Here is a 56,670-nt window from a genome sequence, read left to right as displayed (position 1 = left end):
GAGAATCTGGATCTGGCCGTGGCGAACTCGATCTACGCGGTGCGCGCGGGCGCCAAGCAGATCGACGGCAGCGCGCGGCGGTTCGGTGCGGGCGCGGGGAACACCCCGGTCGAGGCGTTCATCGGGGTGGCCGACAAGATCGGCATCAAGACCGGGATCGATTTCTTCGCGATCGCCGATGCCGCCGAGGACGTGGTGCGTCCGGCCATGCCGCAGGAATGCCTGCTCGATCGCCAGGCCCTGATGATGGGCTACGCGGGTGTGTACTCGAGCTTCCTCAAGCACGCCGAGCGGCAGGCCGAACGGTACGGGGTCTCCGCGGCGGAGATGCTGGTGCGGGCGGGTAAGCGCAAGCTGGTCGGCGGGCAGGAGGACCAGCTGATCGATATCGCGCTGGAATTGCAGCGCGAGCAGCAGGCCGTCACCGCCTGACCAACCGGCGCTCGAGGGGCCGCGGACGGATTGCCGTCCGCGGCCCCTCGTCGTTGTGCTGTAACAAGTTTCAGTTTTTTGTTGTAACGAGTGCCGGCCCGCGGGCGATGAGTAGTTGTGGCCGTCCTCGGATGTTCCGGGAATGGCGGGCGGTCCGCCGTGTGCTCAGTGAGATGAATCCAATTAACTCTAGAAAAATCCGATAAAACGGTTATGATTGCCAGGGCCGCTCGGAATGCTCCGAGTTGGCTAACGGTTGGTCACCGGCTCGATGCGGTAGGTCATCGGTATTGCCGGTTATACAGCCAACTTTCGGCTAATGCGATGTTGGTCGAAGGTGAAAACGAAGGGCCCGATCCATGACGAGGGGATCGGGCCCTTCTGTATTGTCTGGCGCAATGTCACAGGAGACTAATGCGGGACGTATGTACGCCGGGCAGCCCGTAGAAGACCGGCAGCGACAACGACGTGCGCGTTTTCTGGAGTCCGGATTGACGGTGTTCGCCAGAGACGGGTACGGAAATAGTTCGGTCGGCGCGATCTGCAAAGACGCCGGTCTCTCCTCGCGACAGTTCTACGAGGAGTTCACCGGCCGCGAATCGCTGCTACTCGAGCTCTATGAACAGATCGATCGGCAATCGCGGGACGCGGTCGCCGCCGCATTGGCCGACCATGCCGAACAACCCGCGGTCGAGGTCATCGACGCCTGTGTGCGCGCCTATATCGAGGCCGTCGGCCGCGATCCGCGCAAGGCTCGCGTGGCATTGGTCGAAGTGGTCGGCGCGGGACCGAAGGTGGAGAAGTTCCGCCTGGAATTGCGTCGCGCCTGGGGTGCGTTGCTGGCCGGCGCCGCGGAAGACGCTGCGCTGCACGGAGAAATCCCCACCGGCGATTACGAGATGCGCGTCCTGGCGATCATCGGCGCGGTCAACTACGTCGTCGACGCTTGGAGCGGCACCGACCCCCGCCCCAGCCTGGACGACATCATCCGCGTGCTGCGCAGAATCATCATCGGCGCAGTAGGAGCCTGAAGGGGCCGAGCGAGCTAGCATCGGGATGTGAGTCCGGGGCAGGAGCGTGCGGTGGGGCCGGGTTTCGTTGTCTGCGGGGATAATCCGCTGGTTTATCAGTTGGCGTTGCGGCTGGTGACGCGGTTCGCGCGGGCTACGGTGACGGTGGTGGTGCCGAACCTGGAGGGGAGTTATATTCCGCAGCTCGAGCGGTTGGAGCGGGTTCGGATCCAGTGTGCGTCGCGGATCGACGAGAAGACGTTGCGGGCCGCCGGGGTGGCCGAGGCGCGGGCGTTGGCGCTGGTGGATTCGGCCGATGTGGAGAACTTCCACGCGGCGCTGCGGGCGAACGAGCTGAATCCGGGGATCCGGTTGGTGATCCGAATGTTCAATACCGGCTTGGGATTTCGCATTCGGACCCTGTTCGCCGACTGCGTGGTGCTGTCCATGTCGGAGATGGCCGCGCCCTCGTTCATCGCGGCGGCGGTCAGCGAGAATGCCTTCGACTATCTGCGGCTGGCCGATCGCACGCTCTACGTGGGGAATTCGGCCGAGACTCCCGCGGACCGGGTGGTGTGCGGGCTCGTGGAGGGGGCCGGTTCGGATATCGCGCTGACGCCCGTCGCTCCCGCGAGTGGCCGCGTGCTCGCGCTGTCGGGGCAGGTGCCGTACTCGCCCGGCGCGCCGCGTGTCTGGCTGAGCATCATCCGATACCTGGTGCGGCACGACCTGATTCGGCTGCTGATCGGAATCATCGCCCTGATCGTGCTCGGTTGCTGCCTGCTGGTTCTGGTGGGAAGTGGTTGGGGCGCAGCGGTTTACGAGACGATGCTGGACGCGGCGGGGTCGGCGGCGCCCGAGCCGGAGAAGACCGCGACATTCAAGGCGGTGCAACTGGGCATCACCTTCCTGGGGCTGGCGATGACGCCGGTGGTGACCGCGCTGGTGGTGGGCGGGGTGCTGCGGGCGCAATTGTCCGATGTCACCGTGCCCGATCCCGCCCGTTTCGACGATCACGTCATCGTGGCCGGGCTCGGCAATGTCGGCAGACGCGTCCTGGAACAGCTCCACGACCTCGGCGTTCGCGTGGTCGGGCTAGATCACGACGAGAACGCGCGCGGTGTCGCGCAGGCCCGCGCGCTCGGGGTGCCGGTCGTCATCGGACAGGCCACCTGGGACGATGCCCTGCGGGCCGCGGGTGTCTCGCGTGCGCAGGCACTCGTGCTGGCCACCAGCAGCGATGCGGTGAATCTCGAGGCCGCCATGCTCGGCCAGTCCTATCGCGACGATCTGCGCGTGGTACTGCGCCTGTCCGACGACGATCTGGCCGACCGGGTGCAGCGCAGTCTGCAGAAAGCCGTGGTGCGCAGCGTCTTTCAGCTCGCCGCCGACGGTTTCGCGGCGGCCATGAGTGAACGCCGGGTGATCGCGACCCTCTCGGTCGGCGCGGCCACGCTGATGGTCGCCGAGGTTCCGGTGCAATCGGGTTCCGACCTGGTCGGCAAGCCGCTGGACACCGCGGACCTGCCCGAACACACCCGCGTCCTCGCCATGCAGCGCAGCGGGGGCGCGCGACTCGAGTGGCAGCCCGCCCCGGATACCGAACTCGCCGAGGGCAATCAGATCGTCGTGGTCACCACCCGCACCGGACTGGGCGAACTGCTGGAGCGCAGCGAAGGAGGAACAGCCGAGCCCGACACGGTCAGTGCGTGAGCCGTGCATCGGGTGGGCGGTTCGGCTGCTGGCCGCACAGGATCGGCCGCCGTGATTCAGTCCGATCCGTGGGGCGCGATGGAGCGGGTGTCGCCGTCCGCGCGGTGAGTCTCAGGGGGCGGCCGGTCCGCAGGAACATGCGGCAGCGCTCGATTCCGTGGCGCGGGTGACTGCCGACGTGTGCGGTTGGTGATGTGTACGTATGGTCGGATTGCGGGATCGCGCGAGCGGTGTGTGCGTGCCGGAGCTGCGACGATCGATCACGCGCGCGGTAGCGTGCCTGCATGGAGACTGTTCCGATTCAGGTGCCCGATGGCAGTACCGTGCCGGTTCGGTTGATCCCGGCGTGGGGGCAGCATCGGCATCCGATCACGCCGGATGCGCCCCGGGCGGTGGTGGTGATCATTCCCGGGCTGGGTGTGCCGGGGATCTTCTACAGCGATTTCGCCCGGGAGCTGGCCGGGCGCGGTGTCGACGTGGCGATCGGGGAGTTGCGCGGCAACGGCGACAGCGAACCCAAACCGGATGCGGACAGCACCTACGGCTACCACGAACTCGTCTCGGTGGACTTCCCGGCGATCTTCGAGGTCGTGCGCGAACGTTTTCCGGACAGCACGCCGATCCTGTTGGGGCACAGCATGGGTGGGCAACTCGGCGTGATGTACGCCGCGCGGATCCGCGGACGCCTCGGCGGGCTGATCCTGATCGCCTCCGGCACACCGTATTTCCGCGGTTACAGCGGCATCTTCCGGTCCGGAATGCTGCTGGGCCCGGCCGCGGTCTCACTCGCGGCCAACCTCGCGGGCTTCTGGCCCGGCGACCGCATCACCGCCGGTGGGTTCGGCCGCCAGTCCAAGGTGCTCATCTCCGATTGGGCGCGTCTGGCCCGCACCGGCCGATTCGTTCCCGTGGGCGCGGATATCGACTACGAGGAACGCATCTCGCGCCTGAAACTGCCGGTGCTGTCGATCACCGTCGCGGGCGACGATCTCACCCCGCGCGGTTCGGCCGGGCACCTGCTGGAGAAGCTGCCCAACGCCGCGGTGACCACCTGGCACGAGCCGAAACCGTTGGGGCACAACGGCTGGATCACCGATCCGCGCAGCACGGTCGATCGCATCGAAACCTGGCTGCGGGAACGGTGACGCACGCACGCTCGTGGATCAGTGCCCGTCCGGCGCAGCGCCGTCTGCTTGTTCGTCCATGAGCAGCTGGGTGAAGAACTCGTAGATCAGTGCCCGTCCGGTGCAGCGCCGTCTGCTTGTTCGTCCATGAGCAGTTGGGTGAAGAACTCGTAGATCAGTGCCGCTTGGAACGCCATCTGCTTGTTGTCGGCCGCGCCGCCGTGGCCGCCCTCGATGTTCTCGTGGTACCAGACGGTGTGGCCCTGTTCCTCGAGCAGTGCGGCCATCTTGCGGGCGTGGCCCGGATGGACGCGGTCGTCGCGGGTGGAGGTGGTCAGAAGGATCGGGGGATAGGGCTTTTCGGCGCGAGCGTTCTGGTAGGGGGAGTACTTGCTGATGTACTCCCATTCCTCGGGCTTGTCCGGATCGCCGTATTCGGCCACCCAGGACGCCCCGGCCAGCAGATGGTGATAGCGCCGCATGTCCAGCAGCGGCACCTGGCACACGATCGCGCCGAACAGTTCCGGATACCGGGTCAGCATGACGCCCATCAGCAGGCCGCCATTGCTGCCGCCCACCGCGCCCAGCTGCGGTGCGGTCGTGATACCGCGTGCCACAAGGTCTTTGGCGATCGAGGAGAAGTCCTCGTAGACCCGATGCCGATCGGCCTTGAGTGCCTGGGTGTGCCACTGCGGTCCGTATTCGCCGCCGCCGCGGATGTTCGTCATCACCCAGGTGCCGCCGCGCTCCAGCCAGCCCATTCCGGACGCGCCGTTGTAGCCCGGGGTTCGGGAGATCTCGAATCCGCCGTAGCCGGACATCACCGTCGGGCCCGCCTGTCCACGCCGATCGCGATGCCGAATCACGAAGTAGGGCACCATCGTTCCGTCATCGGACCGGGCGAAGAACTGTTCGGTCTCGATGCCCTCGGCGTCGAAGAATCCGGGTTCCTGTTTGAGCAGTGTGGTCGGCCCGCCCACCGAACCGGACAGCAGGGTCGCGGGGGTGGTGAAACCGCTCGAGGTGAGCATGAATTCGTCGCCGCCCTCGAGCGGATCGAGATTCATGACATTGGTGGTGGCCATCGGCGGGACGTCGGTGAGGGTTTCGCGCGTCCAGCCGCCCTCGGTCGAGGTGAGTACGTAGAGCCTGGTCTGCACGTCCTCGAGGGTGATCAACAGCAGATGGTGTTCGGTCCAGCCGTAGCCGTGCAGTGCGGTGTGCTCGTCGGGGGTGAAGATCGTCTCGAAATTCCTTGCGCCGTCCAGAAATTCGTTCAACCCGATGATGATCAGCGCGCCCGCGGGATAGCTCGCGCCGCCCACCTCCCACGGCGTCTTGAGGCGCAGCAGCAACCAGTCCCGGTACCAGGACACCGAGGCGTCGGTGGGCGTGTCCAGGCGGCGCAGGGTGCCGTCGTCCTCGATCAGATAGGCGATCTCGTTGTAGAAATCGGTTGCGCGCGAGACGAAATGGCGTTCGTAGCCCGGGGTCCGGTCGTATCCCGCGGAGACCGCGACATCGCTCGCCTCGCCCTCCAGGATCGTGCGCGCGTCCTCGAGCGGAGTGCCGCGCTGCCAGCGCTTGGCGATCCGCGGATAGCCGGAGTCGGTGAGCGAATCGGGGCCGAAATCCGTTCCGACATAGACCGAATCGGCGTCGATCCAGCTCAGCTGCGATTTCGCCTCGGGGAGGTGGAAGCCGCCGTCCTCGGGCGCGCGGAACTGCTTGGTGCGCATGTCGAATTCCCGCACCACCTTGGCGTCCGCGCCGCCGCGGGACAGGCTGATCAGTGCCAGCGACTGCGCGGGACGCAGCACCGCGGCCCCGGCCCAGACCCAGTTCTCCTCCTCGGCCGCGGCCAGGGCGTCCAGATCGATCAGCACCTCCCACTCGGGGCTGTCGGTCGCGTACTCGGCGAAGGTGGTGCGCCGCCACAGGCCCTTGGGATGTTCGGCATCGCGCCAGAAGTTGTAGAGCCACTGCGCGCGGCGGGTCGGATACGGGATGCGGGTGTCGGTGTCGAGCATGTCCAGGATGCGATGCTCGAGATCGTTGAACCGGTCGGAGGTCGCGAACCGCTCGACGACCACGTCGTTGTGCGCGCGGGCGAAATCCAGGGCCCGATCGCCCGTCACCTCCTCGAGCCAGAGGTAGGGGTCGGTCTGCTGCTCGTGCGCGCCACTCATAACTGACATTCTTACCGAGGACATCGCGGTCCTCACCGCGAACTGCTGTGCGCACTTCTCGCGGGCCACCACCCACGGCTGCGAGATCGCACGCCGTGACTAGACTCGTCGCCGTGACTTCCCACTACGATGTCGTCGTTCTCGGCGCCGGACCCGGCGGTTACGTCGCCGCGATCCGCGCTGCTCAGCTCGGATTGCGAACAGCGATCGTCGAGCAGAAATACTGGGGTGGGGTGTGCCTGAACGTCGGGTGCATTCCCTCCAAGGCCCTGCTGCGCAATGCGGAGCTCGCGCATATCTTCACCAAGGAAGCCAGGACGTTCGGTATTTCGGGCGAGGCCAGCTTCGACTTCGGCGCGGCCTTCGATCGGAGCCGCAAGGTCGCCGACGGCCGCGTCAAGGGCGTGCACTTCCTGATGAAGAAGAACAAGATCGATGAGTACGACGGGGCCGGTACGTTCACCGACGCCCACACGCTCTCGGTCGCGCTGAGCAAGGGCGGCAGCGAGACGATCACGTTCGACAACGCGATCATCGCCACCGGTACCGAAACCAAGCTGCTGCCGGGGACGTCGCTGTCGCAGAACGTCGTCACGTACGAGGAGCAGATTCTCACCCGTGATCTGCCGGGGTCGATCCTGATCGTCGGCGCGGGCGCCATCGGTATGGAGTTCGCGTACGTCCTGAAGAACTACGGCGTCGACGTGCGGATCGTGGAGTTCCTGGACCGCGCGCTGCCGAACGAGGACGCGGACGTCTCCAAGGAGATCACCAAGGCGTACAAGAAGCTGGGTGTCACCATCACCACCGGCGCGTCGGTGCAGTCCATCGAGGACAACGGCTCGAAGGTGTCGGTGTCGATCAAGGACAACAAGTCCGGTTCGATCGAGACCGTTACGGTCGACAAGGTGCTGCAGGCCGTCGGTTTCGCACCCCGGGTGCAGGGCTACGGCCTGGAGAGCACGGGCGTGCAGCTCACCGATCGCGGCGCGATCGCGATCGACGACTACATGCGCACCAGCGTCCCGCACATCTACGCGATCGGTGACGTCACCGCGAAGCTGCAGCTCGCGCACGTCGCGGAGGCGCAGGGCGTGGTCGCGGCCGAGACCATCGCCGGCGCCGAGACCCAGACGCTGGGTGACTACCGGATGATGCCGCGCGCCACCTTCTGCCAGCCGCAGGTCGCCAGCTTCGGCCTCACCGAGGAGCAGGCCCGCGCCGAGGGCTACGATGTGAAGGTCGCCACCTTCCCGTTCACCGCGAACGGCAAGGCGCACGGCCTCGGCGACCCGACCGGTTTCGTGAAGCTCATCGCCGACACGAAGTACGGCGAACTCCTCGGCGGCCACCTCATCGGCCCCGACGTCTCCGAGCTCCTGCCCGAGCTGACCCTCGCCCAGAAGTGGGACCTGACGGTCAACGAGCTGGCCCGCAACGTCCACACCCACCCCACGCTGAGTGAGGCGCTGCAGGAAGCCATCCACGGCCTCGCCGGTCACATGATCAACTTCTGAGCTGTATTACCAAGGTGCCCTTCGGTTTTCGAACCGGAGGGCACTTTTGTTCTGCCAGTGGCGGCTTGTGTGTTCCGTTGTGGAGCGGTTGTTCGGCGTGTGGTCGGTGTGTCGCTGTGTACGGGGTGCGGGAACCCTTCTGAGCTGGTGTTTCGAGGGATCTCGGGCTTACGATGGCCGTGCTCGAACGAGGGAGGGATACACATCATGAGCGTCATGGCCGTTGTCCATCGTCATAGCGAGTTGCCCGGCGAGCCCTATGACCTGTGGATGCGTGATGAACTGACGGACATTCTCGACCTGCCGCACGATGGCACGCGGGCCGAGATCATCGGGGGGGAGATCGTTGTGGCACCGGGACCGAAGCTTGCGCACAGTCTGATCGTCAGCGATATTCACGAGGCGATTGCAGTGGCCAAGGCTGCCGATTCGGAGTTCCGATGGTTGTGTGTGCAGACTCAGGATCTGAATCTCAGCGATATTCATGACGGGTACATCCCCGATCTGTGCGTTTTGGACAGGGATATCGCCCGCCAAGCACGTCGCGACGACGTACACAAGCTCCTGCCACATCAATTGGCGCTCGCCGTCGAGGTCACTTCACCGTCCACTGCCGCCGAAGACCGTCAACCAGGCGCCCGCCGGGTCCGCCCCAGTAAGTGGAACGGCTACGCCCGGGTCGGAATCGAGTATTACCTGATCGCGGATCGTGATCCGAAAGTGGCTGCCGCGACACTGTTCACCGTCCCGGACCGTGAATCCGGTACCTATCGCGAGTCGGTGACTTGGAAGTTCGGTGAGACGATCGATCTGCCGGACCCGTTCGGCGTCTCGATCCGCACCGACGAGTGGACTCCCTGGGAGTAGTTCCACTCATACGGTGGGTTGTCGTTCCAGAACTGCGGCACAATCACGATGGTGACCCGTCAATTCGATGAGGCGGAAGCCGACTGGTCTGTAAATGATGTTGTGCCGCTGGAGAATTCACTGCCGATAGGCGGCTCGGTGATGCAGGGCCCAAGTGCGCTGTCCGAATCGGTGGTTTTGACCTGGCCGAACTGACCGGTCGACCCGCCGATGTTTTCCGCAGCGCCCTTGCGGGGTAATGCGTTGTAGAGGCAACCTGGCGTCGTTGTGATCCGAAACGAGCGTTGTCGGTCCGGTTGCGATATCGATCACGTTAGGCTGCTAGTAACGAGGAGTCTGTATAGCCATGGCTACCAACGCAATCGGGGGCGACGACTCCATCACGTCCCAATCAGCTTCTTCCGTTGGCGATCCGGTCGAAATGAAAAAGGCGCACAGCGCTCGAATGTACGACTACTACTTGGGAGGCAAGGACAACTTCCAGTGTGACCGCACCGCGGCGGAGCAGGTCGAGCGGGCGTTTCCGACGATCAAGCTGTGCGCGAGGGTGAATCGGGCGTTCATGCACCGAGCAACTCGCTACCTCGCTGCCGAACATGGGATACGCCAGTTTCTGGATATCGGGACGGGCATACCGACGCAGCCCAATCTGCACCAGGTCGCACAGGCGGTGGCACCGGAGGCTCGCGTCGTATACGCGGATTTCGACCCGTTGGTACTCACGCACGCCCGAGCGCTGATGGCCGGCACGCCCGAGGGTGAAACCGCGTATATCCAGGCCGATGTCACCGACCCGAACAGCATCCTGACCGCACCCGAGTTGGCGAGCACCCTGGACCTGACCAAGCCGGTGGCGCTGAGCCTGATCGCCCTGCTGCATTTCGTCCAGGACGATGAGCACGACGCCTACGGCATCGTCTCGACCCTGCTGGACGCGCTGGCCCCCGGGTCGTTTCTGGTGATGACACACCTGAGCCCGGACTTCAATCCTGTTCAGGTCGCCGGGATCGTCGACGCATACCGAGGCAACGGCCTGAGCCTGCAAGCGCGCACCAATGCCGAATTCGCCCGCTTCTTCAACGGACTCGATGTGATCGAGCCGGGAATCACAGGCTCACACCGGTGGCGTCCCGACCCGGAGCCGCCCGTCGCCGTCGGCGCCGAAACCCCGGAGGACATGGATGCGAAGGTGTCGTTCTGGGCCGCTGTCGGGCGTAAGTAGCACCGTGTGCCGGACAAGGTGACTGTTCACTGATTCGCGTCTCTGGTGACGTGGTCGCGTTCTGCCCACTCGTCCAGCCCGGTTGCTACGCGAATGAGCAGCGCCGCCGAGGGAAGCGTGGTCGGGTAGCGGGGGATGTGGTGTGTGCCGGGTGTGCGGCGAGGAAGTTCGTCGCTCATTGCCGCGGCTCGTGAAGCTCGATCACCGTCGGTTGGAGTGCTCGCGTCCGATATTTCTGGGCGCAGGCGAGGCCGCAGAACACGCGGCCGTCGTACCGGTGGACCTCGAGGTTGCGGTGACCGCACCAGTCGCACCACAGATCGTCTGGGGGATTCGTCACGGCAATACCCCGTCCGTGGGGTGAGGTTCCGGTCGCACCGCGTGCGCTGGGTGGCCGCTCATTCCTGGACCCGATATGTGTCGGGGTGGATGCGTCCGGCTGCGACCAGCACCTTCCAGGCTGTGCGCTTGCGGGCGCAGTCGGTGATGCTGCAGTCGCGATGCCGTTGCATGGCGAAGTGGGCCGCCTCGAGGCTCATCGCCTCGTCCGGTGCGTCGTGTGGAAAGCGGGGCATCCAGACGGTGGTGTCCATGGGGGTGCTCGTCCTGAGCATCGGTGAAATCATCGAACCGCTCCGTTTCGATTGATTGTTCCTGGTTCCCTTGTGCTGCAACACTTTCCAGTGGAATACGGGAAGGCGCGTTCCGTTTCGGCTGTCCGGTATTGGAGGCTGTATCCACGGTGCTCCTAGAAGCGGCCCGATGGGATGCGCTGCCGTTGCGGCTGCGTTGATCTTCCGTTGCGTTCAGCTGGCGCAAGGGGTGGTCGAGCGGTGAGGCCGCGTCGGCTGACCCGACCGCCCGGTATGACGGCGGCGGTGGCGGTCGCGACGAGGTAGCCGGTTCTGCCCGACTATCCCGCTGTTATTCGCGGTGGTAGGCGGCCTGGGCGGCGCGGACGGTGTCCATGTTGCCCTCGAGGATGACGATGAGGTCGTGGATTTTCTCGGCTACCTGGGTGCCGAGGTCCGTCAGGGTGTACTCGACGTGCGGGGGGATGGTGTGGTAGGCCTCGCGGTGGACCAGGCCGTCGCGTTCGAGGGTTTGCAGGGTCTGGGAGAGCATGCGTTCGCTGACGCCGTCCACTCGGCGGCGGAGGGCGTTGAAGCGGTAGGGGCCCTCGCGGAGTGCGGCCAGGGCCAGGATGCCCCAGCGGCTCGCGACGTTCTGCAGGACCGGGCGTGAGGTGCAGTCCCGGGCGAAGACATCGGGTTCCAGCGAATCCAGCGCGGCGTCGGCGCGCTCGGTGTCCCGCATGGTCATGACGCCAATACTACCGATTCGCACTATAGTGACATCGCGCACAGTAATTGCGGAATACATAGTACTTACTATTAGTTAGTGCATGGTGATTCGAAACCTATGCAGGAGGTAGCTATGACCGTCGCCGTGACCGGGGCCAGCGGACAGCTCGGGCGTCTCGTGGTCGAAGCGTTGTTGCGCAGGAATGCCGGGCCGGTCGTCGCGATCGTCCGCGATCCGTCGAAGGTGGCCGACCTGGCGGAGCGTGGTGTGCAGGTCCGGCAGGCGTCCTATGACGACGCCGAGGCTCTGGATCGCGCATTGGCCGGGGTGGATCGGCTGCTGTTGATATCCGGCACCGAGATGGGCGCCCGGATTGCCCAGCACACCACCGTGATTCGGGCCGCTGAGCGCGCCGGGGTGCAACTGCTCGCGTACACCAGCATTCCGCGGGCCGACGAGAACCCGATGGCCCTGGCTCGGGAACATCGTGGAACCGAGGCCGTACTGGCCGAATCGACTGTGCCGCATGTCTTTCTGCGCAACGGTTGGTACTGGGAGAACTACGCCGACCGCGTCGCCGCGGCAGCGGAACACGGTGTGCTCCAGGGCGCCGCGGGCGAGGGCCGCGTCTCCGCCGCCGCCCGTGCGGACTACGCCGAAGCCGCCGCGGCCGTACTCACCACCGACGGCCACGCCGGGCGCAGCTATGAACTCGGCGGCGAAAGCCTCACGTATCCCGCTCTGGCGCAAGTAGTTTCGGAGGTCTTCGGCAAACCGGTCGACTACGCGGACGTATCGGAAGCCGAATACGCCGCAGCCCTCGAGCAGAACGGCCTCCCCGCGCCCTTCGCCCAAGCCCTCGCCAACGCCGACACCGGCATCCGCAACGGCTGGCTCGACGTCACCACCGGCGACCTGACCAAGCTCATCGGCCGCCCGGCAACATCGCCCGCCGAGGTCTTCCGCGCAGTCCTCGCACAGTAATTCGCCGATGGGCGGCTGATCGGGCAGGCCGCGAAGCCGTCTGTGCGTTCGGCGGCACATGAGGTTGAGGGGATGAGCCCCGGCATCGAGGATGGCGAGATGTCGGGAGTGAGGTTCGTGCGCCGGGTGGACGGGTTGACCTATGAGTTCGTCCGCGAGGGCAGCGCTCATGGGTTCCCGTCGTACCGACGTGTCGACCTGGATACCTGGTGCCGCCGACTTCCGGGATTCGGATGGGTGCTGTGCACGGAGTCCGGCGAGGTGTCCAGTCGACCGTTCGACGACGCGGGGCGGGGCAGCGGCGCGTGGGTGAGCCGCAAGGGTGACCGGTCGTATGTGTACGACCTGGTTCTCGTCGGTCAGTGATCGGTTTGGATGCGGAGGGTGGTTATGGTGCTGGCCAGGCTCTCGTATTGGTTTGTGAGCAGGACGATTTCGATGAGGCGTTGTTCGTCGTAGTGGGTGGACAGGGTGGTCCAGGCGGGGTCGTCGATGTCTCGGGTGCGTACGAGTTGGTCGACGGCGGTGAGGAGGGCGCGTTCCTTGTCGGACCAGCCGGGGGCCTCGGGGCCCTCGCGGAGGCGGTCGAGGATTTCGCGGGTGACACCGGCGCGTTTGCCGAGGCGGATGTGGTGGTCGGTCTCGTACTCGCAGTCGCGCAGGTGGGCTACGCGCAGGATGACCAGTTCGGTCTCGTAGCGGCGGAGTTTGCCGCCGGGCATGAGGCGGCCGGAGAAGTGCAGCCAGCCGCGGAACAGGCCGCCGGTGCGGCCCAGGGTGCTGAACAGATGGGCGTCCGGAGTGCCCGCCGCACGCGAAAGTACTTGCCAGGCAACCCAGTTCACCGGTCCGAGTTCACGCAGGCGGCCCGGTTCGATACGCGGCTTCGTCGTCACCATGCCTCACGCTAACAGGTGCCGGTTATCGCTGGCCACAGGTGGTGTACAGCGGCGTTCGCAGATCTGCCGAGCGGTCGGCGTTGCTTATCGGCCGCTCGCTCTGCCCTGACATCGCCGCGCCGCCGCGCTCATCCGGCGCTACGTCGTCATTGTTCCGGCCACGGTCGTGGCATCGGCGGTCGGGGCCGATCAGATGTCGTTGTCGGAAAAGTCCGTGCGGGCCATTGTGGTTGCGACATCCGGGCTGCGCGGTCGGCGATCGGGAAACGCGTCTACCGCAGGACGTATGGCGAGATCGAGCTGCGGTGTTCGCTGATGTCGAGGGTTTTGCCCAGGGGCGGGAAGGCGCGTTGGGGGCAGTTGGCGCGGGCGCAGACTCGGCAGCCCGCGCCGATGGGGGTTACCTGGGGGTCGTTGAGGTCCAGGCCGTCGGCGTAGACGACGCGTCCGGCGTGGCGCAGCTCGCAGCCCAGGCCGATGGCGAACGTTTTGCTTGGTTCGCCGTAGCGGGTGGCGCGGCGTTCGACGGTGCGGGCGATCCACAGGTAGCGGCGGCCGTCGGGCATCTGCGCGATCTGGGTCATGATGCGGCCGGGATAGGCGAAGGTCTCGTAGACGTTCCACAGCGGGCAGGTGCCGCCCGAGGAGGAGAAGTGAAATCCGGTGGCGGACTGCCGTTTCGACATATTTCCCGCGCGGTCCACGCGCACGAACGAGAACGGCACGCCACGCAGTTTCGGCCGCTGCAGGGTCGAGAGGCGATGGCAGATGGTCTCGTAGCTCTGCGTGAAATGCGCTGAGAGACGCTCGATGTCGTAGCGGAAGTCCTCGGCGATCTCGTGGAAATGCGAATACGGCAGCACGGTGGCGGCGGCGAAATAGTTGGCCAGACCCAGTTTCGCCAGGATCCGGGTGTCCTCGGAGGCGAAATTGCCGTCCTCGACGAGTTTGTCGATCAGCTCACCGCATTCCAGATACGCCAGTTCGGCGGCGAGTTTGAACACCCGCTGCCCGCCCGAGAGGTGCGGGGCGATCTCCAGCCGCCCGGTCTCGCCGTCGAAACGGTGTAATACGCCCTCGCCCAGATCGATTCGCTCGATGATCTGCACGCCGTGCACGGTGCTCAGGCGATCGGCGATCTCGCGCTTGAGATCACCGCCGTGGAAGCGCATGCGATTGGTGAGTTCCTCTGCGGCGGTGTCCAATTCGTGAATGTAGTTCTGCCGCTGATAGAAGAAGTCGCGGACCTCCTCGTGCGGGCGGGAGATCGCGCCCGAACCGCTGCCGTCGGAGAAGCGGTCCTCGGTGGCCGCGGCGAGCTGGGCGGTGGTGTTGCGGTAGCGGCGGTGCATGTTGACCATCGCGCGCGCCAGGCTCGGATGCGCGGAGACCATATCGGCGATCTCCTGTGCGTCTGCCTCGATCGCGAGCTCCTGGTCCATCACCACTTCCTGCAGCTCGGCGATCAGGCGGGTATCGTCCTGGGAGGAGAAGAAGCTGGTGTCGACGCCGAAGACCTCGCTGATGCGCAGCAGCACCGGCACCGTCAGCGGTCGCACGTCGTGTTCGATCTGGTTGAGGTAGCTCGCCGAGATCTCCAGCTTCTTGGCGAGGGAAACCTGGCTCATACCTCGCTCGGCCCGCAGCTGACGAAGCCGCGACCCGACATAAGTCTTGGCCATATGCCCAGTTTATGAAGCCTTCGCAGCGTTGCCAATAGTTGATTAGCAAAACAACTGAGCAATATGTCACAGCCTCGGGTTACGGTCGGACTCGTGTTGCTCTCGGACGTCGTGGAAGCCTCGCGGACCGTGCGGGCGACTTCCTCGCGCAAACTCAAGATCGCCACCCTCGCCGAATTGCTCGTCCGGGCGGGCGGTGATGAGCTCGCCCCGGTCGTCGCGTGGGTGTCGGGTGAGCCGACGCAGGGGCGGATCGGCGCGGGCTGGCGCACGCTGTCCACGGTCGAGGCCCCGCCGGCCGCGGAACCGGCGCTGACGGTCGTCGAGGTGGAACATGTCCTGGACGAATTGGCGGGCGCCGCGGGCAAGGGATCCTCGGCCCGCCGCCAGAAGTTGCTGACCGCGTTGTTGAGCGCTGCCACCGAGCCCGAACGGGAGTTTCTGGTGCGGCTGCTGACCGGTGAGCTGCGTCAGGGCGCGCTGGCCGCACTCGTTGCCGAGGCGGTCGCGCGGGCGGCTCAGGTGCCCGTGGATCAGGTCCGGCGGGCCTACATGCTGTCGGGGCGGCTGCCGGTGACCGCGGCGGCGGCCATGACCGGTGGCGTGGCGGCCCTGGCGGAGTTCGGTCTCGAGGTCGGGCGGCCGATCCGGCCCATGCTCGCCTCGCCCGGGGCGACGTTGGACGGGGCGCTGGGCGAGTTCGATGGCGAGGTGAGTGTGGAGTACAAGCTCGACGGCGCGCGAATTCAGGTGCATCGCAACGGATCTCGGGTTTGGGTATTCACCAGGACATTGCGCGACATCACCGCGGGGGTGCCCGAGCTGGTGCGGCTGGTCATCGAGTTGCCTTGTGACAGTGTGGTTCTCGACGGTGAGACGCTGGCGCTGGACGATTCGGGCCGGCCGCGGCCGTTCCAGCAGACGATGAGCCGATTCGCGACTTCGGATGCCGCACCGACGATCTCGGGCCGGCCGATAACCTCGACGCGCGATCTGCTGTTGCATCCCTATTTCTTCGACTGCCTGCACCTGGACGGTGTGGACCTGCTCGACGCTCCGTTGTCCGAACGTCGGGAAGCGCTGGCGAAAGTCGCTGCTGCGCACAGCATTCCGGCGCTCATTCGACCGAATGCCGAGGCCGCCGCCGACTATTTCGACACCGCTCTGGCCGCGGGACACGAAGGCATCGTGATCAAATCGCTCACCGCCCCCTATGCCGCCGGACGTCGCGGCCGGGCCTGGCAGAAGATCAAACCGACGCACACGCTGGATCTGATCGTGCTCGGCGCGGAATGGGGATACGGCCGCCGCACCGGGTATCTGTCCAATCTGCATCTGGGCGCGCGCGATCCGGACGGCGGGGAGCCGATCATGGTCGGCAAGACCTTCAAGGGCCTCACCGACGCACTGCTGCGCTGGCAGACCGAGGAGTTTCCCCGGCACGAGCGCACGCGCGACGAACATACCGTCCACCTGCGGCCCGAGTTGGTCGTGGAGATCGCCCTGGATGGCGTGCAGGTCAGCTCGCGGTATCCCGGTGGTGCGGCATTGCGGTTCGCCCGGGTGGTGCGTTACCGGCCCGACAAGGAGGCCGCCGACGCCGACACCATAGATGCCGTGCGGGCCCTGCTGTAGCTTCTGCCTCCGCTCCGCTGCGGCGGGTGCTGTGTCTTTGGCCTCCGCTCCGCTCCGCGTGTTCGCGGCCCCGGAGAGTCTCACCGCTCGGCCCCGTGTCGGGCACTCGTTCCTCGCACCCGCCACGCGTCCGAGCGGCGAGACGGGCCGCGAACGGGTGCTGGCGTTATTCGGAGTTGGCGGAACGAGGTGTGAGTGTTGTTTCGGCCCTGGGGGCCAGGTGGATGATGCGCCCGCAGGAGGCGATTGACCTGGGGATATTCATTACCAGTGTGTTCACAGTTTCCTCGCGGTGCTTCTCGAGGTAGCGGGCGCAGGATCTGTAGTTGTCGGGTTCGACCGGCGCGGATCAACTGCCCTGATCCGTCATCCCGCCATCGGCGGCGCTGCACACCCTCGCCAGCGCCGCCGTTCGGCGTTCAGCCAACTGCTGGCAACTTATCAGTGTCTTCTCAGGTGAAATCCCTGGTCGTCGCGGTTTTTCACAGGCACAATCACTGGTGGGGGACAGACATGACAGACCATTTTCCCGCTGCCGGCGTCGTTGAACCTTGGGCGCGGCGCCGGCAGCAACTTTTGGTGTCGAATGGCGGGCGCTTTCGCGCCCCCTCCGGTACGTGCCTAGGGCTCGTATTCGTGATGGTCGCTGAGATCCGGTAGCCTGCAGCGTCCCGCGACGACCTCGGCTGCCAGATCGTCATACGCGACGGCCAGTTGACTCAGGCGTCGCCAGGCATCGCTGATCACCCATTCGGGCGCGGTGGTCAGGGTCAGGTAGGCCAGCGCCGAGAACTGCGCCAGTCGATCGACCACGGTGCCCACCGTCTCGGTGTGCAACCGAACACCGCGATGGGCGTGGGGTAGCTCCCGCGCGACCCAGCGATCTATCTCGTGCACCAGGTGCGCTCTGCGCCGATCGATATCGGCGGCGACCCCGGGACTCGCATCGAGTCGCTGTTCGTGCAGCTCGGCCAGCCGACACGCGGACCGCAGCACGAGGTTTTCCCCGTGCGGCAGACCCCGGCAGGCGTCCAGCAGCAGGTTCTTCGGTGGGAGTGGTTCCACGCCGGTCATATTGCCCGCCAAATATTTCCGAATAGCAACGGAAGATGGGACGGGGTCAAACGAGGTCTACGCGGACCCCCGCTTCGCGGATGGCGTCGACGGCTTCGGGGTCGGCCGCGGTATCGATGACCAGGATGTCGATGTCTTCGATGGGGCAGATGCGGGCCAGGGCGGTGGTCTCGAGTTTCTCGGCGGTGGCCACCACGATGACGCGGTCGGCGCGCCGGACCATTTCGGCGTTGATGCCGGACTCGTCCAGGTGGCGGCCCTGCGCTCCGCGTGTGGCGGTGATCGCGTTGACGCCGAGAATCAAGGTGTCCAAATGCAATTGGGCCATCGCGCGCTCGGCGAGCGGGCCGTGCAGTTCGTAGGATTCGCGGCGGGCCTGGCCGCCGATGCAGATGGTGCGCAGGTGCGGGCGCAGGACCAGTTCGCCCGCGATGTTGAGCGCGTTGGTGACGATGGTCATCGGATTGTCCGCCGAGGTAGGCAGATCCGGGCGGCCGGCCAGGGCGCGGGCCACGGCCGTGGTGGTGGTGCCGCCGTTGAGGCCCACTACCTCGCTCGGATTCACCAGTGCCGCAGCGTATTCCGCGACGCGCTGTTTGGGCTCGTCGCCGTTGCCGCGATAGCGAGCGGGCAGATCGTAGGCGACCGAGGTCGCCACGATACCGCCGTGTGTGCGGGTGGCCAGTTGCTGATCGGCCAGCGAGGTGAAGTCGCGGCGGATGGTGGCGGGGGAGACCGCGAGGATCGCCGCTGCCTCCTCCACCGTCAGCCGTCCGGACTCGGCGAGCAACTCCAGTAGTCGATTCCAGCGTTGGGAACGGTCTGTCGCGGCGGTCATTTCACGCTTCCGGCGGTCAGGCCCGCGACCAAGCGCTTCTCGATGAACGCGAACAGGATGACAACGGGCACCACGCCGACAGTAGAGACGGCGAACACGTACTGCCAAGCCGTGTCGTACTGCCCGATGAACTTGGTCAGTGCCACCGACAGCGGCTGATTCTCCGGCGTGGTGAGAATGACCAGGCTGGCCGCGAATTCGTTCCAGCAGGAGACGAAGGCGAAGATCGTCGCGGTCACGATGCCCGGCCACACCAGCGGCAGGCTCACCCGGGTCAGGGTCTGCATCCGGTTGAGCCCGTCCAGTTGTGCGGCCTCCTCGATCTCCACCGGCACCGAGGCGAAGAAACTGTGCAGGATCCACACCGCGAAGGACAGATTGAACGCGGCGTTGACCAGGATCATCGCCAGCCAGGTGTCATTGATGCCGAGTGCGAAGAATTCGCGGATCAGGCCCGTCACCAGCACCACGGGTTGCAGCATCTGGGTGACCAGGACCAGGCCGAGGAAGGCGAGTTTGCCCGGAAAGCGCCGTCGCGCAGTGTAATAGCCCGCGGGAATCGCCACCAGCAGCACGATCACCGTGGCGCACACCGAGATCACTATGGTGCTGACCATGTTGAACGGCAGCGGGGTCTCGGGCGTGTGCCACATGCTGCCGTAGTTGCCCGGACTCCACTGGTGCGGAAGGTAACTCGGCGGGATGTGCAGGATCTCCGAACGGGGCTTGAGCGAGCCCAACACCATCACGATGTAGGGGATCAGGAAGATCACCGCGATCACGATGCCGACGACGGTGAGATCCCAACGCCGCCTGGGACGTTTGGCCTTCGCGGTCGAAAAAGTCTTTGCGGCAGAGGTTTCAGCGGATGCCGTGGCCGCGCTCGATGATTGCGAGGTCATCGCGCTTCCTCTCCGGCCGGACGGATCAATTTCATATAGATCACGATGATCACCGCGATCAGCACGAAATTCAGCACGCTCAGCGCGGCCGCGGTATCGAGCTGTTGGTTCTGCTGAATCAGCTTGTAGGTCAGCGTCGTCGTGGTGTCCGCGCCGAATCCGGCGATGCTGCCGGTCAGCACCTGCAGAATGGGCAGCGAGTTGAACACGTTGATGATGTTGATGATCGCCGCGACCGCGATCGCCGGACGCAACTGCGGCAGCGTCAGATACCGGTACCGCTGCCAGGCGCCCGCACCGTCCACCCGGCCCGCCTCGCCCACCTCGGCCGGGATCGATTGCAGCCCAGCGAGAATCGTGTAGGTGGTGAACGGGATGGATACGAACACCGCGACCCCGATCGCGACCAGGAATGCCGGACCCGCCTGCTTGGTGAACCCGAAACCCCGGTGCAGCACGCCGATGTCGACCAGGAAGCGGTTGGCGATCCCGACGTCCGGATCGAGCATGTACGCGAAGATCGTCGTGGTCATCACCACCGAGGCCGCCCACGGCACCAGCACCGCCAGCCGGACCGCGATGCGGCCCGGGAAATCCTTGTTCAGGAACTGTGCCAGCGCCGCGGAAAGCACCAGCGTGATCAGCACGACCGCGACCACCCACAGGACCGTGTGCGCGAGCACGTCGGCCAGCTCGTTGCGCCCGAACAGCCTGCGGTAGTTGGCCATTCCCGCCGGGCCCAGATCCTGCCCGTACGAGGTGAGCTTGCGGGTGGAGGTCCAGATCATGTAGGCGGCGGGGAACGCCACGATCGCGGCGATCAGCACCAGCGCCGGGCCGATCCACGGCAGCGCGCGCAGCGTTGCCATGGATCGGCGCGGAGTCGATGCCGCCGGGGCGCTGGTCAACTCGCCGCCTGCTGGATGGTCTTCAGCACCGTCGCCGGATCGGAGCCCTGGGTGACGGTGCCGAGCTGCTGCTTCATCGCGCCCTCCACCGCGGCCCACTTCGGGTTGTTGCTCGGATAGAACTTGGCAACGGGAAGCGTTGCGCCGAAAGCCTTCACGACCGGATCATCGGCCATGGCCTGCGCGCCGCTGGTGGTCACGGGGATGAAATGCTCGGCCTTGACGAAGGTGGCGTAGGTCTTCGACTGGTAGAAGAAGTCCAGGAACTTCTTGATCGCCGGACGCTTGTCGACCTTCTTCTTGAACGCCATCAGATGATCCGCGACGCCGAGGGTCACCGGCGAACCATCCTTGGTCGGCGTCGGCGCGGTGGCGTACTTCAGGCCGGGATTCTTCTGCTGGATCATGTTGATCACCGGCGGCAGGCCCTCGATCATGCCGATCTTGCCCTGGATGAAGACGTTGATCAGCGGGGTGCGATCGGTAGCGCCCGGATTCGGTTGCGTCGCACCGGCATCGGCGATCGCCTTGATCGCCTGCACGCCCTCGAGGTTCTGCGGCGTGTCGATGGTGAGGTTGTTGCCGTCGGACCATTTGCCGCCCGCGCCGAACGTCCACAGCGACGTCTCGGCCTGGGTCTCCTCCTGGCCCAGCGGCAGGCCGTAGCCGGAGATGCCGCCGCCGAGGGCCTGGATCTTCTTCGCGTCGTCGGTCAGTTCGGCCCAGGTCTTGGGGGCCGCGGCGATACCGGCCTTGGCGAACAGGTCGGTGTTGTAGAACAGCGTGCGCGTGGAGGCGAACAGCGGCAGGGCCCACTGGGTTCCGTTCATCGAGGCGTTCTCGACGAAGCTGTGCTGCAGATCGCTCAGCACCGACGGGTCGGCGATATCGTTTGCGGGATACAGCTTTCCGTCCGAGGCGTAGGTGGAGTACGCGTCGATGTTGAGCAGGTCGGGCGTGCTGGACTCGGATTGCAGGTCGGTGCGCACGACGTCGGGGATCTGCTTCCACGACTCCATCTGCAGATCGACCTTGATGCCCGGGTTCTGCTTCTCGAAATCGGCGATGATCGAATCCCATTCGGCCTTCGTACCGTCGCTGTAGATCGGGGCCAGGAAGGTGATCGTATTGGGGTCGTCGGCGTTGGACTTGCCGCCGCTGAACCCGCAGGACGAGATGGTCAGCGCCAGGCCGGTGGCCAGCGCGAGCGCGGATATCGCGCCGCGGAGTGGACGTTTCACGAGAGAACCTTTCAATGCTGCACACCCGGCGAGGCGAACGCGGATGATGAAGCGAACGGGTCGATTGGTCCGAATCTAGCTCACTCCGTGATCGAATGTGACTGTTTCGAATGTAAAGTTGACATGAACGATCATCGGGGTGATTCTGGTGGCGTGCCGACCTCCGCCGATCGATCCCACGAAATCCGTCCGCTCCCCGAGACCCATCTGGCCGCCGAGGTGGTCACCCAGCCCGACGACTGGGCGCACGCCGCGCGGATCGCCGCCGACCATGCCGCGCTGTTGCCGCAGCCGGGTGAGCGAGTCGCCGTGATCGGTTGCGGCACCTCGTATTTCATGTCCCGGGCGATCGCCGCGCTGCGCGAATCCGCCGGGCAGGGGCTCACCGACGCCTGGCCCGCCGGGCAGGTGCGCGCCCGCGAATACGACCGCTACCTGGTGATCTGCCGTTCGGGCACCACGACCGAGGTGCTCGACGCGGTGCGTGCCCTGCCGGCGGGCGTGCCGCGCGCGGTGATCTGCTCGAGTCCGGGCACGCCGGTGCTCGAACTGGCCGATCCGATCCTGATCGCCGATGTGGACGAGCGGTCGGTGGTGCAGACCCGGTTCGCCACCACGGCGCTGGCGATTCTGCGGTGGCATCTGGGCGAGGATCTCGCACCGGTGATCGCGCAGGCTCGCGAGGTGCTCGCCGAGGATCCCGTCGAGGCGCTGTCCGCGGTGCGCTCGGCCGAGCAGATCAGTTTCGTCGGAATGGGTTTCGCGGCGGCCATCGCCGACGAGGCCGGGCTGAAACTGCGCGAATCCTGCCAGTCCTGGACCGAGGGCTATCTGGCCACCGAATGGCGGCACGGCCCGGTCAGCATCGCCGCGCCGGGCCGGGCGGTGTGGGCCTTCGGGGCGGTGCCGTCCGGTTTGGCACAGGACGTCGCGGCCACCGGTGCGCATTTCGAACATCGAGATATCGATCCGATGGCCGATCTGCTGCGCGTGCACCGGCTGTGTCAGGTGCGGGCGGCCGATCTGGGGTTGGACCCGGATCATCCGCGCAGTCTGAATCGTTCGGTGATCCTGGGCTGACGGATCAGTGGTGCGCACACCCGGACTCGCGGATTCGGTCCTGGCCGTGGACGTCGGAGGGACGACGATCAAGGCCGAAATAACCGATGCCGCGGGCGAAGTGCTGGGTAGCGGTATCGTCGCGACACCGTCCGGCGCGGCGGCCTTCGATGCCGTCGGTGCGCTGGGTGATCGGCTGCTCGCGGAACTGCCTGCCGCGCAACGTAATCAGGTGACGGGTGCTGCGGTGATCCTGCCCGGCATCGTGGATCCGGTCCGCTCGCTGGCGGTGTTCAGCAGTAACGTCGGTTGGCGAGATGTGAAGGTGGGCAGTCGATTCACCGATCGCTGGGGTATGCCGGTGCTGATCGAACACGATGTCGCGGTCGCGGGCTGGGCCGAATGGCGCTTCGGCGCGGGGCGCGGCTGTGACGACGTGTGCGTCCTGATTCTGGGGACGGGAATCAGCGGAACCCTGTCCGTCGGCGGGCGCCTGGTGCGCGGTGCGGCCGGTCAGTCCGGGGAGTACGGGCATATCCCGGTGCGTCATCGCGACGGGCTGCGCTGTCCGTGCGGGAATGTCGGATGTGTGGAGACGGTCGCCTCCGGTGCCGCCATCGCCCGTGCCTACACCGCTCGAACCGGGCGTGAAATACCCGGTGCGGAAGCGGTTTTCGCGGGTCTGGACAGCGATCCCGACGCGCGCGCGGTGGTCGCGGACGCCATCGACGCCCTCGCCGAGGGACTGTTCGGGGTCATCCACGCGACCTGCCCGGAACTGGTCGTCCTGGGCGGCGGTCTGGCCCGCGCGGGCGCGGTGCTGACCGGCGCATTGCAGGACAGGCTCACCGAACTGCTGCGCGTGGCCCCCGTGCCGCGGGTGGTGCTCGGGGAGTTCGGCGCGCGCGCCGGACTGGTCGGGGCCGCCCGATATGCCCGCTCGGGCACCTTGGAATGAGCCATCGACCGGTCGAATTTGCCGAATGGTTGCGGTATGGCGAGTCCGGGCGGGTACGGTTCGAGCGCGGGCATCGGGGCCGATTGTGCGCGAGCGCGTGATGGACGAGGTGATGGTGTGAACCGAGAGCCGCAGACCCGGCTGCGGGGCCGGATCGTCGCGGCGTCGAATTCCTTCGACGACGGTGTTGTCACGTTCCGGGACGAACGGATCGTCGCGGTGGAGTCCTTCGCGTCCTGGGCCGGCGCACATCCGGACATCTCGCCGCCGCCCTTCGACGGGACCGTGATTCCGGGGCTCGTCGACATCCACAATCACGGCGGATTCGGGCATCGGTTCGATACGACCGATCCGGACGAGGCGCGCGGCGCGGCGGAATATCATCTGCGCAACGGCACTACGACGGTACTGGCCGGAATCGTCACGGCCGCGCCGGAGGATATGGTCGCCCAGACCGCGATGCTGAGCGAACTCGCCGCCGAGGGGGTGATCGCGGGCGTGCACGCCGAGGGACCGTTCCTGTCCGAGGTGCGCTGCGGTGCACAGGATCCGCGATATCTGCGGGATCCGGATCCGGCGCTGATCGACCGGCTGATCGCCGCCGCGAACGGGCGGCTGCGGGTGATGACCCTCGCCCCGGAACGTCCCGGATTCCGCACGGCTGCCGAGCGTCTCGTCGGCAATGGGGTCGTCGTCGCGCTGGGACACAGCGACGCGCACTACGAGGATTTTCGGGAGTCCTTGTCGCCCAATGGATTCGGTACGCTGGTTACCCATCTCGCGAACGGCATGCCGCCGCTGCATCACCGTGCCCCCGGGCCCGTCGCCGCGGCGCTGGTGGCCGCCGCGCAGGGCGATGTGGTCGTGGAAGTGATCGGGGACGGGGTGCATGTCGACGCCGGATTCGGCGCGCTGGCCTTCGCCACCGCGCGCGAACGTGTGGCGTTGATCACCGATGCGATGCAGGCGGCCGGGCTGCCCGACGGGGAGTACCGGCTCGGTCCGCAGGCGGTGCGAGTGCGCGGCGGGGTGGCGCGGGTCGAGAACGGGTCGATCGCCGGGGGCACGTCGACGCTGCTGGACTGCCTGCGCTGGGCGGTGCGCGAATGCGGCGTCGCGCTGCCCGACGCGGTGCGCGCCGCGACCGCTACCCCGGCCGCGGCGGTGGGGCTGGACGACGTCGGCGATCTGAGCCCGGGGCGGTACGCGGACATCCTGGTACTCGACGAGGACATGGGGTTGCGTCGAACCCTGCGACGAGGAAGGTAGTTGACGTGATCCTGACCGTGACCATGAACCCCGCCTACGACATGACCTATCGTGTGGAGCGTTTCGAGCGGGGCCGGGAGCATCGTGTGCTGTCGGTCGAGCAGCGCATCGGCGGTAAGGGGATCAACGTCTCGCGAGTGCTCAATCAGCTGGGAAAATATTCGCGGGCAACCGGTTTCGCCGACCACATGTTCGCCGCGACCGCCGAGCTCGAGCTGCCGGTGGATTTCGTGCACGCGCTGCCGTGGATCCGGCGCACCGTGGTGATCAGCGAATCCGGTGACGGGACGGCCACCTCGCTGTGGGAGCCGGGTGCGCGGCTGACCGAACCGTATGCGGTCGACCAGCTGAAGGTCAGGGTCGCGGGCATGTTGAACGATTCCGGGGGAGTGGTGGTGTCCGGATCGTTGCCCGGCGGGGTGTCGGATGGGGTTCCGGCCGAGCTGGCGCGGGCCGCGCTGGCGGCCGGGGTGCCCACGATCTGCGATGTGGACGGGCGGGCTCTGGAGCTGGCCGCCGAGGTTCCGGGCATCGTGCTCATGCCCAATCGGGACGAACTCGAGCGGTTGACCGGAGCGCGCGCGGGCAGCCCGGCGGAGGTGGTGACCGCGGTGCGACCGCTGATCGAGAAGGGTGTGCGGGCGGTGGTCGCGACGCGCGGCGCGGAAGGCATCGTCGCGGTGACCGCGTCGGGGGCCTGGTCGGCGGCGTCGCCCGAGCCGATGGCGGGCAATCCCACCGGTGCGGGTGATGCCGCGGCCGCCGCCGTGATCGCCGCGCTAGCCGCCGAGCCGGAACCGGATTGGGCCGCGCTGGTAGCCGATGCCGTCGCGACTTCCGCTGCGGCCGTGGTGATTCCGGTCGCCGGGGAGATCGATCGGGCATTGCGCGAGCGGCTCGCGCCGGACGTCGTGGTCACCGAGCTCGAGGTCGTGCCCGGCGGGACAGCGCCGTGAATCGGATCGGCTGCACCGGACTCGGCATCGCGCCCGGGCACGTGGTGGATTCGTCGCCATTGTCGGATTCGATGCCGCACTCGGGGAGGGCCACATCGTGAAGCTGCCTTTGCCGAGCCGGGGCTTACCGATGATGCAGGCGATTGTTGTCGCCGGCCCGGTGCCGTGCCTGCGGCAGCCGCGTCGCGAACCTGGTTGCCGTAACCGATCGGAGGTCATCTCATGAGCCGGATTGTCGTCGTCGGGGTTGATCGCCGTCGTCGAGTCGGGAGGGTTGTCCGGTGAGCTGGATTGTTGTCCTCGGGCCGGGATCTGCGCCGCAGAGGGGCCGTCTCGTGAGCGTTGTCGTCGAGTCGGGGGTTGTGTCGCAGGAGGTCGCGTCGTGAGTCTGGTTCCTGTTCGCGAGTTGCTCGCCGCGGCCGCACCCGGTGGTTTGGGGGCGTTCAATGTGATCGCGCTGGAACATGCCGAGGCGATCGCGGGGGCCGCCGAGGCGACGAAACGTCCTGCGATCCTGCAGATTTCGGAGAACACCGTTCGGTATCACGGGGGATTGCGGCCGCTGGCGCGGGCGTGTCTGGAGATCGCCGAGGACAGTACGGCCGCGCTCGCGGTGCATCTTGATCATGCGACGTCGCACGAATTGATCTCCGCGGCAGTCGAAGTCGGCGTGCGATCGGTGATGTACGACGGGTCGCGGCTCGCTTACGGCGAGAATGTCAGCAGCACGGCGGAAATCGCGTCCTGGTGCCGGGCGCGCGGGGTATTCACCGAGGCCGAACTGGGTGAGGTTGGCGGCAAGGACGGCGCGCACGCGCCGGGTGTGCGCACCGATCCGGACGAGGCGATCGAGTTCGTCGCGGCGACCGGTGTGGACGCGTTGGCCGTCGCGGTGGGATCCGCACATGCCATGCACACCCGCGACGCGGTTCTGGACGACGATCTGATCACCCGGCTGGCCGCGAAAGTGCCTGTGCCCCTTGTCCTGCACGGCTCCTCAGGGGTGCCCGACGCCGGGTTGCGCTCGGCGGTGCGCGCGGGCATGCGGAAGATCAACATCGCGACAAGGCTGAATATCGTTCTGGCGCAGTCGGTTCGCGCGGAACTCGCGGCCGACGCAACGCTGTCCGATCCGCGCCGGTACCTCGGGCCCGGCCGCCGTGCCGTTCAGCAGGAGATCGAACACCTCCTGCGCGTGCTCGGTTAGCCGATCGGCCCGCAGGTGGTCGGCGGCGGGGTCATTCGGTCCCGGTTTCGCCTAGACGGTCGATCGCGCGAATGTCCTCCTCGGCGAGGGCATCCGGGGTGGCGAGCTCGGCCGTGGTCGAGAGACCGGGACGCAGGGCGGCCACGGCGATGAGGGCGACCATCGGGATCGTCACGGCCAGGCTCACCCATCCGGTGCCCAGGCGCAGCCCGTCCGAGCGGTCGGCGGCCAGCCAGTCGGTGGCCGACGCGCCCAGCGGCCGGGTCACGACATAGGACGCCCAGAACGCCGGGATCGCGCCCAGCCCGGCCCAGCGGTGTGCGATCGCCGGGATCGCGATGACCACCGCGAACAGCACCGTCGAGGGGAGATAACCGAGATGCATCTTGCCCGCGGTGAGATCTCCGGCGGCGGTGCCGAGTGCGAAGGTGATCATGACCGTCGCCCAGTAGAACGCCTCGCGTCGCCGGGTGTTGATGCTGTGCACGGACAGCGTCTTCTCGCAGGCATGCCAGATCGCGAAGATCGCCCCCAGCAGCACGAGGAAGGCGATCGTCGTGACCGGCAGCGGAATGCCGAGCTTGAAATCCACGACGTCGGCGACCATCGTCCCGAAGATGCTGACCATCACCACGGCCGTCCAGTAGATCCACGCCACATAGCGCCGACTGCGGAACTGCACGACCAACGCGGCGATCAGCGCCACCCCCGCACCGCCCACCGCGAGCTCCGCGGGCAGACTCGAAACGAGGAAATCGGAGAACGTCTCACCCATTCCCGTGGAGAGCACTTTGATCACCCAGAACAGCGCGGTGATCTCGGGAACCTTCGTCGCTAGCGCACGCGTGGGCGAAATGGCAACTGGCACAGGATTCGTCACGTCCGCACGATGCCCGAAAGGCACTGAGATTTCACTGTGAGCGGCCTGGGCATCGTTCACAGGAATTCTGCGGGTGAACGGAGATTCTCTGGGCGGCGCGGAGATTCGCGTGTGTTCGTCCGCGAGAGGTGGACAGGCGCGGGTGGTGGATGAGCGTTCGGGCGGGGAAGTTCTCCGGAGGTGGACAACCGCGGGCGGGTGAGCGTTCGGGCGGCGCCTGATCGGCGGTGTGCAGAGGTTCGGTGGCGCGCCGCCGGGTGTGGCGGTGAATGCGGCGGTAGGGTTCGCTTCGAGTTCGCTGTGGTGAGAATCGATCCTGCTGGATGGGAGAGATGATGTCGGACAAGGGGGTTGAGGCGGGGGAGTTCGCGGCTGAGCGGATGCCGGGGACCGTGCGGGTCGCACGGGCGCTGGCGTGGGGGATGGCGATTGTCGGCCTGGTGTGTGTGGCCTCGGCGGGATGGCTGTTCGGGGCGCGGTCGGCGGGGATCACCGCGGTGTTCTTCGTGCCGAGTTGGCTGCTGGGGTTGCTGGCGCTGGCGTTCGGGGCGGTGGGGGACGGGATTCGGGTCACGGCGGTGTTGCTGGCCGCGCTGAACATGCTGTGGACCGTGCCGTCGATCCCGACCGGACGTCCGCCCGGATGGCTGGGACCGGTGAGCGCGATCGTGCTGATCGTGCTGTTGTTCCGGCGTTCGGCGCGGGCGTGGTTCGCGGGCGAGTGACGCTCAGGGCGTGGTCAGCGCGGGAAAGGGACCGGTGTGGTGTGACGGGGTGCGGGAACGGACGTTCACGAGTTCGGCGGCGATGGCGACGGCCGTCTCCATCGGGGTGCTCGCGCCCAGGTCCAGGCCCGCGGGTGTGTACAGCCGGGCCAGGGAATCGGCGTCGAAACCGCCGGCGTGCAGGGCCTCCAGCCGCTGACTGTGCGCGGGGCCCTCGCCGAGTGCGCCGAGATAGCCGAATTCGGGTAGTCGCAGCGCCGTGGTGAGCAGCGGGATCTCGAATTTGGGATCCTGGGTGACCGTCACCAGGGCCGTGCGGTAATCGATCAATCCGGCGGCGGCCTGGGCTTCGAGATAACGGTGCGGCCAGTCGACGATCACCTCCGCCCCCGGGAAGGACTGCTCGGCGGCGAACCGCTGGCGGGCATCGCAGACCGTGACGCGGTAGCCCAGCAGTTTGCCCTGTGTGCACAGCGCGGCGGCGAATGCGTTGGCGCCGAAGATGATCAGGCGCGGCGCGGCGGCGAACGAGCAGCAGAACACATCCGATTCGGGCAGCGCGACCAGTTCGGTGTTGTGCCGCCGATCGGTCACCAGATGCTGGCCGATCACCGTCGGATCCGAATGCCACACCACGGTGAACACCGTGACCGGCTTGTACCCGGCGAGATCCTGTGCGACAGCTGGGAATTCGGGAAAGTCGTCGCGGGAGAACGGTTCCACGAAGACATCGATGGTGCCGCAGTCCGCGCTGTCCATTCCGGTGTTCGGGTCGAAACGCTGGAGTTCCTTGCGGCCGGAGCGAGCCGAATGAATCGCCGCGTCGTAGATGGCGCTCTCGTAACAGCCGTCGGAGACCGAGCCGAAGACACGTCCGTCGGGGTCGACGAGCATCGCCGAACCGATCGGCATGGGAGCCGGGCCGAACGTCCGGACCAGGGTGGCCATGGCACCGACGCGCCCGGAGTGCCACACCCGCAGTAGATCATCGACGATGTCGCGCATCACAAGCTCCCGATCAGCGTGCGCGAGTGGGCGGATAGTCGTGGTCACGTCCCGTAGCCAGATCGTCACACGTGACGGCCACAATATCTGGTCTGCTGACCAGAAACTCCCTGGCTCCGGAATTTTCTCCTGCGGTATCGATCACCGTGGTCCAGCGCTTGTGACATAGCACAACCGGATGACCGGGCCGGCCGTGAAAACAGGCGCGCGCCGATCCGCTCGGTGTGTTATGTGCGGCGGCGCGCGGAATCCCGTCGCAGCGTCCAACATCCATTCCGCCGAGCGTAACCGCGCCGAACGACCTTCGCCGCCCCGGAATGACAAGCCGGGGAGCTCGGATCAGGCGAACAGGTCGCGCACGAACGGGAGTGAATCGGGTTGGGAGGCCAGGACCGTGCCGCTGTGGTCGGTGGGGTAGGTGTGGAAGGTCAGGGGCTGGCGATTGGCGGTGAGGACGGCGGCGAAGCGGAGGGTCTCCGGGGTGATCACGTCGGTGTCCAGCAGGCCCTGCCCCATGAACAGAGGCCGGTCGTAGCCGGATTCGGGTAGGCCGAGGTAGTTGTGCAGCAGGCCGTGGAAGTCGGGGATGTCCGAGAGCGGGCGGGAGAACAGGTCGCCGCCGATCACCTTCTGCGCGGTGACGGCCTTGCCGAGCGGACCGAGGCATTCGGTGCGGGCGCGGTCGACCCAGTAGCGGCCCTCGGGGGTCAGATACGAGTCGATGTTCAGTTCCGGGTGGGCGGTGCGCAGGCCGTTGAGGATGTAGAGCGCGTAGGCGGTGGTGTCGCCGCTGAGCTTCACCGGGGGGATACCGGGGCCCAGGGGAGTCAGGATGTCCTCGATGTAGGCGGGTGTTCCGGTGGCGACCGCGCCGCGGTAGTCCAGCTCCGGGCCGAAGGCGGTCGCGTACCGGGCGGTGGAGACCGCCGCGCCCGCGCCCTGCGACTGCCCGACGACGACCCACTTGCGGGACAGCGTCCGGTAATGGCTGTTCGCCGCGCGCACGGCGTCCACGACGTTGTGCGCCTCGACCCGGCCGTCCAGATACGGGTGTTCGCCCGGTGAGCCGAGTCCGGCGTAGTCGGCGGCGACGATCGCATAGCCCTGTTTCAGCCAGGTGCCCAGATACGACCAGTCGCGATCGACCGCGGCGGGTCCGGCCACGCTGTACGCGCAGTCGTCGCCGATGCCGACGGTGCCGTGCGCCCAGGCGATGACCGGCCAGCCTCCGGCGGGCGGCGAACCCGGCGGGAAGTAGATCGCCGCGCTGGCCGTGGTCGGCGCATCGCCGACGGTCGTGGTGCCGTAGAAGAACCGCTGGGAATCCACCGAACCGGGCAGTGTCGCCGCGGTGGACAGCGGCTGGACCGATTCGAAGACGCCCGCTGCGGGCGCGGCCTGGGCCAGCGGCTGCTGTAGCAGGGCGGTGGCCGCGGCGACGGCCAGGGCGGCGGCGATCGACAGTTTCCGCATCGTGCTCCTCGGCGAGTGGATTCGGACGGTGGGTTCGGCTGGGTCAGTCTTGCAGTCCGATCCGGCTCGGGCGTCCAGGGACACCGAATGTGACCGGAGTCGGTGACCGCCGCCACGGATCGGCGGTCCGGTGCCCTGTGAAGGTCGTCACAGCGGGCAATCCGGGTGTCGCGATTCGGTCGGTGGTATGGCTCACGCTAACAGTACGAGCGTTACGTAAATCCGCATGTCAGGCCTACTGGCGGGTAGATAACTACCCCGCAATTCGCGCGCAAATTTTGCAGAGTTAGCAATTGGGTTGGGAAAGATAGCCGAGATTTACACTAGCAACAGGTAGACGGCACTTTTTGGTTGTGCCATCGTGTGGAAGTACGCCCGATGGGCATAGCAAGCCTGCAAATGGCCGCTCCAGCAGTGTTCGGACATCGCAGGGCCCCGACCGCCTCCCGCAGTCGGAACCCGACGAAGTCCGCACATGGGGCACCTGACCCGAACTAGGAAGTGGAGTCTGAGATGTCGACCACCGGCACCCCGAAAACCGCTGCGGAGATCCAGAAGGACTGGGACACCAACCCCCGCTGGAAGGGCATCACCCGCGAGTACTCGGCCGATCAGGTCGTGAAGCTGCAGGGCAGCGTCGTCGAAGAGCACACGCTCGCGCGTCGTGGTGCCGAGATCCTCTGGGAGGGTGTGAACACCGAGGGCGACTACATCCACTCGCTCGGCGCTCTGACCGGTAACCAGGCCGTCCAGGCCGTGCGTGCCGGCCTGCGTGCCATCTACCTGTCCGGCTGGCAGGTCGCCGGTGACGCGAACCTGTCCGGGCACACCTACCCCGACCAGTCGCTGTACCCGGCCAACTCGGTGCCGTCGGTCGTGCGCCGCATCAACAACGCGCTGCTGCGCGCCGACGAGATCGCCAAGGTCGAGGGCGACACCTCGGTCGACAACTGGGTGGTCCCGATCGTCGCCGACGGCGAGGCCGGTTTCGGTGGCGCGCTGAACGTCTACGAGCTGCAGAAGGCCATGATCGCCGCCGGCGCCGCGGGTACCCACTGGGAGGACCAGCTGGCGTCGGAGAAGAAGTGCGGCCACCTCGGCGGCAAGGTGCTGATCCCCACCCAGCAGCACATCCGCACCCTGACCTCGGCGCGTCTGGCCGCCGACGTCGCCGACACCCCGACCGTCGTCATCGCGCGCACCGATGCCGAGGCCGCGACCCTGATCACCTCGGACGTCGACGAGCGCGACCGGCCCTTCATCACCGGTGAGCGCACCTCCGAGGGCTTCTACCACGTCAAGAACGGCATCGAGCCCTGCATCGCGCGGGCCAAGGCCTACGCCCCCTACTCCGACCTGATCTGGATGGAGACCGGCATTCCGGACCTCGAGGTCGCGCGGAAGTTCGCCGAGGGCGTCAAGTCGGAGTTCCCCGACCAGCTGCTGGCCTACAACTGCTCGCCGTCGTTCAACTGGAAGGCGCACCTGGACGACGCCACCATCGCGAAGTTCCAGAAGGAGCTGGCGGCGATGGGCTTCAAGTTCCAGTTCATCACCCTGGCGGGCTTCCACTCGCTGAACTACGCGGCCTTCGACCTGGCCTACGGCTACGCCCGCGAGGGCATGACGGCCTTCGTCGACCTGCAGGAGCGCGAGTTCAAGGCCGCCGCCGAGCGTGGCTTCACCGCGGTCAAGCACCAGCGTGAGGTCGGTGCCGGTTACTTCGACACCATCGCCACCACCGTGGACCCGAACACCTCGACGGCGGCGCTGAAGGGCTCCACCGAAGAGGGCCAGTTCCACTGAGTTGTACCGGTCGCCCCTGCGGGCGGCGGTGATGGGAACCGGCGGCGATGCGTTCGCCGCCGGTTCCCGCCACCACTCGACATGGGCGCTCCTGCAACGAGTGCCCACCAGCCCTTCCCGACCGAACAGCCCCGGCGGGAAGGGTTTTTCCCCTATGAACACCAACCGTTGCCGACGCGCCTGACAGGTTTCGGTACGCGACAACTGATTTCGTAAGAACATGGGTAACTCCCCGGGGACGTCCAAATCTCGACCGCGTCCCGAACTGTCGGCCCGAAGCGCAAGTCTCCACGCACTTGACGTCACGCTGAAGTCGCGGAGAGGCGGGGGAGCGCATGACTGTATTGGCACTCAGGTGCCCGCAAAATACGCGGAGAGGCGGAACAGACGTGAGCAGCGAAAAGATTCAACGTGTCGGTGTGATCGGCGCCGGACAGATGGGTGCCGGAATCGCGGAGGTGTGCGCGCGTGCGCACGTCGACGTGCTCGTGTTCGAACAGACCCGGGAACTCGCCGCCGCGGGTCGCGCCCGCATCCTGCGGTCGCTGGATCGCGGCGTGAGCAGCGGCAAGATCACCGAACGCGAGCGTGAGCAGGCGGCCTGGCGGCTGCGGTTCACCTCCGACCTCGGCGATTTCGCCGATCGTCAGCTGGTCGTGGAGGCCGTGCTGGAGAGCGAGGAGGTCAAGACCTCGATCTTCGCCGAACTCGACAAGGTGGTCACCGATCCCGATGCGGTGCTGGCGTCCAACACCTCCTCGATTCCGATCATGAAGATCGCCGTCGCCACCACCCAGCCCGAGCGGGTGGTCGGCATGCACTTCTTCAACCCGGTGCCGGTGCTGCCGCTGGTCGAGCTGGTGACCACGCTCAAGACCAGCGCCGCCGTCGCCGAGCGCGCGGAATCCTTCGCCTCGGAGGTGCTGGGCAAGCAGGTCGTCCGCTCGGCCGACCGTTCCGGTTTCGTGGTCAACGCCCTGCTCGTGCCGTACCTGCTCTCGGCCATCCGCATGGTCGAATCCGGTTTCGCCACAAAGGAAGACGTCGACAAGGCCATGGTGCTGGGCTGTGCCCACCCGATGGGCCCGCTGGCGCTGACCGACCTGGTCGGGCTGGACACGGTGAAGTCCATCGCGGACTCGATGTACACCGAGTTCAAGGAGCCGCTGTACTCTGCGCCGCCGCTGCTGATGCGCATGGTCGAGGCGGGTCTGCTCGGCAAGAAGACGGGCGCCGGTTTCTATCAGTACGGTCGCGTCTGAGTGTTGTACCGGCGTACTCGCGGCTTCGGACTCGCCCCTCGGTTCTTGCCGCAACCCTATGGAGCGAGTCGTTTACCGCCAGTCGCGAACCCGCCGCAGTGAATCAGCGGCCATCAACCACAGGAACGCGAGATGCGCACTCTCCCAGCCCCGCACGGAGCGAGCCTTCGAGCGACCGTTCGCGGCCGGCTCACCGTTCAGCACTCGAAGCGCATGGGCGAAGCCCGAGTCTCGAGTGCTGAACGGTGAGCCTTCGGGGCCGCGAACACGCCGGAGCGAAGCGGAGGCCATCGAATACAGGAGGAGTCCAAGCTCATGGTCAATGTCACCGACGGCTTCGGGTCGAGCATTCTCGGGTATCCGAGGATCGGGCCGCATCGCGAACTCAAGCGCGCTTTGGAGTCCTATTGGCACGGCAGTCTCTCGCGGGAGAATCTGCTGGCCGTAGGTCGTGAGATCCAGGAGTCGCAGTTCGATGAGCTGGCCGCGGCGGGGCTGACGCAGGTTCCGGGTAACACGTTCTCCTTCTACGACCACGTCCTGGACAACGCGCTGCTGTTCGGCGCGGTGCCCAAGCGGTTCGAGCCGTATCGAGAAGGCTTGCACCCCTTGGACTTCTACTTCCTGATGGCTCGCGGGCGGCCGGATCTGCGGCCGCTCGAGCTGGTGCGTTTCTTCGGCACCAACTACCACTACCGGCAGCCCGAACTCGATGCCGACACCGAGTTCTCCCTGCATCCCGAGGCCCTGCTCGACGAGTTCGACCGGGCGATGGCCCGCGGTATCGAACTGCGCCCGGTGGTGCTCGGTCCGCTGTCGCTGCTGCTGCTGTCCAAGGCCGGGCAGGTGCCGGGGGAGACCGAATTCGATCGGCTGAGTCTGCTGGACGATCTGCTGCCGGTGTACGAGGAGCTGTTCGAGATCCTCGCCAAGCGCGGATCGACCTGCGTGCAGCTGGACGAGCCGTGCTTCGCCGCCGATCGCAGCCCGGCCGAACTGGCCGCGTTCCTGACGGCCTATCAGCGGCTGTCCACCGCGCCGCTGCGTCCGCGCATCCTGGTCACCGGGCAGTACGGCGATTTCGGCGAGGCGACCGCGATCCTGGCGCAGACCCAGGTGGAGGCGATCGGCCTGGATCTGGCCGGTCATCGGGTGCGGCCCGAGGAACTGGCGAAGATTCCGGGGATCAAGCGCAAGCGGCTGTACGCGGGCGTGATCAGCGGGACCAATGTGTGGCGCGCGGATCGGCGCGTCACGCTGGATTACCTCAGCGCGCTGTCGCGGGTGTGCCCGGATCTGGTGGTGTCCACCGGGACGACGCTGCTGCACGTGCCCTACGACCTGCTGGTCGAGTACGATATCGACGGTCCGGTCGCGGATCGGCTCGCCTTCGCGAAACAGAAAGTGCTCGAGGTCGTTTCGCTGGCGAAGGCGTTGACCGAAGGGCCTTCGGACAAATGGCACGGGCGTCCGCGCGAGGTGCATTTCAAACAGAAACACGCTGTGCGGCAACGGGTCTACGCGATCACGCCGCAGATGCGTGAACGCGAACCGTACGAGGTGCGCCGAGATGCCCAGCGCGAGAAGCTGAATCTGCCGCTGGTGCCCGCCACGACGCTGGGGTCCTTCCCGCAGACCGATGCGATGCGGCAGGCGCGCTACGACCTCGGCGAGGGCAAACTGTCCTACGACGACTACCGCAAGCGGGTCGAGGCCGAGATCGAGTCGACCATCCGGTTGCAGGAGGACATCGGCCTGGACGTGCTGGTGCACGGTGAGCACGAGCGCAACGACATGATCCAGTACTTCGCCGAACTGCTCGATGGTTTCGCCACAACGCATTTCGGCTGGGTGCAGGTCTACGGGTCGCGGTGTGTGCGGCCGCCGGTGCTGTACGGCGACGTCTCACGCCCGAAGCCGATGTCGGTGGAGTGGACCACCTACGCCCAGTCGCTCACCGACAAACCGGTGAAAGGCATTGTGACAGGCCCGGTTACGATGGTGGCGCGCTCGTTCGTGCGACAGGATCAGCCGCTCTACGAGACCGCCGACCAAGTGGCCCTTGCCATTCGGGACGAACTGGCCGATCTGGAGAAGGCCGGGGTGTCGATCATTCAGGTGGACGAGCCGTCCATCCGTGAGTTGCTGCCGTTGCGTACGGGCACGCAGAGCCGGGAGTACCTGCGCTGGGCGGTGAACGCCTTCCGGTTGGCGACCTCGGGCGTGCGGGCGCAGACCCAGATCCACACGCACATCGCCTATTCCGGCCGCGCGGAGATCGTCCGGGCGATCGAGGAACTGGATGCGGACGTCACGGCCATCGTCGCGACCCGCTCGATCGAATGGGTGCTCAAGGCCCTGGCCGAGGACACCGAGGAGGGCCACGGCCTGTCCCACGGCGTGGGACCGGGTGTGTACGAAAGCCGTTCGGCGCGCATCCCCGACATCGACGAGCTCGACGAACTCCTCACCGCCGCCGCCCGTGCGCTGACCCCCGAACGTCTCTGGGCCAACCCCGACGGCGGTCTCAAAACCCGGCACGGCTGGCAACTGGAACCCGCACTGCGCAACATGGTCGCAGCCGCCCGCCGAGTCCGCCGCCGAGCCGAATCCGAGCGGTGAGCGTCGGCGCGTTCGTCACCGGCAGGCCCCGGCGACGGACGCGCCGTGGTTGTATCGGTCGGGTAGGGGGTGCACGTCCCCCGATGTCGTACCGGCCGACGAACAGGACCGACATGGATTCGAACGAGTACCTCCGCACCCTGCGCAGCCTGCACGGCGTCGCCGAGCTGCTGCTGGCCGGTCCGCAGCACCGGGCCAGCGGAACGATCCGGCTGGCCGCCGCGCCCGGCGGATTCGCCACGACCGCGACACCGCGGCTGGCCGTGGACGGGAACGTCCTGCGTGCCGACGGCGCGGAGATCGGCGCACTCGCCGGCGTCACCTATGCGGCTCTCGCCGCGGCCGCGGGCGTGTCCGCGCAGGCCCCGCAGGGCGTCTACGCCGATGGTTCCGGGGTGTCACCGCAGGACACGATCGAGGTCGATCCGGGCTGCGCCCGGGTCATCGCCGGGGCGTTCGAGACCGGCGATCGCGCTCTGCGGGCATTCGCGCCCGCGAACACGCCGGTGCTGTGGCCCGAACATTTCGATCTCGCTCTCACCGATGCGGAGGTCAACTACGGCGTGTCGCCGGGTGACGGCGCTATCGGCGAGCCGTACGCCTACGTCGGCCCCTGGACGCGTCGCGAGGGCCCGTTCTGGAACGTGCCCTTCGGCGCGGCGCGCACGTTGACCGAGCTGGGCGACGCGGAGGGGGTGCGGGACTTCTTTGCTGAGGGTGCGCGGGAGGCCCGAGGGTAGCGGCCGGGAGGCCCGCGAGTAGCGGTGCGAGCGTCCCATGCGCGACGCGCCCGAGTTCCGTTCCCTCGCCTGGTCGGGTTAGCTGTGTGGGAACCACCGTTTTCTGACCAGGAGATCGCATGGGAATGTTCGACAAGTTCAAGGATGTGGCCGAGAAGGCCGTGGATGCGGCCGGACAGCACGCCGACAAGCTCGATCCGCTGATCGAGAAGGCCGGTGACGCCATCGATCAGAAGACCGGCGGAAAATTCTCCGGTCAGGTCGACGCGGCTCAGGAAGCGGCGAAGAAGGCACTGCGCGAAAAAGCTGGGGAATAACGTTCTACCTGGGCTGTGGGGCGATGTGAGGCATCGCCCCACAGTCGTTTCACAGGTGGCCTCCCAGGCGCTCTCCGCGTGCGCCCCTATGATCTGACGGATGTCCTGTGAATTCACTTCGCCGTGGGGGATGTGGCGGATGCGGTCGTCCGCTGTCCTGCTCGCCGTTCTGGCCCTGTGCGCGATGGTCGGATTCGGTGGACCTGCCGCGAGCGCGGCGCCTGTGCTCGACGGCAGTGCGCCGCCGCCCGGTGCGAACGATTGGCGGTGCAAGCCCTCGGCGGCGCACCCGGATCCGGTCGTGCTCGTGCACGGCACCTGGGGCAACCAGGACACCTGGAACAAGCTCGCTCCGGCGCTGAAGGCCCAGGGGTACTGCGTGTACGCGCTCAACTACGGCCACGACACCGCGAGCCTGCTCGGCAGGATGCCGGGCATCTACGGCACCGGGGATATCGGAAAGTCGGCCGTGCAGCTGGCGAATTTCGTCGGAAAGGTCCGTGCCGCAACGTCTTCCGCGCACGTGGATATGGTGGCGCATTCGCAGGGCGGGGTGGTGGCGCGGCAGTACATGCGGTTCGCCGGTGGCGCCGATCTGGCCGATCCGAAGCGGAACGTGGTTCGCAAGCTGGTGACCCTGGGCGCTACCAACCACGGATCGACCTCCGTCCTGCTGGGATATCCGCTGGACACCGCTAGTGGGTCGGGGCCGCTGGGGGGTGCGGTGTCGAGCGTGCTCGGGGTTTCCGCAGTTCAGCAGATCACCGGTAGCCGGTTCCTGAACCGCCTGAACGCGGGCGGCGACACCGTGCCCGGCGTCGATTACACGGTGATCGCGACTCGAATGGACGATACGACGACGCCGCCGGAATCGACCTTTCTGCGTGCCGGGCCTCGGGCGGTCGTCGACAATGTCTGGGTGCAGACGGTCTGCGCCGGGGCGGATGTCACGCACGTCGGATTTCCGCGGTCGCCCATAGCGATTCGGCTCATCCTGCGGGCGTTGGATCCTTCTTATTCCGGTCGGGTCTGCGGTCGTTGACGGCTCTGTGGATTTTCCGCGGCGGGTGTGAATTTCTGTCCGGACCGGACGGGCCGGGTAATTTCCGCGATGGATTTCTCGGTAGCGAGGATTTCCGGAATTTCGTACTTTCCGGCTTTTCCGTGAAACGGGCCCGCGTATCAGCACGCGGGCCCGTCTTCGACGTCGGATCAGTGAATCACGGCTTACCGGTGGCGACGGCCTGCACCGCATCCAGGAACTGTTTGCCGCCCATGGCGTAACCGCCCGCGATGGCGCCGACGAGACCGCCGACCGGGCCGGTGATGATGCTCAGGATGCCGAAGCCCAGGAGGCTGCCGAGGAAACCGCCGAGAATGCCGCCGATGGCGACGCCGGGCAGGTTCTTCTGGACCTGGAACCACAGGTTGTTGAACGAGTTGATGTCCTTGACCTGCCCGATCTCCCGCGGAGCGACCTGCGGGGTCAGGGTCAGCGTGTGGCCGTTGGCGCTGATCCGCTGGGCGGCGCTGAAGACGTGACCGCCGAGGTTTCCGTGCAGCGCGACCTGATCCAGCGTCGCGCCCGCGTCGGATTTCAGGGCCACCGAGGAACCGTCCGCGGCGGCCACGAAACGACCGGCGTCGACCGTTGCGGTGATGGCCTTGTCGATCGGGGAAACCGAAGTCCGATAGTGAATTCCGTTGTCCACACCGGAAGTCGCGTCATTGTGCACGGCGGCGGGCTGCGCGGGGGCCGGTGCGGCATATGCGGTACCGGCGGTAATGCCGACGGCGCTGATCGCCATGAGAACGATGCCGGTGATCTTCCCGAATTTCATGATGATTTTCCCTCCCTGACGCGCGATCCCCCACGGACTCCCCAGTCTCGGCTCCCCCGGCGAATCGCAAGCCAGCTGCTGTTTGCGAATCGAACGCATTAATTAGTAGTGGAGGAATCAAGCGGACGCAAACCTAGTGATGAGCGTCACATGAATATCGGCGGATTGTGCGGCGATCGATCAGCCCGCGCGTGCGCGAGTGATAGCCATTATGTTGCGGAAAGGGGTGAGGGCCGGTCGAATGGCATAATGCGAAATTCGACCGGTCCAGATGTCACATGGTGGCGGCGTCGATCACGAATCGATAGCGAACATCGCTGCTCATCACGCGCTGATAGGCCGCATCGATCCCGTCCGCGGAGATGACCTCGATATCCGAGCCGATCCCGTGTTCGGCGCAGAAATTCAGCATCTCCTGGGTCTGGGCGATACCGCCGATCATCGAGCCGGCCAGCGAACGCCGGAAATTCGCGAGCGTGAACGGCTGCACCGACAGCGGATTGTCGGGCAGGCCCAGGATCACCAGCGTGCCATCCAGATTCAGCAGCCGCATGTAGTCGTCGATCGGCAGATTCGCGGAGACGGTGTTGATGATCAGATCGAAACGTCCGCGCAGCTCCGAGAAGGTTTTCTCGTCCGAGGTCGCGTAGTAGTGCTGCGCGCCGAAACGGAGGCCGTCGTCCTGTTTGCTCAGCGATTGACTGAGCACCGTCACCTCGGCCCCGAGCGCCGCGGCGATCTTCACCCCGACGTGTCCGAGACCGCCCATGCCGATGATGGCTACCTGTTTGCCAGGTCCGGCGTTCCAGTGTCGCAGCGGCGAGTAGAGCGTGATGCCCGAGCACAGCAGCGGGGCGGCCACGTCCAGGCTGATGCCCTCCGGAATGGACAGCACGAAATTCTCGGTCACCACGACCTGGGTCGAGTAACCGCCGAAGGTGGTGCCGCCGGGCTGGAACTCCTCGGAGACGGGGCTGTTGTAGGTCATGGTGCCGCCGCCGGTGCAGAACTGCTCCTCGCCGGCCAGGCACGACGCGCACTTACCGCAGGAGTCGACCATGCAGCCGACGCCGACGCGGTCGCCGACCTTGTGCCGGGTCACCGCCGAGCCGACCGCGGCGACGAGACCGGCGATCTCGTGCCCGGGAATGCAGGGGTAGCGGGTGTGATGCCATTCGTTGCGGGCGGTGTGGATGTCCGAGTGGCAGATGCCCGCGTACTTGATGTCGATGAGCACATCGTGCGGGCCGAGTTCACGCCGTTCGATCGAGGTCTTCTCGAACCGGCCGTCGGGGGTGGATAGGGAGTATGCCGCAGCAGTGGTCATGAATGCATGCCTACTCCTGCATCCTTAGCTTTGCAAAATGTCGGCGAACTCGCCGGTAGCATGTGCGTCCGGTGCGCCCGCGCATGTCACATGCTGGACCGATGGCGATCCTGTTGGCATTGGTGTCGATGTGTTCGACGCTGATCGGTGGTCTGGTCGCGGTGCGGATCGGGGATCGCAAACACGCCGTCCTCGGGCTGGCGGCGGGGGTCATGCTGGGCGTGGTGCCGTTCGATCTGCTGCCCGAGGCGCTCGAGCAGACCCCGCAGTCCGTCGCCGGGGTGCCGATCGCACTGGTGGCCGCGGTGGTGGGTTTCCTGACCATCCACATCATCGAGCGCGCGGTCGCGATTCACACCGGACACGAAAACGAATTCGGTGCGCACACACACGGTTTCGAGTCGGTGGGCCTGCTCGCGGCGGGCGGGCTGATCTTCCACAGCACCCTGGACGGTCTCGGCATCGGCCTGAGTTTCCAGGCTGGCGTGGGCGTGGGCACGGCCGTCGCCATCGCGGTGATCTGTCACGATTTCGCCGACGGGTTCAACACCTTCACCATCACCACGCTCTACGGCAACGCCCACCGCCGCGCCCTGCTGCTGCTCGCGCTGGACGCGCTCGCCCCGGTGATCGGCGCGACGATCGGTTCGCTCATCCACGTCCCGGACGAGGCCATCGGCCTGTATCTCGGATATTTCGGCGGATTCCTGCTCTACCTGGCGACCGCGGACATCCTGCCCGAGGCGCACGCCGGACACCCGTCCCGCCTCACCCTGCTGTGCACCGTCGCGGGCACGGCATTCATGTTCGGCATCGCGGTGCTCAACAACCAGTCCTGATCGGCCGCACGGGTTTCCGATTGGTAATACCTCCTGCGGAAGGGAAGCGGCGGCCGGCGACTCAGTGGTACACATGAAGACACAAACGCCGACGCCCCCGGGGCGCGCACGAGGCGGGAGTGCCGATGTCCGACGAGCGGCCGCATAACGATGACGTGGGGAACGTCGATGCCTCCGGGCAGGTCGGCAGCACCGGACGGACCGCCGCGGGCGTGCTGGTCGTGCTGCTCGCGGTGGTCGTCGCGCTGGGGCTACAGGGCGCCCTGCCACACTGGGTGACCGGATCCGAGCACACCGAAACCTCCGTTGTCCCGCTGCCGCTGCCGCCGATGGATCCGGTCGCGATCGCCCGGAAGGTGGAGCCGGAACTGGTGAACATCAACGTCTCCATCGAGCCGACCGGCATGGGTGCGGCGGGTTCGGGCATCGTGCTCTCCGCGGACGGGCAGGTGCTGACCAGTCATCACGTGGTCAAGGGCGCCAACGTCATCACCGTGGGCGATGTCGGCACCGGCGCGCAATTCCCGGCCACGGTCCTGGGCTACGACAGCACGGACGATATCGCGCTGCTGTCGCTCAACGGCGCCGGAGGACTGCCGAGCGTCCGGCTGGGCAACTCGTCGACACTGCGGCCCGGCGACCAGATCATGGCGATCGGCAATGCCGGTGGCACCGGACATCCGACCGCGGAACCTGGCACCGTGACGTCCCTGAACACCTCGATCGTCGCGCGCGACGCCGCCGACCTGAGCCGCAAGGCCCTGACCGGAATGCTCGAACTGGACGCGCCGGTGGCCTCCGGGCAGTCCGGCGGCGCGGTGGTGGATCGCAGCGGCGCCGTCGTCGGGGTGGTGACCGCCGCGTCGGGGGAGCTGACCAAGACGGACGGGCGGGCCACCGGTTACGCCGTGCCGATCGATCGGGCGATGCAGATCGTGCGGCAGATCCGTTCCGGCACGCCGACGGATACCGTGCACATCGGCCCCACCGCGACATTGGGCGTGCTGACCTCGGATGCGGCCACCGGCGGGGCCCGCGTCGACGTGAGCATCTACGGCCTGCCCGCCTACGCCGCCGGACTCACCGCGGGCGAGGTGATCACCGCCATCGACGGACATCCCGTGTCCTCGGCGAAAACCCTGAAATACGTGCTCAACGTGCGCAAACCGGCCGATACGGTCCGTCTGGACCTGATCGAGCCGGACGGTTCCCGGCGCGAGGTCGCCGTCGTGCTGGCCTCGGGCCCGCCCAACTGAGGGCGGCCGAGGCCGGCGGCGGCTCACACCAGCGACGTCCAGTAGCTCTGGAAGCGCAGGAAGATCATCACCAGCACGATCGCGTAGAACACGATCACGAAGGTCCAGCGCCACTCCACCACGATCCGCAGCACGCCCCGCGCGTTACCCCAGATCTGACCGGTGACCGCGGCCAGCAGTATCGGCGTGAACGCCCACACCACCATGCAGTACGGGCACAGTGCGCCGATCCGGTACAGCGTGTGGAAGATCAGCCAGCAGATGAACACGATGCCCAGCACGAGACCGAGCCACAGCCCGCCCCAGAACCACCGCGGCAGCGCCACGCGCGCGATCGCGAGTACGGCCATGGTCACCGCGACCGAGAAGCCGACGACGCCGATGATCGGATTCGGGAATCCGAATACGTGCGCTTCCTTCGACGCCATCACCGAACCGCACGCGATGATCGGGTTGATGTTGCAGGACGGCACGTAGGCCGGGTTCATCAGCAGCTTGAAATCGTCGATCGTCAGCACGAGCGAGGAGATCCAGCCCGCGACGGTGCCGACCAGCAGCAGCCAGGCGGTACGAGGGGGAACGGAGATCACTTGAGCGCGGCCTCGATCGAACTCTCGAGCCCGCCGGGGGTGAACAGCGCCTGCTGGTTGTCCACCTTCTTGTCGTTCACGTAAACGGTCGGCGTGCCGTTGATGCCGGTGCTGAACACGTCCTGCGTGGTCTTCTGCACGTAGGAGTCGAACTTGTCGTCGGTGATGCACTTGGCCACCGAGGGATCGGTGACTCCGCTCGCCGTGGCGATCTGGATGATCTTGCTGTCCGGCAGGCCGCCCGCGCCCTCCTCGGGCTGCTGCTGGTACATCGCGCTGAGCCAGGCCTGGAACTTGGACGGATCGGCGTCGGCGACGCAGTAGGCGGCGTTCGCGCCGCGCGAGGAGTACCGGGAGCCGCCCGAATTCTGATCCAGGAACGAGATGACGTTGTATTCGACGGCGATACTGCCGTTGTTCACCGCGTCGGTGAGGGTCTGGCCGTTGGCGGCCTCGAACTGCTTGCACACCGGGCACTGCATGTCGGCGATGACGCGCACGGTGGCCTTGGCCCCGGGCTTGCCGATCCGGATCGCGCCCTTGTCGGTGATCGATCCGGTGATGCCGTCGGGTGAGGCGGGCGCGGTCACCGCCGGACGGTTGGCGGCGTCCTTCTTCGCATTGTTCGAATGCTTGATCGCGATGCTGATCCCGATGGCGGCGATGAGCGCGAGCAGGACGACCGCGACGGCCACCTGGATCAGGATCGTGCGGGTGCGATCGCCACCCTTCACCGCGGCGAGTGAGTTCTTACCACGCGGATTCTTGCTCACCTCGGAGTTCACCACGCCTTTCCTGAGTTGGTCCGACAGCCATGCCGCCCCGATGGTACGGGCCGTCGGCCCTCATGGGGTGTCCGGACCACATGATTGCCGGTGAACCTGAGAGCACCTCGAGATTTCCGTGCCGAGGTGGGTGAACTCTCGGTGACGGGCCTTCAGGACGCGGCCAGGCGGCGGCGCTGTTCCTCGATGTCGAAATGCGCCGGCGGCCAGTCCAGATCCAGCGCTTCCAGGGCGTCGATGAGCAGTTCGGTGACCGCGAGCCGGGAGTACCACTTGCGGTCGGACGGTACGACGTACCAGGGCGCGTAATCGGTGCAGGTGCGATCCAGTACGTCCTGGTACGCCTTCTGATAGTCGGGCCAGTGGGCGCGCTCGCCGATATCGGCCGGATCGAATTTCCAGTACTTGTCCGGGCGGTCCAGCCGCTGGGTGAGGCGTTTGCGCTGCTCGTCGAGGGAGACGAACATCGCGACCTTGATGATGGTGGTTCCGGCGTCCGCGGCGGTGCGCTCGAAGCGGTTGATCTCGTCGTAGCGTTTGCCCCACACGTCCTGTGGCACCAGTTCGTGCACCCGCACCACCAGCACGTCCTCGTAGTGCGACCGGTCGAACACCCCGATCTGCCCGCCGCGCGGCAGCTGCTTGCGGATCCGCCACAGATAGTTGTGCCGACGTTCCTGCTCGGTCGGCACGCCGAAGGAGGCGTGGTCCACGCCTTGGGGATCCACCGAGCCGATCACATGCCGCACGATGCCGCCCTTACCGGCGGTGTCCATGCCTTGCAGGACCAGCAGAATACTGCGCGGATCGCCGGAGCGGCCGTTGGCGTAGAGCTTCTCCTGCAGGCCCGACAGCACCGTGCGGCGCTGTTCGAGCAGCAGTTCACCGGCCTTCTTGTCGCCGCGGAATCCCGGGGTGGCATTCGTGTCGAGGTCGGCGACTCGCACCCCGCTCGCATGCAGTGCTTCGGTGACCGGAACGGACCAGGGGGATTTGGGCATGTGTGCAGTATGAACGCCCTCAGGCGCGGGTTGTCCCAGATGAAGGCGTGTCAACGTGGACGTTTGCTCAGTGCAGACCGGCCAGCTGCCGCAGCTGCGCGGCGAACGCGTCGTCGTCGACCGGGGTCAGGGTCAGCTGGTCGGCGGTGGTGAGCAGATAACGTCCGTCGCCCGCGACGTCGAGCCAGGTGCGGTGCCGGGTCGGCGGCGGGGCCGGATTGTGCGGCGCGGTTGTCACGGTGACGATGCCGCGCGAGTCGACCGGTGCCCGCAGGGCGCGCTGGAACCGGGCCGGACCGGCCGGTATGGGATGGCGTCCGCTGACCAGCACCGCGCGCTGCGCCTCGCGCATCACGGCCGTGCGCCCGGCCGGGGCCGAGCCGATCACCTCGACGAGCTGCTTGCCGATCGTCCCCGCGGGACAGAGCATCACCACGATCGAGTCGCCGCGCGCGATCAGGACCGCGGCATGGGTCAGCGTGACCGCGGCGCAGGCCAGAATTCGTTCGGGTGCGGTGCCGGGTCTGGAACGTTCACCGGCGACGGTGAGCGTGGTGAGGTCGATGCGGGCGCACAGCAGCAGCGCCGCGGTCAGATCGGGATCGGTGTTGCGGGCGTACTGCTGCCGCAGACCGGATGCGGGTGTGGCCGGGATGGCCGCGTTGACCGGGTAGGGCCGGAAGTCCAGGCCGGTTTCGGTGATCCAGACGTGTGCGAATTCGTCCGGAGTGAGAACCCACCGCACTAGCCGCGGCCTTCGGATGAGCGGGGACGTGATCGGATGAGAATGATGGCTGCCTCCGCGGGGCTCCGGCGGTCCATCGCGACACTACCGGAGGGCAATCCTCCCGCCGAGACCTCGTGCGTGTGATCTGCGACATGGCCGATCCCGCTGGCCTGGAACACTTTTCATGCCGGGCGGCTGGCGTCGAGATACTGCAGCAGACCATGCACCCGCTGCCGGACATCGATCAGTCCGGCCTCGGTGAACAGCTTGGGGAACACGTCGCCCTCGAAGAACCGCAACCCGATGGTCCCGAAGATCGCCGTGACCAGTCGGCCGAACCAGTTCTCGTAGCGATGGCTGGTACTGATCGCGATGCGGCCGCCCGGAGCCAGCACCCGGATCATCTCCCGCGCCGCGGCCAGCGGATCGGGAATCAGGTACAGCGCACCGAAACAGCACACCGCGTCGAAACTGCCGTCGGGGAACGGAAGCCGCTGCGCGTCGCCGCGCACATAACTCACCTCCGGGCCGGAGTTGTCCGCACGAGCCTGCGCCAGCATCGCGACCGACAGGTCGATGCCGACCGCGTGGCCGCCGACGGCGAGATGTGCGCTCAGGCCGTGCGTGAAATTCCCTGGCCCGCAGGCGATATCGAGTACGGTTCGGGCTCGGTCCAGGTGCAGTGTGCGGGCGGCGTCGGCGCGGTCGGCCCGCATGGTCCGTCCGGAGACGAGGAAGAAACTTGTCGGGCGCCAGACTCTTTCGTAAACGAGTGCGAAGGCGGGAAGGTTCATCAGGCGTCGAGCGAGGTTCAACGATGTAGCTCTTTCGAAATCCGGTGGTGCGAAATCGGGTCGTGCGAGATGTCGTGTGAGATCAGGCGGGGGAGACGTCGATCGCGATGCCCGCGGCACGCAGCCGTTCGGTGAGCGCATCGCCCATCGCCGAACCGGGAGTCAGCACGCCCGCGAGTTCGGGCAGTTCGTCGAAGGCCAGGCACAGGCCGGATTCGCCGAGCATCACCGCGGTCGCCTGATAGCCGGGATCGCCCTGCCCGGCGAAGGTGCACACGTACTTCGCGCCGGATGTGGTGTGCGCGAACGTCTTCATGGTGAACCAGCCGCTGTTGCGGGACTTCTCGTCCGGCCCGGTACCCGGCGCGGGCAGGATGCGGTCCAGCACCCGACGGCCCAGCGGGACGCGCGACAGCAGCGTCCCCGCCGCCATCATCACGACCACGCCACCCGAGATACCGGCCGCCACCAGCGGGGACAGCGGTGAGCTGCCCGCGCTCATCACCTCGCGATACCGGAAGTTCTTGCCGTACACCCAGCCCAGCAGGCCGTTCGTGCGACGCACGATCTTGGTGTTGTGGACGGCCATGAAGAAGGTCGCGACCCAGCCCCGCAGACTCGGATCGATGGTCGAGGCGCGCTGTAGCGCCTGATCGGTCTGGCGGCCCACATCCGGATCCATCGCCTTGTCCGGACTCAGCGAATAAGGATGGGACAGAATGGATCCGCGCGAGGGGTGCGCGGCGATCTCCTCCATCATCACCCGGCCCGAATCGATGGTTCCGCCGCTCGCGCCGCCCTTCAACCAGGCGACCAACGTGGTGTCGGTGAGCTCGCCGGCGTTGTCCTCGACGCTGCGCCGGTACAGCTGGTACACGCTCAGATCCGACGGAATCGAGTCGTAGCCACAGGAATTCACGATCTTCGCGTCGGTGTCCACCGCGGTGTCGTGGAATTGGTCGATGCAGTCGCGGATGAACAGCGGCTCACCGGTCAGATCGGCGTAGTGGGTGCCCGCCGCGGCGCACGCGCGCACCAACCCCATGCCGTAGCGCAGGTACGGGCCGACCGTGGTGACCACGACCCTCGTGCGCGCGGCCAGATCGTTCAGCGAATCCTGATCGGACGAATCCGCAACCAGCAGTTGCCATTTCGCGGCGGCCGGTCCGAGTTCGGCACGCGCCGCGGCCAATTTCTCCGCCGAACGGCCGGCCAGTGCGATGCGCGCGCCCGCGGGAGCCGCCTCGGTCAGGTATCGCGCGGTCAGCCCGCCGACGAAACCCGTTGCGCCGTAGAGGACCAGGTCGAATTCCCGGTCCGGGTTCTGCTCGATGTTCTCGGGGGTCATGGGCCTTCCCATCTGGTGATGCGAATCATGCCTTGCTGCGGCGTTTTCCGGACTTCGGCGCTGCCGCACCGGTGGTCGGCGCGGGTCGCTGGGCGAGCCAGGCCCGATGGGCCTTGCCCAGTTCGGTGACCGGGGCGTCGCCGTAGATCCACTCCCGCGCGATCCGATGCCAATTGTTCGTCGCCCGCAACTGCCCGAGCACTCCGAACGTCATGAAATCCGCGCGCCGGGAGAACAGATGTTCCGGGGGCAGGTTCTGCTGCTTCATTCCGGCGTGCTCGGTGGCGCGCGGGTCGATCGCCAGCACGGCCGCACCGCTGGCCAGTTCGGGGGTGATCGTCAGGTCCTCGTCCAGCAGCGCCCACTCGATCGCGGACAGGCAGTACTCCAGGCATTCCTCGGCCGTCACCTCCTCGGGCGAATCGATGATGCCGTGATCGATCATCAGCGTACGCAGATCCTCGGCGCGATCCTCGGCGGCGGCGCGGATGCAGGTCAGCTCGAACTGCGCGTCGGCGGGGCGCATCCGGTTGTAGAGGCCGAAGTCCAGGAAGGCCACGCGCCCGTCCTCGCCGAGCAGGATGTTGCCCGGATGCGGGTCGCCGCAGAACTCGTTGAAGTTGTACAGCGAGCCCACGTAGAAGCGGTAGATGATCTCGCCGATCCGATTGCGTTCCGCCGCGGGCAGTTCGCGGATCTCGTCGAACCCGCGACCGGGAAAGAACTCGCTCACCAGCACGTGGGTGCTGGACAGCTCCGGCATGCTGGCCGGGACCGCGATGAACGGGTGGTCGGCGTAGAGCTCGGCGATCTGGCGCTGGGTGGCGGCCTCGGTGGCGTAGTCGAGTTCGCTCTCCAGGTGCAGGCGCAGCTCGTCCAGCACGGCCGGGGTCACCCACGGCATCGCCGAGGCCAGGATGCGCCGGAACATGACCAGATTCTTCAGATCCGCGCGCACCGCCGCATCGATGCCCGGATACTGCACCTTCACCGCGACCTCGCGGCCGTCGTGCAGCCGCGCCCGGTACACCTGGCCGATGGACGCCGCGGCGATCGGTTCGGGTTCGAATTCGGCGAACAGTTCGCTCAGCGGCCGGCCGAAATCGGTCTCGATGAGTTCGCGCATCGTGTCGAAGGAGACCTTGGGCGCGCTGTCGCGCAGGACCGCGAGCCGATGCTGGAAACGTTCCCGGTGCTCGGTCGGCACGACGTCCATGTCCAGCACCGAGAGGATCTGCCCGAGCTTCATCGCGACACCCTTCATGGTGCCCAGCACGATGACCATCTGCTCGGTCGCGCGAATCGTGGACTCCTCGGCCATGCGAGCGCGCACCTCTTCGGAGCGACCGCGCATCGAACGACGAGTCTTCTGCGCGCGCAACACATTTCCGGCGACGGCGACACCCAGCTTGGTTCCCCGGGCGATTCGCGAGGTGGGAATCTCCTTGCCGCGTTTGTGGGACTTCTGTGCTTTGGGCTCAGGGAGATCCGGATCCTTCTCCGGGGATACGGTCTCCGCCGGATCCTCGGGTTTACCGGGTGAGTTACCCATGTGTCGGCCTGTCCTTCAGGGCTGCGCGTCGTCGAGTGCTGGAAGGGTTGTGCGTCGAGAGCTGGCAGGAGGCGACTTCGGCCTGCCGTGGGGTACCCGGTGATTCGCGCATGTCTTCACCGGCGGTCGTGGTGGGTATGCGCGGCGGGTTCGCCGCCGGGCGGGCGGCACCGTGCGGTCCGGATCTCGGAGCGCTCCAGCTCACCGTGCACAGTCGGCGATTCTGTCGGCGCGGTCACCCGACATCAGACTCACCGATGCCGGGGGCTGGGTCAAGCGTCGTCGGGTTCGGGCAGGCTGTGCGGGGTGGAGTTGAATCGCTCGGGGGAGCCGCCCGCGCGAACCATGCCCTCGATCGCGCTCCACGCCATCATGGTCATGTGATCGAGCATGGTGTCCGCCGACATGCCGCGATTGCCGATCCACCAGTCCGTCGCCAGCTGGACGCCGCCGACCAGGACGTACGCGTACAGCTCGACGCCCTCGGTGTCGATGTGACGGCCGAATGCCTTGTCGCGCAGGACCGCGGCGACGATATCGGCGAAGAGCTTCTCGAAGTCGGCCAGCGTGGACTTGTCGGTTGAGGAGCCGTAACCCATGATGAACCGGTACACGTCGGTATCGGCGTCGACGGTGTGCACATACGCGGCCAGGGTGTTACGGACCAGCTGGTACTCGTCCAGATCGTCGCTGATCGCGTCGTAGATGCGCGGCATCAGGGTGGTCTCGATGAACCGCTCCATGGTGGCGCGGGTCAGATCGTTCTTGTCCGAGAAGTACCGGTACAGAACGGTTTTCGAGACGCCGATCTCGCCCGCGATCTCGTCCATGCCGACATCGCCACCCCGCTTGCGGATCGCCGCCAGGGTGCCGTCGACCAATTCCTCGCGCCGGTCGATCTTGTGCTGATGCCAGCGCCGCTTGCGACCATCCACCCGGACCGTACGCGCCGGGCTGGAGTTGAGGGCGGCTTCGGTGGACAGGGTGACTCCTCGTGTCGGGAACGGGGCCACTCCAGCTTAGGTCCTTCCGATCGGCGATGTTCCGACTTCGTCGAGGCCACTCCGAGCGGGTACCAGGGTGGGTGGAACCGGAGCGACTCCGATGAGCGGACAGAATGGAAATATGGAGCAATCTCCCGGCAGTGCCTCACGCGGGGCCGATGCAGTGTCCACGGGCCCCGATCCGGTGCGGACAGGCGTTACCGGCACGTCGCTCGCCACGCCCGCCGCTCCCGTTGCGGGCGGGCCCGACGGCCGGTCCGGACCGGCTCGGGGAGTGGGATATACCACACGCGGCCCGGACCGCCGGGACTCGCCCGCCTCGTTCGCCGATCTGATGGACGACGCCGGTAAACGCCGTGATCTGCGCCGGATGAAATTCGTCGCCACGGCCTTCCTCGCCGGTGCGACGGTCATCTATCTGGTGTGCTGCTGGATCGCCTCGCGCGGTGCGGGCGGCAACTGGGTGGGTTATGTGCGCGCGGCCTCGGAGGCGGGCATGGTCGGCGCGCTCGCGGACTGGTTCGCGGTGACCGCGCTGTTCCGGCATCCGCTGGGACTGCCCATTCCGCACACCGCGATCATCCGCAAGAAGAAGGATCAACTCGGCGAGAGCCTCGGCAACTTCGTGCGGACGAATTTCCTGTCCCCGGAAACCGTGGTGGCGAAGGTGGATTCGGCGCAGATCTCGCTGCGGGTGGGGCGCTGGATGGCCGATCCGGAACACGCCGCGCGGGTCTCGGAGGAATCCTCGACGATTCTGCGCGCGGTCATCGACGCGCTGCGCGACGAGGACGTCGAGCAGATCATCGACCACACCATCGTCAAACGCATCGCCGAACCGCAGTGGGGCCCGCCGATCGGCCGGGTGCTGTCGGAGTTGCTGTCCGAGAACCGGCAGGCCCCGCTGCTGGACCTGCTGGCCGAGCGCGCGCACCAGTGGGCGCTGGGTAGTCAGGAGACCCTCGATCGGATCGTCACGACCGAAGCGCCGTCCTGGGCGCCGAAATTCGTGAATGTCATGCTGTCCGAACGGGTTTACCGGGAATTGGTCGAATTCACCTGGAAGATTCGCGCGCAGCCCGATCACGAGGTGCGGCTGGCGGCCAATCGCTTTCTCGAGCAGTTCGCCGACGATCTGCAGCACGACGAGGCGATGATCGCGAAGGCCGAACGCATCAAGGCCGAGATCATGGGCCGCGAGGAGATCACCGGAATGGCCCAGGCGACGTGGCGGGCGGCCAAGCGGCTGGTCCTGGAGTCGGCCGACGATCCGAACAGCACGTTGCGGCGCAAGATCACCGAGAACGTCCAGCAACTCGGGCAGCGTCTGGTCGCCGAGACCGAGATGCGCGAAAAGGTGGACGGCTGGCTCGAGCGCGGGGTGCGCTATCTGGTCTCGAACTACGGGTCCGAGATCGCGACGCTGATCAGCGATACCGTGGCCCGGTGGGATGCCGACGAGGCGAGTCGCAAGATCGAATTGCAGGCCGGGCGCGATCTGCAGTTCATCCGGATCAACGGAACAGTGGTCGGATCGCTCGCCGGATTGGTGATCTATGCCGTCTCGCATCTACTGTTCCCCGGCTGGTCGGGATAGCTCCGGCCGAGTTCGTCAACGAGTGCTAACAAGGGTGCTTGCAATAGCTAGCACCCTGTCTTAGAATTGACCGCACAACCGCCGGAAGGTGAGTGATGGCACAGGATCCCGAGGGTCCCGAGCAGAACGTCGAGCAACCCGCGGAGACGTCCGCGGATCTCGGCGAGAAGGTGGCCCGCGTAGCCAGCGCGGCGCACGACATCGGGAGCTTCATCCGGTCGCAGCGAGAGGCCGCGCAGGTCTCGCTGCGACAGCTCGCACAGCTGGCGGGGGTCAGCAATCCGTATCTCAGTCAGATCGAGCGCGGATTGCGGAATCCGTCCGCCGAGGTACTCGCGCAGATCGCCAAAGGTCTGCGGGTGTCCTCGGAGGTCTTGTACATAAGGGCGGGCTACCTCGAACAGAGGCCGCACAGCCCGGTCCGGGACGCGCTGCTGGCCGACTCGGTGATCACCGAGCGGCAGAAACAGGTGCTGCTGGACATCTACGAATCGTTCCGCCGTGAGAACGCGGGGGACGAATTCGCAGGGGACGCAACGGAATCCGCAGCCGACGTTCCCGGGGGGACCAGGGACAACGCCGTTCCGAGCACTACCACCGACGTTCCGCCACGCCAGGAGAACGAACCATGACCGAAGCAACACAGACCGTGACCAAACCGCTGTACGCCACCGTCGGCGCCGGGGATGCCCTCTACACCGCGGTCAACGACCTGGTGGGCAAGGTGCGCGAGCGCGCCGCCACCGTCGATGTCAGCGGCCGCGTGGACGAGGCCCGCGAGCGTATCGCGAACCTTCCCGCGGATGCCCAGGAGCAGTTCGGCACGCTGCGTCAGCGGCTGTCCGGCCTGCCCGCCGAACTCCCCGAGGACCTGGCCGATCTGCGTGAGCGGCTCAGCCCCGAGGAGCTGCGCAAGCTCGCCGACCAGTACTACCACCAGCTGGTGGAGCTGTACCAGGATCTGGCCTCGCGCGGCGAGGAGACCGTGGACCGGCTGCGCGCCAACCCGAACTTCGAGGAGCGTTTCGAGCGGGTCGAGGGCATCTACACCGACGTCGTCACCCGCGCTGAGGACGTCTTCGGGAAGGTGTCCGACCAGGCCCGTGGCCTGCTGGGCAGCACCGAGGAGTCGGAGGCCGAGCCGGTCGTCGACGCCGAGGTCGTCCAGGTGACCCACGAGCCCGCCGCCCCCGGCGACGAGGCTTCCGCCGAGGAGACCTCGGCCAAGAAGGCCGCCGCCAAGAAGGCCCCGGCCAAGAAGGCGCCCGCGAAGAAGACCACGACCACCGCGAAGCAGTAGTCGCCGCGCCGTTTTCGAGAGCACGCCCCCGCGCACCGTCCGGCTGCGCGGGGGCGTTTCTCCTATCATTGGGGTGTGTACTCCCTGATCGGCATGACCATGTTGGTGATTCAGATCGCCGCCCTGGGTGCCTGCCTGTTCGCTTTGGTCCACGCCATCCGTCAGCGTCGTGACGCGTTCACGGCGGTCGACAAGCTCACCAAGCCGATCTGGGTCACGATTCTGGCCGTCGCCACGGCCGTGATCGGGTTGCCGCTGCTGGGCTTGTTCAGCCTGGGGATGTTCGGGCTCATCGCGGGTGTGGTCGCCACCGGCGTATATCTGGCCGACGTCCGGCCGAAGGTGGACGAGGTGCAGCGCGGTCCGCGCTGGTAGAGCGCTTGCACTAGCAAGCACCCCCTTGGTGGCGTTACTGTATCGGTAAGTAACACACAAGGGAGTGTCCCGATGCAGGCAACGTTGCCTACCTCGATCACGGGTCTGGTGGATGTCGTCCGCGGCCTGATGCGTAACCATCGCGCCGGTCTGCGCACCCGGACCTATGCCGATCGATCATTCGATCCGCCGAGCGCCGCGTGCGCGGTCGTACCGGTCACCGCGCCGGACGGGACCGCTCTGCGGGCGCACTCCTACGGCCCCGCCAACGGCGATGTCATCGTGTTCGTGCACGGCTGGTCCTGCTGCCTCGAGTACTGGAATCCGCAGATCAACGCCTTCGCCGGGGAATACCGCGTGATCGCCTACGATCAGCGCGGCCACGGCGAGAGCGAATCGGGCGACAGCCCGCTGACCACCGATCTGCTCGCCGACGATCTGGCCGCGGTGCTGGACGCGGTCCTGCGTCCCGGGCAGCGGGCCGTACTGGTCGGGCACAGCCTGGGCGGGATGACGATCCAGGCATGGGCCGGGCGTTATCCGGAGCGGGTGGCCGCCCGCGCGGCCGCGGTGCTGCTGACCAATACCGCCGCCGGCGACCTGATCGCCGAGACGAGCGTCATCCCACCGCTGCGCGCGCTGCCGTTGCCGCTGCTGCTCCCGACCGGAAAGTACCTGCTCGGCTCACAGCTGCTGTTCCCGCCGATCCCGCCGGTGCGGTGGATCTTCCGGCGTCAGGTGATGAGCCTGGCCTCGACCGGTGACGTGGCCGACTTCGCGCTGTCCATCGTGCGGTCCTGCCCCGCCCGGGTGCGCGGGCTGTTCGGGTTGTTGCTGGCCGATCTGGCGCTGGGGCGTGCGGCGGCGTCGCTGACCGTGCCGACCACCGTCATCGCCGGAAGCGCCGATGATCTGACCCCTCGCGCGCATGCCGAGCGGATCGCGGAGATGCTCGCGGAAACCGGTTCGCTGGATCGGCTCGAGGTCCTGCCGACCGGGCATCTGGGCAATGTCGAGGCGGTCGAGGCGTTCAACGCCGAACTGGCTCGGGTGTTGAGCGGTGCGTTCGCGGTGCGGGAGGCCACGGCGTAGGCGTGCGGCGAATCGTTCCGGTGATGGGTTCGTACGCAATTCGTTACCGCTGATAACGGTACGGCTGGCGGGCCAACTGCGATATCCAGTGCAGAAAGTGAGAACGCCGGAACTCGATGGCGCTGGCGAGCCAGCTGCTTGCACTAGCAAGCACCCCGGTTAGCGCGGTACTGTGCGGGTGGACACAAAGGAGTGCTCATGCTGGCGAAGCTGCCCGAAATGGTGACCGGATTGCGTTCCGGCACAGATGCGCTGGTCGCGGCCCATCGCGGACAATTGCGTTCGCGGAAGTATCGGACCGCGTCGTTGGATCCGCACCCCTCGCCCGAGGTCGTTCCGGTGATCACCGAGGACGGCGCCAGTCTGCGAGTGCACGCCTACGGTCCCGAACAGGGCGATGTGATCGTGCTGATCCACGGCTGGTCCTGCTGCATCGAGTACTGGAATCCGCAGATCAACGCCTTCGCCGGGGAATGCCGGGTCGTCGCCTACGATCAGCGCGGCCACGGTGAGAGCGATTGGGGCACAAGGACATTCGGTGCGGAGCAGCTGGCCGACGATCTGTCCGCCGTGCTGGACGCGGTTCTGCGTCCGGGCCAGCGGGCCGTGCTCGTCGGGCACAGCATGGGCGGCATGACGATTCAGGCCTGGGCGCGGCGTTATCCGCAGCAGGTCGCGCAGCGGGCCTCGGCGGTGTTGCTGGCGACGACCGCCGCGCGCCGGATTCCCGGCCGGGCCACCATCATCCCGGTCATCGGCGAGTACCTGCCGACTCCGGTCTGGGTCGCGCAGACGGTCTTCGGCGCACCGGTTCCCCTGCCCGGATTCGCCGTCGCCCGCAAACTCCTCCAGTCCCGCATCATGACCCCCGATTGCGATCCCGAACTGGCCGAATTCGCCCTGTCCATCGTCCGATCCTGCCGCCCCACGATCCGCGGCGCGGTGGCCCGCGACCTGGCCACCCTCGACCTGGGCGGCGCGGCGTCCCACATCACCGTCCCCACCAGCGTCATCGCCGGTGAATACGACAAACTCCTGCCCACGCGGCATTCGGTCGAGATCGCCGACGCCCTCGCCGAGACCGGCGCCCTCGACCGCCTGCTCACCCTCCCCACCGGCCACCTGGTCAACCTCGAGGCCCCCGTCGAGTTCAACGCCGAACTCCGCCGCATGATCCAGGTAGCCCGCCGCACCGCGGCAGTGGCGAGTTAGAAGCCGCCGCTCAGAGCGGCGTACCGCAGGAAAAGCCGGCGGGACCCAGTCCCGCCACCCGTCAAGGCCGGTCAAGGGCGCCCGGTCTTGACCTGTATCTTTGGCCTCCGTATTTTTGGCCTCCGCTTCGCTCCGGCGGGTTTTCGGCGCTGTAAGGCTCGTCGTTGCACGCTCGAGACTCGGGCTTCGCCCATGCGCTTCGAGCGTGC

The 56,670-nt window shown here is 66.7% G+C and carries 55 protein-coding genes (1 of these 55 only partly in view); 31 read left to right on the top strand and 24 right to left on the bottom strand.

Going from position 1 to position 56,670, the window contains the following annotated elements:
- The 4 genes from dmpG to NM2_RS12970 form a co-directional block, all read left to right on the top strand.
- Positions 1 to 432 carry the 3' end of a 4-hydroxy-2-oxovalerate aldolase gene (gene dmpG / locus NM2_RS12985; RefSeq protein ID WP_067668135.1) on the top strand. It extends 621 nt beyond the left edge of the window, so the window shows 432 of its 1,053 coding nt (coding positions 622–1,053); the start codon falls outside the window, past its left edge; the stop codon is at positions 430 to 432.
- Positions 433 to 830: 398 nt separating this feature from the next.
- Positions 831 to 1,463: a TetR/AcrR family transcriptional regulator gene (locus tag NM2_RS12980; RefSeq protein WP_245718001.1), complete on the top strand. Its 633-nt coding sequence runs from the start codon at positions 831 to 833 to the stop codon at positions 1,461 to 1,463.
- A gap of 27 nt (positions 1,464 to 1,490) precedes the next feature.
- Positions 1,491 to 3,155, top strand: coding sequence for an NAD-binding protein (locus NM2_RS12975; protein ID WP_084530877.1), 1,665 nt, complete (start codon positions 1,491 to 1,493; stop codon positions 3,153 to 3,155).
- A gap of 284 nt (positions 3,156 to 3,439) precedes the next feature.
- Positions 3,440 to 4,300: an alpha/beta hydrolase family protein gene (locus NM2_RS12970; protein WP_067668127.1), complete on the top strand. Its 861-nt coding sequence runs from the start codon at positions 3,440 to 3,442 to the stop codon at positions 4,298 to 4,300.
- A gap of 86 nt (positions 4,301 to 4,386) precedes the next feature.
- On the opposite strand, the gene NM2_RS12965 is transcribed toward NM2_RS12970, so the two are convergent.
- Positions 4,387 to 6,468, bottom strand: a complete 2,082-nt coding sequence (locus tag NM2_RS12965) for a prolyl oligopeptidase family serine peptidase (protein WP_067668124.1) — start codon at positions 6,466 to 6,468, stop codon at positions 4,387 to 4,389.
- Positions 6,469 to 6,581: 113 nt separating this feature from the next.
- Between NM2_RS12965 and lpdA the strand changes: the two genes are divergently transcribed.
- The 4 genes from lpdA to NM2_RS12950 all read left to right on the top strand — a co-directional run bounded on the left by lpdA (position 6,582) and on the right by NM2_RS12950 (position 10,074).
- A complete protein-coding gene (gene lpdA, locus NM2_RS12960; RefSeq protein ID WP_067668121.1) occupies positions 6,582 to 7,985 on the top strand; it encodes a dihydrolipoyl dehydrogenase in 1,404 nt (467 codons plus the stop codon).
- Positions 7,986 to 8,192: 207 nt separating this feature from the next.
- Entirely contained in the window at positions 8,193 to 8,852 is a 660-nt protein-coding gene (locus tag NM2_RS12955; protein WP_084530875.1) for a Uma2 family endonuclease, read from the top strand.
- A gap of 51 nt (positions 8,853 to 8,903) precedes the next feature.
- Positions 8,904 to 9,047 carry a hypothetical protein gene (locus NM2_RS48970; protein WP_157121059.1) on the top strand — a complete coding sequence of 48 codons (144 nt, stop codon included), beginning with the start codon at positions 8,904 to 8,906 and terminating at the stop codon, positions 9,045 to 9,047.
- Between the two features lie 151 nt (positions 9,048 to 9,198).
- Positions 9,199 to 10,074 carry an SAM-dependent methyltransferase gene (locus NM2_RS12950; RefSeq protein ID WP_084530873.1) on the top strand — a complete coding sequence of 292 codons (876 nt, stop codon included), beginning with the start codon at positions 9,199 to 9,201 and terminating at the stop codon, positions 10,072 to 10,074.
- A 26-nt stretch (positions 10,075 to 10,100) separates the two neighbouring features.
- Here the strand turns inward: NM2_RS12950 and NM2_RS48965 are convergent, their stop codons facing one another.
- The 3 genes from NM2_RS48965 to NM2_RS12940 form a co-directional block, all read right to left on the bottom strand.
- Positions 10,101 to 10,253: a hypothetical protein gene (locus NM2_RS48965; protein ID WP_157121058.1), complete on the bottom strand. Its 153-nt coding sequence runs from the start codon at positions 10,251 to 10,253 to the stop codon at positions 10,101 to 10,103.
- A 219-nt stretch (positions 10,254 to 10,472) separates the two neighbouring features.
- Positions 10,473 to 10,688, bottom strand: a complete 216-nt coding sequence (locus tag NM2_RS12945; RefSeq protein ID WP_245718000.1) for a hypothetical protein — start codon at positions 10,686 to 10,688, stop codon at positions 10,473 to 10,475.
- Positions 10,689 to 10,998: 310 nt separating this feature from the next.
- Complete coding sequence (locus NM2_RS12940) at positions 10,999 to 11,391, bottom strand: winged helix-turn-helix transcriptional regulator (RefSeq protein ID WP_067668302.1); 393 nt, start codon at positions 11,389 to 11,391, stop codon at positions 10,999 to 11,001.
- 120 nt (positions 11,392 to 11,511) lie between these two features.
- On the opposite strand from NM2_RS12940, the gene NM2_RS12935 reads away from it, so the two are divergent.
- Together NM2_RS12935 and NM2_RS12930 are read left to right on the top strand one after the other, a co-directional pair.
- Positions 11,512 to 12,363 carry an SDR family oxidoreductase gene (locus NM2_RS12935; RefSeq protein ID WP_067668113.1) on the top strand — a complete coding sequence of 284 codons (852 nt, stop codon included), beginning with the start codon at positions 11,512 to 11,514 and terminating at the stop codon, positions 12,361 to 12,363.
- Between the two features lie 72 nt (positions 12,364 to 12,435).
- Complete coding sequence (locus NM2_RS12930; RefSeq protein WP_084530869.1) at positions 12,436 to 12,729, top strand: hypothetical protein; 294 nt, start codon at positions 12,436 to 12,438, stop codon at positions 12,727 to 12,729.
- Here the strand turns inward: NM2_RS12930 and NM2_RS12925 are convergent.
- On the bottom strand, positions 12,723 to 13,262 hold the full coding sequence (locus NM2_RS12925) for a carboxymuconolactone decarboxylase family protein (protein WP_067668110.1): 540 nt from the start codon (positions 13,260 to 13,262) through the stop codon (positions 12,723 to 12,725). The genes NM2_RS12930 and NM2_RS12925 overlap by 7 nt on opposite strands.
- Positions 13,263 to 13,534: 272 nt before the next feature.
- Positions 13,535 to 14,944: an acetate metabolism transcriptional regulator RamB gene (ramB, locus tag NM2_RS12920; RefSeq protein ID WP_067668107.1), complete on the bottom strand. Its 1,410-nt coding sequence runs from the start codon at positions 14,942 to 14,944 to the stop codon at positions 13,535 to 13,537.
- 93 nt (positions 14,945 to 15,037) lie between these two features.
- Here ramB and NM2_RS12915 point away from each other — a divergent pair, with 93 nt between their 5' ends.
- On the top strand, positions 15,038 to 16,579 hold the full coding sequence (locus tag NM2_RS12915) for an ATP-dependent DNA ligase (RefSeq protein WP_067668104.1): 1,542 nt from the start codon (positions 15,038 to 15,040) through the stop codon (positions 16,577 to 16,579).
- 621 nt (positions 16,580 to 17,200) lie between these two features.
- Here NM2_RS12915 and NM2_RS12910 read toward each other — a convergent pair.
- The 5 genes from NM2_RS12910 to NM2_RS12890 are packed head-to-tail and all read right to left on the bottom strand — an operon-like array spanning position 17,201 to position 21,542.
- On the bottom strand, positions 17,201 to 17,644 hold the full coding sequence (locus NM2_RS12910) for a DUF4254 domain-containing protein (RefSeq protein ID WP_084530894.1): 444 nt from the start codon (positions 17,642 to 17,644) through the stop codon (positions 17,201 to 17,203).
- Positions 17,645 to 17,699: 55 nt separating this feature from the next.
- A complete protein-coding gene (locus tag NM2_RS12905) occupies positions 17,700 to 18,491 on the bottom strand; it encodes a DeoR/GlpR family DNA-binding transcription regulator (RefSeq protein ID WP_067668098.1) in 792 nt (263 codons plus the stop codon).
- The gene (locus tag NM2_RS12900; RefSeq protein ID WP_084530867.1) at positions 18,488 to 19,393 is read right to left on the bottom strand and encodes a carbohydrate ABC transporter permease; all 906 of its coding nucleotides are present in this window, start codon (positions 19,391 to 19,393) and stop codon (positions 18,488 to 18,490) included. The genes NM2_RS12905 and NM2_RS12900 overlap by 4 nt, the downstream gene beginning before the upstream one ends.
- Positions 19,390 to 20,301: a carbohydrate ABC transporter permease gene (locus tag NM2_RS12895; RefSeq protein WP_245717999.1), complete on the bottom strand. Its 912-nt coding sequence runs from the start codon at positions 20,299 to 20,301 to the stop codon at positions 19,390 to 19,392. The genes NM2_RS12900 and NM2_RS12895 overlap by 4 nt, the downstream gene beginning before the upstream one ends.
- Positions 20,298 to 21,542, bottom strand: a complete 1,245-nt coding sequence (locus tag NM2_RS12890; RefSeq protein ID WP_067668092.1) for an extracellular solute-binding protein — start codon at positions 21,540 to 21,542, stop codon at positions 20,298 to 20,300. Before NM2_RS12890 ends, NM2_RS12895 begins: the two co-directional genes overlap by 4 nt.
- 153 nt (positions 21,543 to 21,695) lie before the next feature.
- On the opposite strand from NM2_RS12890, the gene NM2_RS12885 reads away from it, so the two are divergent.
- The 5 genes from NM2_RS12885 (at position 21,696) to NM2_RS12865 (ending at position 26,991) form a co-directional block, all read left to right on the top strand.
- On the top strand, positions 21,696 to 22,622 hold the full coding sequence (locus tag NM2_RS12885) for an SIS domain-containing protein (RefSeq protein ID WP_245717998.1): 927 nt from the start codon (positions 21,696 to 21,698) through the stop codon (positions 22,620 to 22,622).
- A gap of 10 nt (positions 22,623 to 22,632) precedes the next feature.
- On the top strand, positions 22,633 to 23,559 hold the full coding sequence (locus NM2_RS12880) for an ROK family protein (RefSeq protein ID WP_067668294.1): 927 nt from the start codon (positions 22,633 to 22,635) through the stop codon (positions 23,557 to 23,559).
- Positions 23,560 to 23,676: 117 nt separating this feature from the next.
- Positions 23,677 to 24,828, top strand: coding sequence for an N-acetylglucosamine-6-phosphate deacetylase (gene nagA, locus NM2_RS12875; RefSeq protein ID WP_067668292.1), 1,152 nt, complete (start codon positions 23,677 to 23,679; stop codon positions 24,826 to 24,828).
- Positions 24,829 to 24,833: 5 nt separating this feature from the next.
- Entirely contained in the window at positions 24,834 to 25,784 is a 951-nt protein-coding gene (locus tag NM2_RS12870; protein WP_245717997.1) for a hexose kinase, read from the top strand.
- Positions 25,785 to 26,166: 382 nt separating this feature from the next.
- Complete coding sequence (locus tag NM2_RS12865) at positions 26,167 to 26,991, top strand: class II fructose-bisphosphate aldolase (RefSeq protein ID WP_067668089.1); 825 nt, start codon at positions 26,167 to 26,169, stop codon at positions 26,989 to 26,991.
- A gap of 31 nt (positions 26,992 to 27,022) precedes the next feature.
- Here the strand turns inward: NM2_RS12865 and NM2_RS12860 are convergent, their stop codons facing one another.
- The gene (locus tag NM2_RS12860) at positions 27,023 to 27,871 is read right to left on the bottom strand and encodes a COG4705 family protein (RefSeq protein ID WP_245717996.1); all 849 of its coding nucleotides are present in this window, start codon (positions 27,869 to 27,871) and stop codon (positions 27,023 to 27,025) included.
- Between the two features lie 323 nt (positions 27,872 to 28,194).
- On the opposite strand from NM2_RS12860, the gene NM2_RS12855 reads away from it, so the two are divergent.
- Positions 28,195 to 28,596: a hypothetical protein gene (locus NM2_RS12855; RefSeq protein WP_157121057.1), complete on the top strand. Its 402-nt coding sequence runs from the start codon at positions 28,195 to 28,197 to the stop codon at positions 28,594 to 28,596.
- 3 nt (positions 28,597 to 28,599) lie between these two features.
- Here the strand turns inward: NM2_RS12855 and NM2_RS12850 are convergent, their stop codons facing one another.
- Together NM2_RS12850 and NM2_RS12845 are read right to left on the bottom strand one after the other, a co-directional pair.
- Complete coding sequence (locus NM2_RS12850) at positions 28,600 to 29,601, bottom strand: XdhC family protein (RefSeq protein ID WP_067668081.1); 1,002 nt, start codon at positions 29,599 to 29,601, stop codon at positions 28,600 to 28,602.
- 339 nt (positions 29,602 to 29,940) lie between these two features.
- Complete coding sequence (locus tag NM2_RS12845; protein WP_067668079.1) at positions 29,941 to 31,074, bottom strand: lipase family protein; 1,134 nt, start codon at positions 31,072 to 31,074, stop codon at positions 29,941 to 29,943.
- A gap of 513 nt (positions 31,075 to 31,587) precedes the next feature.
- Here NM2_RS12845 and aceA point away from each other — a divergent pair.
- The 6 genes from aceA to NM2_RS12815 all read left to right on the top strand — a co-directional run bounded on the left by aceA (position 31,588) and on the right by NM2_RS12815 (position 38,863).
- Complete coding sequence (aceA, locus tag NM2_RS12840) at positions 31,588 to 32,880, top strand: isocitrate lyase (protein WP_067668077.1); 1,293 nt, start codon at positions 31,588 to 31,590, stop codon at positions 32,878 to 32,880.
- A 389-nt stretch (positions 32,881 to 33,269) separates the two neighbouring features.
- A complete protein-coding gene (locus NM2_RS12835) occupies positions 33,270 to 34,142 on the top strand; it encodes a 3-hydroxybutyryl-CoA dehydrogenase (RefSeq protein ID WP_067668074.1) in 873 nt (290 codons plus the stop codon).
- Between the two features lie 315 nt (positions 34,143 to 34,457).
- Positions 34,458 to 36,764 (top strand): 5-methyltetrahydropteroyltriglutamate--homocysteine S-methyltransferase, encoded by a 2,307-nt coding sequence (gene metE, locus NM2_RS12830; protein WP_067668071.1) that lies wholly within the window; start codon positions 34,458 to 34,460, stop codon positions 36,762 to 36,764.
- A 113-nt stretch (positions 36,765 to 36,877) separates the two neighbouring features.
- Positions 36,878 to 37,504, top strand: coding sequence for a hypothetical protein (locus NM2_RS12825; RefSeq protein WP_067668288.1), 627 nt, complete (start codon positions 36,878 to 36,880; stop codon positions 37,502 to 37,504).
- Positions 37,505 to 37,623: 119 nt separating this feature from the next.
- On the top strand, positions 37,624 to 37,821 hold the full coding sequence (locus tag NM2_RS12820; RefSeq protein WP_067668068.1) for an antitoxin: 198 nt from the start codon (positions 37,624 to 37,626) through the stop codon (positions 37,819 to 37,821).
- A gap of 100 nt (positions 37,822 to 37,921) precedes the next feature.
- Positions 37,922 to 38,863, top strand: a complete 942-nt coding sequence (locus NM2_RS12815; RefSeq protein WP_245717995.1) for an esterase/lipase family protein — start codon at positions 37,922 to 37,924, stop codon at positions 38,861 to 38,863.
- Positions 38,864 to 39,041: 178 nt separating this feature from the next.
- Here NM2_RS12815 and NM2_RS12810 read toward each other — a convergent pair whose 3' ends face one another.
- On the bottom strand, positions 39,042 to 39,662 hold the full coding sequence (locus NM2_RS12810) for a DUF8020 domain-containing protein (RefSeq protein WP_067668062.1): 621 nt from the start codon (positions 39,660 to 39,662) through the stop codon (positions 39,042 to 39,044).
- A 274-nt stretch (positions 39,663 to 39,936) separates the two neighbouring features.
- The gene (locus NM2_RS12805) at positions 39,937 to 40,989 is read right to left on the bottom strand and encodes an NAD(P)-dependent alcohol dehydrogenase (RefSeq protein WP_067668058.1); all 1,053 of its coding nucleotides are present in this window, start codon (positions 40,987 to 40,989) and stop codon (positions 39,937 to 39,939) included.
- Positions 40,990 to 41,090: 101 nt separating this feature from the next.
- Here NM2_RS12805 and NM2_RS12800 point away from each other — a divergent pair, with 101 nt between their 5' ends.
- Both NM2_RS12800 and NM2_RS12795 read left to right on the top strand, forming a co-directional pair.
- Positions 41,091 to 41,828 carry a ZIP family metal transporter gene (locus tag NM2_RS12800; RefSeq protein WP_067668055.1) on the top strand — a complete coding sequence of 246 codons (738 nt, stop codon included), beginning with the start codon at positions 41,091 to 41,093 and terminating at the stop codon, positions 41,826 to 41,828.
- A 125-nt stretch (positions 41,829 to 41,953) separates the two neighbouring features.
- Positions 41,954 to 43,084 carry a S1C family serine protease gene (locus NM2_RS12795; RefSeq protein ID WP_067668052.1) on the top strand — a complete coding sequence of 377 codons (1,131 nt, stop codon included), beginning with the start codon at positions 41,954 to 41,956 and terminating at the stop codon, positions 43,082 to 43,084.
- 23 nt (positions 43,085 to 43,107) lie between these two features.
- Here the strand turns inward: NM2_RS12795 and NM2_RS12790 are convergent, their stop codons facing one another.
- The 8 genes from NM2_RS12790 to NM2_RS12755 all read right to left on the bottom strand — a co-directional run bounded on the left by NM2_RS12790 (position 43,108) and on the right by NM2_RS12755 (position 50,864).
- On the bottom strand, positions 43,108 to 43,674 hold the full coding sequence (locus NM2_RS12790; RefSeq protein WP_067668049.1) for a vitamin K epoxide reductase family protein: 567 nt from the start codon (positions 43,672 to 43,674) through the stop codon (positions 43,108 to 43,110).
- The gene (locus NM2_RS12785; RefSeq protein ID WP_245717994.1) at positions 43,671 to 44,459 is read right to left on the bottom strand and encodes a DsbA family protein; all 789 of its coding nucleotides are present in this window, start codon (positions 44,457 to 44,459) and stop codon (positions 43,671 to 43,673) included. The genes NM2_RS12790 and NM2_RS12785 overlap by 4 nt, the downstream gene beginning before the upstream one ends.
- Before the next feature lie 152 nt (positions 44,460 to 44,611).
- Positions 44,612 to 45,460 (bottom strand): polyphosphate kinase 2 family protein, encoded by an 849-nt coding sequence (locus NM2_RS12780; protein ID WP_067668043.1) that lies wholly within the window; start codon positions 45,458 to 45,460, stop codon positions 44,612 to 44,614.
- Positions 45,461 to 45,527: 67 nt separating this feature from the next.
- The gene (locus NM2_RS12775; RefSeq protein ID WP_067668040.1) at positions 45,528 to 46,205 is read right to left on the bottom strand and encodes an ESX secretion-associated protein EspG; all 678 of its coding nucleotides are present in this window, start codon (positions 46,203 to 46,205) and stop codon (positions 45,528 to 45,530) included.
- Positions 46,206 to 46,369: 164 nt separating this feature from the next.
- A complete protein-coding gene (locus NM2_RS12770) occupies positions 46,370 to 47,002 on the bottom strand; it encodes a class I SAM-dependent methyltransferase (protein ID WP_067668037.1) in 633 nt (210 codons plus the stop codon).
- Between the two features lie 61 nt (positions 47,003 to 47,063).
- Entirely contained in the window at positions 47,064 to 48,329 is a 1,266-nt protein-coding gene (locus NM2_RS12765; protein WP_067668035.1) for a saccharopine dehydrogenase family protein, read from the bottom strand.
- A 25-nt stretch (positions 48,330 to 48,354) separates the two neighbouring features.
- Positions 48,355 to 49,881 carry an ABC1 kinase family protein gene (locus NM2_RS12760; RefSeq protein ID WP_084530861.1) on the bottom strand — a complete coding sequence of 509 codons (1,527 nt, stop codon included), beginning with the start codon at positions 49,879 to 49,881 and terminating at the stop codon, positions 48,355 to 48,357.
- A 272-nt stretch (positions 49,882 to 50,153) separates the two neighbouring features.
- The gene (locus NM2_RS12755) at positions 50,154 to 50,864 is read right to left on the bottom strand and encodes a TetR/AcrR family transcriptional regulator (protein WP_067668283.1); all 711 of its coding nucleotides are present in this window, start codon (positions 50,862 to 50,864) and stop codon (positions 50,154 to 50,156) included.
- Between the two features lie 355 nt (positions 50,865 to 51,219).
- On the opposite strand from NM2_RS12755, the gene NM2_RS12750 reads away from it, so the two are divergent.
- The 6 genes from NM2_RS12750 to NM2_RS12725 all read left to right on the top strand — a co-directional run bounded on the left by NM2_RS12750 (position 51,220) and on the right by NM2_RS12725 (position 56,461).
- The gene (locus tag NM2_RS12750) at positions 51,220 to 52,482 is read left to right on the top strand and encodes a DUF445 domain-containing protein (RefSeq protein WP_084530890.1); all 1,263 of its coding nucleotides are present in this window, start codon (positions 51,220 to 51,222) and stop codon (positions 52,480 to 52,482) included.
- 95 nt (positions 52,483 to 52,577) lie between these two features.
- On the top strand, positions 52,578 to 53,114 hold the full coding sequence (locus NM2_RS12745) for a helix-turn-helix domain-containing protein (RefSeq protein ID WP_067668029.1): 537 nt from the start codon (positions 52,578 to 52,580) through the stop codon (positions 53,112 to 53,114).
- The gene (locus NM2_RS12740; RefSeq protein ID WP_067668026.1) at positions 53,111 to 53,782 is read left to right on the top strand and encodes a heparin-binding hemagglutinin; all 672 of its coding nucleotides are present in this window, start codon (positions 53,111 to 53,113) and stop codon (positions 53,780 to 53,782) included. Before NM2_RS12745 ends, NM2_RS12740 begins: the two co-directional genes overlap by 4 nt.
- 93 nt (positions 53,783 to 53,875) lie before the next feature.
- Positions 53,876 to 54,157: a DUF2516 family protein gene (locus tag NM2_RS12735; protein ID WP_067668281.1), complete on the top strand. Its 282-nt coding sequence runs from the start codon at positions 53,876 to 53,878 to the stop codon at positions 54,155 to 54,157.
- Between the two features lie 72 nt (positions 54,158 to 54,229).
- Complete coding sequence (locus NM2_RS12730) at positions 54,230 to 55,249, top strand: alpha/beta fold hydrolase (protein WP_067668023.1); 1,020 nt, start codon at positions 54,230 to 54,232, stop codon at positions 55,247 to 55,249.
- A 198-nt stretch (positions 55,250 to 55,447) separates the two neighbouring features.
- Complete coding sequence (locus NM2_RS12725; protein WP_067668020.1) at positions 55,448 to 56,461, top strand: alpha/beta fold hydrolase; 1,014 nt, start codon at positions 55,448 to 55,450, stop codon at positions 56,459 to 56,461.
- The last annotated feature ends 209 nt before the right edge of the window (positions 56,462 to 56,670 follow it).

The organism is Nocardia miyunensis NBRC 108239 (assembly GCF_001613065.1).
Lineage (GTDB): Bacteria > Actinomycetota > Actinomycetes > Mycobacteriales > Mycobacteriaceae > Nocardia > Nocardia miyunensis.
This window is presented reverse-complemented; position numbering and strand designations above follow the sequence as displayed.

What these genes read in the sequence shown, in the direction of transcription:
- NM2_RS12980 (WP_245718001.1), top strand. Translation starts at nt 831, where the DNA reads ATGTCACAGGAGACTAATGCGGGACGTATGTACGCCGGGCAGCCCGTA.
- NM2_RS12970 (WP_067668127.1), top strand. Translation starts at nt 3,440, where the DNA reads ATGGAGACTGTTCCGATTCAGGTGCCCGATGGCAGTACCGTGCCGGTT.
- NM2_RS12965 (WP_067668124.1), bottom strand. Translation starts at nt 6,468, where the DNA reads ATGAGTGGCGCGCACGAGCAGCAGACCGACCCCTACCTCTGGCTCGAG.
- NM2_RS12955 (WP_084530875.1), top strand. Translation starts at nt 8,193, where the DNA reads ATGAGCGTCATGGCCGTTGTCCATCGTCATAGCGAGTTGCCCGGCGAG.
- NM2_RS12950 (WP_084530873.1), top strand. Translation starts at nt 9,199, where the DNA reads ATGGCTACCAACGCAATCGGGGGCGACGACTCCATCACGTCCCAATCA.
- NM2_RS48965 (WP_157121058.1), bottom strand. Translation starts at nt 10,253, where the DNA reads ATGAGCGACGAACTTCCTCGCCGCACACCCGGCACACACCACATCCCC.
- NM2_RS12945 (WP_245718000.1), bottom strand. Translation starts at nt 10,688, where the DNA reads ATGCTCAGGACGAGCACCCCCATGGACACCACCGTCTGGATGCCCCGC.
- NM2_RS12940 (WP_067668302.1), bottom strand. Translation starts at nt 11,391, where the DNA reads ATGCGGGACACCGAGCGCGCCGACGCCGCGCTGGATTCGCTGGAACCC.
- NM2_RS12935 (WP_067668113.1), top strand. Translation starts at nt 11,512, where the DNA reads ATGACCGTCGCCGTGACCGGGGCCAGCGGACAGCTCGGGCGTCTCGTG.
- NM2_RS12930 (WP_084530869.1), top strand. Translation starts at nt 12,436, where the DNA reads ATGAGCCCCGGCATCGAGGATGGCGAGATGTCGGGAGTGAGGTTCGTG.
- NM2_RS12925 (WP_067668110.1), bottom strand. Translation starts at nt 13,262, where the DNA reads ATGGTGACGACGAAGCCGCGTATCGAACCGGGCCGCCTGCGTGAACTC.
- ramB (WP_067668107.1), bottom strand. Translation starts at nt 14,944, where the DNA reads ATGGCCAAGACTTATGTCGGGTCGCGGCTTCGTCAGCTGCGGGCCGAG.
- NM2_RS12905 (WP_067668098.1), bottom strand. Translation starts at nt 18,491, where the DNA reads ATGACCGCCGCGACAGACCGTTCCCAACGCTGGAATCGACTACTGGAG.
- NM2_RS12900 (WP_084530867.1), bottom strand. Translation starts at nt 19,393, where the DNA reads ATGACCTCGCAATCATCGAGCGCGGCCACGGCATCCGCTGAAACCTCT.
- NM2_RS12855 (WP_157121057.1), top strand. Translation starts at nt 28,195, where the DNA reads ATGGGAGAGATGATGTCGGACAAGGGGGTTGAGGCGGGGGAGTTCGCG.
- NM2_RS12850 (WP_067668081.1), bottom strand. Translation starts at nt 29,601, where the DNA reads ATGCGCGACATCGTCGATGATCTACTGCGGGTGTGGCACTCCGGGCGC.
- NM2_RS12845 (WP_067668079.1), bottom strand. Translation starts at nt 31,074, where the DNA reads ATGCGGAAACTGTCGATCGCCGCCGCCCTGGCCGTCGCCGCGGCCACC.
- aceA (WP_067668077.1), top strand. Translation starts at nt 31,588, where the DNA reads ATGTCGACCACCGGCACCCCGAAAACCGCTGCGGAGATCCAGAAGGAC.
- metE (WP_067668071.1), top strand. Translation starts at nt 34,458, where the DNA reads ATGGTCAATGTCACCGACGGCTTCGGGTCGAGCATTCTCGGGTATCCG.
- NM2_RS12825 (WP_067668288.1), top strand. Translation starts at nt 36,878, where the DNA reads ATGGATTCGAACGAGTACCTCCGCACCCTGCGCAGCCTGCACGGCGTC.
- NM2_RS12820 (WP_067668068.1), top strand. Translation starts at nt 37,624, where the DNA reads ATGGGAATGTTCGACAAGTTCAAGGATGTGGCCGAGAAGGCCGTGGAT.
- NM2_RS12815 (WP_245717995.1), top strand. Translation starts at nt 37,922, where the DNA reads ATGTCCTGTGAATTCACTTCGCCGTGGGGGATGTGGCGGATGCGGTCG.
- NM2_RS12810 (WP_067668062.1), bottom strand. Translation starts at nt 39,662, where the DNA reads ATGAAATTCGGGAAGATCACCGGCATCGTTCTCATGGCGATCAGCGCC.
- NM2_RS12805 (WP_067668058.1), bottom strand. Translation starts at nt 40,989, where the DNA reads ATGACCACTGCTGCGGCATACTCCCTATCCACCCCCGACGGCCGGTTC.
- NM2_RS12800 (WP_067668055.1), top strand. Translation starts at nt 41,091, where the DNA reads ATGGCGATCCTGTTGGCATTGGTGTCGATGTGTTCGACGCTGATCGGT.
- NM2_RS12795 (WP_067668052.1), top strand. Translation starts at nt 41,954, where the DNA reads ATGTCCGACGAGCGGCCGCATAACGATGACGTGGGGAACGTCGATGCC.
- NM2_RS12780 (WP_067668043.1), bottom strand. Translation starts at nt 45,460, where the DNA reads ATGCCCAAATCCCCCTGGTCCGTTCCGGTCACCGAAGCACTGCATGCG.
- NM2_RS12765 (WP_067668035.1), bottom strand. Translation starts at nt 48,329, where the DNA reads ATGACCCCCGAGAACATCGAGCAGAACCCGGACCGGGAATTCGACCTG.
- NM2_RS12760 (WP_084530861.1), bottom strand. Translation starts at nt 49,881, where the DNA reads ATGGGTAACTCACCCGGTAAACCCGAGGATCCGGCGGAGACCGTATCC.
- NM2_RS12750 (WP_084530890.1), top strand. Translation starts at nt 51,220, where the DNA reads ATGGACGACGCCGGTAAACGCCGTGATCTGCGCCGGATGAAATTCGTC.
- NM2_RS12745 (WP_067668029.1), top strand. Translation starts at nt 52,578, where the DNA reads ATGGCACAGGATCCCGAGGGTCCCGAGCAGAACGTCGAGCAACCCGCG.
- NM2_RS12740 (WP_067668026.1), top strand. Translation starts at nt 53,111, where the DNA reads ATGACCGAAGCAACACAGACCGTGACCAAACCGCTGTACGCCACCGTC.
- NM2_RS12735 (WP_067668281.1), top strand. Translation starts at nt 53,876, where the DNA reads ATGACCATGTTGGTGATTCAGATCGCCGCCCTGGGTGCCTGCCTGTTC.
- NM2_RS12730 (WP_067668023.1), top strand. Translation starts at nt 54,230, where the DNA reads ATGCAGGCAACGTTGCCTACCTCGATCACGGGTCTGGTGGATGTCGTC.
- NM2_RS12725 (WP_067668020.1), top strand. Translation starts at nt 55,448, where the DNA reads ATGCTGGCGAAGCTGCCCGAAATGGTGACCGGATTGCGTTCCGGCACA.